The organism is Candidatus Krumholzibacteriota bacterium (genome assembly GCA_034520215.1).
Lineage (GTDB): Bacteria > Krumholzibacteriota > Krumholzibacteriia > Krumholzibacteriales > WJIX01 > JAGHBT01.
Window position 1 is genome coordinate 1,441,788 of the sequence record JAXHNR010000001.1, and the last position, 57,671, is coordinate 1,499,458.

At 43.0% G+C, this 57,671-nt stretch carries 45 protein-coding genes and 1 tRNA gene (1 of these 46 only partly in view); 10 read left to right on the forward strand and 36 right to left on the reverse strand.

Annotated elements, in window-relative coordinates; all coding sequences use genetic code 11:
• The 3 genes from mgtE to U5O15_06125 form a co-directional block, all read right to left on the reverse strand.
• Nucleotides 1–881: the 5' portion of a magnesium transporter gene (gene mgtE / locus U5O15_06115; protein MDZ7860227.1), read on the reverse strand. Its footprint begins 463 nt before the window's first position; only the first 881 of its 1,344 coding nucleotides appear in the window; the start codon lies at nt 879–881; its stop codon lies beyond the left edge, outside the window.
• Nucleotides 882–1,005: 124 nt separating this feature from the next.
• Complete coding sequence (locus U5O15_06120; GenBank protein MDZ7860228.1) at nt 1,006–1,641, reverse strand: DUF502 domain-containing protein; 636 nt, start codon at nt 1,639–1,641, stop codon at nt 1,006–1,008.
• Nucleotides 1,642–1,690: 49 nt separating this feature from the next.
• Nucleotides 1,691–2,629 (reverse strand): hemolysin family protein, encoded by a 939-nt coding sequence (locus tag U5O15_06125; GenBank protein MDZ7860229.1) that lies wholly within the window; start codon nt 2,627–2,629, stop codon nt 1,691–1,693.
• Here U5O15_06125 and U5O15_06130 point away from each other — a divergent pair.
• On the forward strand, nt 2,619–2,870 hold the full coding sequence (locus U5O15_06130; GenBank protein MDZ7860230.1) for a hypothetical protein: 252 nt from the start codon (nt 2,619–2,621) through the stop codon (nt 2,868–2,870). The genes U5O15_06125 and U5O15_06130 overlap by 11 nt on opposite strands.
• 84 nt (nt 2,871–2,954) lie before the next feature.
• Here U5O15_06130 and ybeY read toward each other — a convergent pair whose 3' ends face one another.
• From ybeY to U5O15_06195, 13 genes are all read right to left on the reverse strand, one after another.
• The gene (ybeY, locus tag U5O15_06135; protein ID MDZ7860231.1) at nt 2,955–3,422 is read right to left on the reverse strand and encodes an rRNA maturation RNase YbeY; all 468 of its coding nucleotides are present in this window, start codon (nt 3,420–3,422) and stop codon (nt 2,955–2,957) included.
• Nucleotides 3,379–5,667, reverse strand: coding sequence for an HDIG domain-containing protein (locus U5O15_06140; protein ID MDZ7860232.1), 2,289 nt, complete (start codon nt 5,665–5,667; stop codon nt 3,379–3,381). Before U5O15_06140 ends, ybeY begins: the two co-directional genes overlap by 44 nt.
• A complete protein-coding gene (locus U5O15_06145) occupies nt 5,660–6,718 on the reverse strand; it encodes a PhoH family protein (protein ID MDZ7860233.1) in 1,059 nt (352 codons plus the stop codon). The genes U5O15_06140 and U5O15_06145 overlap by 8 nt, the downstream gene beginning before the upstream one ends.
• A gap of 88 nt (nt 6,719–6,806) precedes the next feature.
• Nucleotides 6,807–7,526: a LysM peptidoglycan-binding domain-containing protein gene (locus tag U5O15_06150; GenBank protein ID MDZ7860234.1), complete on the reverse strand. Its 720-nt coding sequence runs from the start codon at nt 7,524–7,526 to the stop codon at nt 6,807–6,809.
• A 30-nt stretch (nt 7,527–7,556) separates the two neighbouring features.
• Nucleotides 7,557–7,847, reverse strand: coding sequence for a hypothetical protein (locus U5O15_06155; GenBank protein ID MDZ7860235.1), 291 nt, complete (start codon nt 7,845–7,847; stop codon nt 7,557–7,559).
• A 135-nt stretch (nt 7,848–7,982) separates the two neighbouring features.
• A complete protein-coding gene (aspS, locus tag U5O15_06160) occupies nt 7,983–9,788 on the reverse strand; it encodes an aspartate--tRNA ligase (GenBank protein MDZ7860236.1) in 1,806 nt (601 codons plus the stop codon).
• Nucleotides 9,781–11,046, reverse strand: a complete 1,266-nt coding sequence (gene hisS / locus U5O15_06165) for a histidine--tRNA ligase (GenBank protein MDZ7860237.1) — start codon at nt 11,044–11,046, stop codon at nt 9,781–9,783. The genes aspS and hisS overlap by 8 nt, the downstream gene beginning before the upstream one ends.
• On the reverse strand, nt 11,043–11,432 hold the full coding sequence (locus tag U5O15_06170; protein ID MDZ7860238.1) for a VanZ family protein: 390 nt from the start codon (nt 11,430–11,432) through the stop codon (nt 11,043–11,045). Before U5O15_06170 ends, hisS begins: the two co-directional genes overlap by 4 nt.
• Before the next feature lie 173 nt (nt 11,433–11,605).
• Nucleotides 11,606–12,571, reverse strand: a complete 966-nt coding sequence (locus tag U5O15_06175) for a CdaR family protein (GenBank protein ID MDZ7860239.1) — start codon at nt 12,569–12,571, stop codon at nt 11,606–11,608.
• Nucleotides 12,568–13,941 (reverse strand): N-acetylmuramoyl-L-alanine amidase, encoded by a 1,374-nt coding sequence (locus U5O15_06180; GenBank protein MDZ7860240.1) that lies wholly within the window; start codon nt 13,939–13,941, stop codon nt 12,568–12,570. Before U5O15_06180 ends, U5O15_06175 begins: the two co-directional genes overlap by 4 nt.
• Before the next feature lie 83 nt (nt 13,942–14,024).
• On the reverse strand, nt 14,025–14,942 hold the full coding sequence (locus tag U5O15_06185) for a M23 family metallopeptidase (protein ID MDZ7860241.1): 918 nt from the start codon (nt 14,940–14,942) through the stop codon (nt 14,025–14,027).
• 195 nt (nt 14,943–15,137) lie between these two features.
• Nucleotides 15,138–15,995, reverse strand: a complete 858-nt coding sequence (locus U5O15_06190) for an RNA polymerase sigma factor RpoD/SigA (protein ID MDZ7860242.1) — start codon at nt 15,993–15,995, stop codon at nt 15,138–15,140.
• A gap of 421 nt (nt 15,996–16,416) precedes the next feature.
• Nucleotides 16,417–16,755: a hypothetical protein gene (locus U5O15_06195; GenBank protein MDZ7860243.1), complete on the reverse strand. Its 339-nt coding sequence runs from the start codon at nt 16,753–16,755 to the stop codon at nt 16,417–16,419.
• A 128-nt stretch (nt 16,756–16,883) separates the two neighbouring features.
• Between U5O15_06195 and U5O15_06200 the strand changes: the two genes are divergently transcribed.
• Nucleotides 16,884–17,642, forward strand: coding sequence for a UDP-2,3-diacylglucosamine diphosphatase (locus tag U5O15_06200; protein MDZ7860244.1), 759 nt, complete (start codon nt 16,884–16,886; stop codon nt 17,640–17,642).
• Here the strand turns inward: U5O15_06200 and U5O15_06205 are convergent.
• The 7 genes from U5O15_06205 to U5O15_06235 form a co-directional block, all read right to left on the reverse strand.
• A complete protein-coding gene (locus U5O15_06205; protein MDZ7860245.1) occupies nt 17,603–18,526 on the reverse strand; it encodes a PorV/PorQ family protein in 924 nt (307 codons plus the stop codon). The two genes, U5O15_06200 and U5O15_06205, sit on opposite strands and share 40 nt — an antisense overlap.
• 123 nt (nt 18,527–18,649) lie before the next feature.
• Nucleotides 18,650–21,976 (reverse strand): hypothetical protein, encoded by a 3,327-nt coding sequence (locus tag U5O15_06210; GenBank protein ID MDZ7860246.1) that lies wholly within the window; start codon nt 21,974–21,976, stop codon nt 18,650–18,652.
• A 181-nt stretch (nt 21,977–22,157) separates the two neighbouring features.
• Nucleotides 22,158–23,030 carry a hypothetical protein gene (locus U5O15_06215; GenBank protein MDZ7860247.1) on the reverse strand — a complete coding sequence of 291 codons (873 nt, stop codon included), beginning with the start codon at nt 23,028–23,030 and terminating at the stop codon, nt 22,158–22,160.
• 1,065 nt (nt 23,031–24,095) lie between these two features.
• Complete coding sequence (locus U5O15_06220; protein ID MDZ7860248.1) at nt 24,096–27,152, reverse strand: sigma 54-interacting transcriptional regulator; 3,057 nt, start codon at nt 27,150–27,152, stop codon at nt 24,096–24,098.
• Nucleotides 27,153–27,205: 53 nt separating this feature from the next.
• The gene (locus U5O15_06225) at nt 27,206–27,526 is read right to left on the reverse strand and encodes a hypothetical protein (GenBank protein ID MDZ7860249.1); all 321 of its coding nucleotides are present in this window, start codon (nt 27,524–27,526) and stop codon (nt 27,206–27,208) included.
• Between the two features lie 200 nt (nt 27,527–27,726).
• The gene (locus U5O15_06230) at nt 27,727–29,085 is read right to left on the reverse strand and encodes a sigma-54 dependent transcriptional regulator (GenBank protein MDZ7860250.1); all 1,359 of its coding nucleotides are present in this window, start codon (nt 29,083–29,085) and stop codon (nt 27,727–27,729) included.
• Entirely contained in the window at nt 29,078–30,070 is a 993-nt protein-coding gene (locus U5O15_06235; protein ID MDZ7860251.1) for a hypothetical protein, read from the reverse strand. Before U5O15_06235 ends, U5O15_06230 begins: the two co-directional genes overlap by 8 nt.
• A gap of 41 nt (nt 30,071–30,111) precedes the next feature.
• Between U5O15_06235 and rlmN the strand changes: the two genes are divergently transcribed.
• Nucleotides 30,112–31,149 (forward strand): 23S rRNA (adenine(2503)-C(2))-methyltransferase RlmN, encoded by a 1,038-nt coding sequence (gene rlmN / locus U5O15_06240; protein MDZ7860252.1) that lies wholly within the window; start codon nt 30,112–30,114, stop codon nt 31,147–31,149.
• An 11-nt stretch (nt 31,150–31,160) separates the two neighbouring features.
• Here the strand turns inward: rlmN and U5O15_06245 are convergent, their stop codons facing one another.
• From U5O15_06245 to U5O15_06270, 6 genes are all read right to left on the reverse strand, one after another.
• The gene (locus tag U5O15_06245; protein MDZ7860253.1) at nt 31,161–32,240 is read right to left on the reverse strand and encodes a T9SS type A sorting domain-containing protein; all 1,080 of its coding nucleotides are present in this window, start codon (nt 32,238–32,240) and stop codon (nt 31,161–31,163) included.
• Between the two features lie 472 nt (nt 32,241–32,712).
• Nucleotides 32,713–34,071 carry a BamA/TamA family outer membrane protein gene (locus U5O15_06250; protein MDZ7860254.1) on the reverse strand — a complete coding sequence of 453 codons (1,359 nt, stop codon included), beginning with the start codon at nt 34,069–34,071 and terminating at the stop codon, nt 32,713–32,715.
• A gap of 182 nt (nt 34,072–34,253) precedes the next feature.
• Nucleotides 34,254–35,519 (reverse strand): hypothetical protein, encoded by a 1,266-nt coding sequence (locus U5O15_06255; protein MDZ7860255.1) that lies wholly within the window; start codon nt 35,517–35,519, stop codon nt 34,254–34,256.
• Nucleotides 35,503–36,153 (reverse strand): zf-HC2 domain-containing protein, encoded by a 651-nt coding sequence (locus tag U5O15_06260; protein ID MDZ7860256.1) that lies wholly within the window; start codon nt 36,151–36,153, stop codon nt 35,503–35,505. Before U5O15_06260 ends, U5O15_06255 begins: the two co-directional genes overlap by 17 nt.
• A gap of 6 nt (nt 36,154–36,159) precedes the next feature.
• Nucleotides 36,160–37,248, reverse strand: a complete 1,089-nt coding sequence (locus tag U5O15_06265) for a DUF4097 family beta strand repeat-containing protein (GenBank protein MDZ7860257.1) — start codon at nt 37,246–37,248, stop codon at nt 36,160–36,162.
• Between the two features lie 13 nt (nt 37,249–37,261).
• Complete coding sequence (locus U5O15_06270; protein ID MDZ7860258.1) at nt 37,262–37,840, reverse strand: sigma-70 family RNA polymerase sigma factor; 579 nt, start codon at nt 37,838–37,840, stop codon at nt 37,262–37,264.
• 277 nt (nt 37,841–38,117) lie between these two features.
• On the opposite strand from U5O15_06270, the gene eno reads away from it, so the two are divergent.
• The 3 genes from eno (at nt 38,118) to U5O15_06285 (ending at nt 39,930) form a co-directional block, all read left to right on the forward strand.
• The gene (gene eno / locus U5O15_06275) at nt 38,118–39,410 is read left to right on the forward strand and encodes a phosphopyruvate hydratase (GenBank protein MDZ7860259.1); all 1,293 of its coding nucleotides are present in this window, start codon (nt 38,118–38,120) and stop codon (nt 39,408–39,410) included.
• A 20-nt stretch (nt 39,411–39,430) separates the two neighbouring features.
• A complete protein-coding gene (locus tag U5O15_06280; GenBank protein ID MDZ7860260.1) occupies nt 39,431–39,826 on the forward strand; it encodes a septum formation initiator family protein in 396 nt (131 codons plus the stop codon).
• A gap of 27 nt (nt 39,827–39,853) precedes the next feature.
• Nucleotides 39,854–39,930, forward strand: a tRNA-Met gene (locus U5O15_06285).
• 96 nt (nt 39,931–40,026) lie between these two features.
• On the opposite strand, the gene U5O15_06290 is transcribed toward U5O15_06285, so the two are convergent.
• From U5O15_06290 to U5O15_06315, 6 genes are all read right to left on the reverse strand, one after another.
• Nucleotides 40,027–41,349, reverse strand: a complete 1,323-nt coding sequence (locus U5O15_06290) for a C1 family peptidase (GenBank protein MDZ7860261.1) — start codon at nt 41,347–41,349, stop codon at nt 40,027–40,029.
• A gap of 85 nt (nt 41,350–41,434) precedes the next feature.
• Nucleotides 41,435–44,659, reverse strand: coding sequence for a PDZ domain-containing protein (locus tag U5O15_06295; GenBank protein ID MDZ7860262.1), 3,225 nt, complete (start codon nt 44,657–44,659; stop codon nt 41,435–41,437).
• Nucleotides 44,660–44,714: 55 nt separating this feature from the next.
• Nucleotides 44,715–46,526: a sodium:solute symporter family protein gene (locus tag U5O15_06300; protein ID MDZ7860263.1), complete on the reverse strand. Its 1,812-nt coding sequence runs from the start codon at nt 46,524–46,526 to the stop codon at nt 44,715–44,717.
• A 256-nt stretch (nt 46,527–46,782) separates the two neighbouring features.
• On the reverse strand, nt 46,783–47,583 hold the full coding sequence (locus U5O15_06305) for an outer membrane beta-barrel protein (GenBank protein ID MDZ7860264.1): 801 nt from the start codon (nt 47,581–47,583) through the stop codon (nt 46,783–46,785).
• Between the two features lie 47 nt (nt 47,584–47,630).
• On the reverse strand, nt 47,631–48,302 hold the full coding sequence (locus U5O15_06310; protein MDZ7860265.1) for a TrkA family potassium uptake protein: 672 nt from the start codon (nt 48,300–48,302) through the stop codon (nt 47,631–47,633).
• Nucleotides 48,303–48,335: 33 nt separating this feature from the next.
• On the reverse strand, nt 48,336–49,901 hold the full coding sequence (locus tag U5O15_06315) for a TrkH family potassium uptake protein (GenBank protein MDZ7860266.1): 1,566 nt from the start codon (nt 49,899–49,901) through the stop codon (nt 48,336–48,338).
• Nucleotides 49,902–50,025: 124 nt separating this feature from the next.
• On the opposite strand from U5O15_06315, the gene U5O15_06320 reads away from it, so the two are divergent.
• The 4 genes from U5O15_06320 (at nt 50,026) to U5O15_06335 (ending at nt 56,922) form a co-directional block, all read left to right on the forward strand.
• Entirely contained in the window at nt 50,026–50,208 is a 183-nt protein-coding gene (locus U5O15_06320; protein ID MDZ7860267.1) for a hypothetical protein, read from the forward strand.
• On the forward strand, nt 50,198–52,471 hold the full coding sequence (locus U5O15_06325) for an acetate--CoA ligase family protein (protein MDZ7860268.1): 2,274 nt from the start codon (nt 50,198–50,200) through the stop codon (nt 52,469–52,471). Before U5O15_06320 ends, U5O15_06325 begins: the two co-directional genes overlap by 11 nt.
• A gap of 150 nt (nt 52,472–52,621) precedes the next feature.
• A complete protein-coding gene (locus U5O15_06330) occupies nt 52,622–53,518 on the forward strand; it encodes an ABC transporter ATP-binding protein (GenBank protein MDZ7860269.1) in 897 nt (298 codons plus the stop codon).
• A 44-nt stretch (nt 53,519–53,562) separates the two neighbouring features.
• Nucleotides 53,563–56,922, forward strand: a complete 3,360-nt coding sequence (locus tag U5O15_06335; protein MDZ7860270.1) for a hypothetical protein — start codon at nt 53,563–53,565, stop codon at nt 56,920–56,922.
• 64 nt (nt 56,923–56,986) lie between these two features.
• Here the strand turns inward: U5O15_06335 and U5O15_06340 are convergent, their stop codons facing one another.
• Nucleotides 56,987–57,406, reverse strand: a complete 420-nt coding sequence (locus U5O15_06340; GenBank protein ID MDZ7860271.1) for a secondary thiamine-phosphate synthase enzyme YjbQ — start codon at nt 57,404–57,406, stop codon at nt 56,987–56,989.
• Nucleotides 57,407–57,671 lie beyond the last annotated feature (265 nt).

A 57,671-nucleotide genomic window follows, 5' to 3' on the forward strand; every position in this document is an offset into this window, starting at 1 on the left:
CCCCCGAAAAGAGCGGCAACGAGCCATGGTATTCTCGCCTTTGAAAGTCTCAGTGTGGATTTCGCCCAGAACTCTTCATCACCGGTACCCGCGAGACGCGAAATATCCTCGTTAGCTTCCTCCTCGATAACATCTATGATGTCATCAACCGTAATTCGCCCGAGGAGTTTCCCCTTTCCGTCAACCACGGCCACACTGTAGAGATCATATTTGGAGAATATCGCCGCCACTTTCTCCTGATCCATCTCCACATTAACCTTCTCAATATCTGTATCCATCACTTCAGAAACATCCATCCCGGGATTCTCAAGAATAAGCTTAACAACCGGTATTATACCAAGAAATACACCTTCTCTATCGACTACATACAAATTCTGTATGTTTTCAACCGTCCTGGCTTCATCTCTGACAAAATCTACAGCTTCGCCTATCGTAATATCTTCTCTGATCACAAGCAGCTCTTTGGCCATAATACCGCCGGCTGATTCTTCATCGAATTTCAGAAGAGCTACTATATCTCTATAATCTTCCCTGCTTACCCTTTCAAGTACGAGAGGGATCCTCTCGGCGGCCATAAGATTAATCAGGTCAGCGGCGTCATCGCTCGCCATTCTGTTTACGAGACGAGCTGTCGTTTCGGGTTCTAATTCTTCCAGGAATTTCCTTGATATCCCCTCGTCGAGAACAGGAAAGATTTCAGCGGATAAATCTATATCAATGGATTTAAATAAGAAAAGCGCGATTTCACTGTCCAGAGCCATCATTATTTCAGCAATATCAGGGGCTTTTAATCTATCAAAAATATCCGGCGAAAAGGTATAATCACCGGACATGTATTGTTTTGATATATATTCGACTCTTTTCTCTAACTCTTCTCTCATATCACTCCAATAACGAGCGGGTTCGGTTTAAAAACCTAAAGACTATCATAGCCTGGATTTAAGTCAAGCGCTATTTATTCAGGACTTTCCCCAATTTGGACAGCTTCCAGCCTCAGCTCCAAACCTAATCTTCCGTTTTAGGCATCCATCCGTGTGGGACAACCGGTTCACCCCGCGGAAAGTACGGCTTGAAGAACCCTCCTGATATAACCATTTTCAAGGCGCTCTCGACGGAACAACCAAGTTCTATTGTTTCCTCTTCGGGAACCATAAGAAAGTACCCCGAAGTCGGATTGGGGGTGGTTGGAAGGAAAACGCTTACAAAATCCCTGCCCTTACCATCAACTGTATTGAACTTTGAAGTAGCGGTAACAAATCCAATGGCGAAGGTGCCGGCAATAGGATACTGAATCATCACTGCTTTCTCGAAAACAGTTTTCCCGCTCCTTAAAAAAGCTTCACTGAGTTGTTTTACGGCAGTATACATCCGGCTGATAAGAGGAATTCTGTATACAAAGACTTCAAGCCATCCTATCACTCTCCTGCCAATAAAGTTTCCTCCAAAGACACCCGTTAGAAAAATAATCACCAGAACGCCGATAAATCCAAGCCCGGGAAAATAAATAAAGGGGTATTTCTCAACCAGTGGATTCAGAATATTATCAACTGAATTAAAGAATTGATAAAAAACCCACCCCGTAACAAGGATTGGAAGAAGAATTAATAAACCGGTTAAAAACCTCCTTCTCAGCCAACTCATTCGAACTGTCCTTTCTGCAAATAATAAATACTATCCATCTTCATCAATATTATTCAGATTCTTCCGGAAGGGTAATTTGAACATCTATTATACGCTGCCTGTTAAGATAATCAATACTGAAACTAAGCCCTTTATATTCGATTACCTCCCCTTCAATAGGAACTCTTCCTAATAAAGCGTAAAGAAATCCTCCAAGAGTATCGGCCTCTTCAGAAGGAACGGCTATTTTCAGAGCCTCATTTAGATCATTGATATTTATTCTTCCCTTCACAGAATATCGTCCCGGGGCAAGACGGCGTATCAGAGTGCCTTCCCTGTCATCTTCATCCCTTATCTCTCCGACTATTTCTTCCAGAATATCTTCGAGGGTTACAATTCCTGAGGTTCCTCCGTATTCATCAACTACTATCGCCATATGTTTTTTCTGATTCTTGAATTCTCTAAGCAAATTGTCGATTCTCTTTCCTTCCGGCACGTAATAAGCCTCTCTTAAAATTCTTTTTATTTCAAATTTTTCTTCATCATTCGCGACCACAGCCAAGTCTTTTACAAAAAGAATGCCGATAATATTATCCACACTTCCTTCATAAACCGGAACCCTTGAATTGCCGGCCTCGAAGACCATCTTGCGGATCTCATCAAGTTCCGTGTGGCTTTCGAGAGCAAAAATGTCCATTCGCGGAACCATTACCTCCCGGACTCTCTTCTCTCCAAATTCAACTATGCTGTGAACCAGCCTGCTCCCATTTTCTCTGATAAAACCCTCGCCGCCCTGATCACTGTCCGGAAACACAAAGAACGGAGAAGAGAATTCAGCTGAAAGCAGCGGAAACACTCTTTTAATAAAACGAAGCAGATATGTCGTCGCGGGTTTGAATAGAAAATAAACCGGGAATAAGGGACAGGAGATAAATAATGCTGTTTTAGCGGGATTACGGGTTGTGAACCCGGCCGCGGATATTGAAACAGCGAGAATAATGAGAACCATAATAATCAGCAAGAAGCCCGGTGACGCCGGCATTATATTTCCGGCTATCACCGGAAACATATATGAATATATTACTATCATAATAATTTCCGTGGATATTAAAGCTGTGATCAAATGCAGTCTTCCCCTGTGCAATATCCTAAAGCACGCGCTTACGATTCCTTCTCCGGGGAAGAGTTTTTCCCGGCTGATTCTTGACACTATAGCAAAAGAAAGAATACCGCATGATATCATAACCTGAATTAGGAGTAACATAAAAAACTCAAGAGATGATTTTAGAATTATATGCATAACAGCACCTGCTTAATAATTTAATATAAGCCTATTATATGAAAAGTTTATCTACTTCCTCTGAGTCGAAAAGAGAAAGGAGATAATTCTTTTCAGCTTTCTCCATCTTGCCGGCACTTTCATTATCTAAGTGAGTATAACCGAATAAATGGAATATGCCGTGAATAACGAGTCTTATCAAATAAACTTCGGAAGAAACATTACGTGAACGGGCACCCTCGGATAAAGATCGCCAGCATAATACTATTTCTCCCAACAGGTCAGAATCGCCTTCCGAAAAGTTATCATCATCTGAATAAGAGAAAGTAAGTATCTCCGCGGGGCCTTTTCTCTTTTTGTATTTCCGGTTAAGCAGAGCCATTTTCCTCTCGCCTGCAAGAATTAAATTCAAATATTTACCCTCAGGCATAAGATCACTTGAAATTCCTTTAAGAACTGGAGCTGCCCGGTAAAATTCACTACGCCCCGTCACCAGCGGGTGGCTCAGCATTGTTATTCTCATTTTTCTCTTTTTCCTCAGCCTCTTCCTCTTTCTGAGCGGGATAAGCGATCCGTTTATGGAAAATAGCAGTTAGTAATTTTATAAATCTCTCTTTTATCAAAGATATATCATTCATCGTCAATCCGCTGTAATCAAGCTGAGCTTCGCGCATCTTGTCATCAAAAATCTTATCAATAATCGCTGTAATCCTCTGAGCTGTCGGTTCTTCCAGAGATCTTGACGCGGCTTCGGATGAATCGGCGAGCATTATCAGAGCGTTCTCCTTGCTGCCCGGTTTGGGACCTTGATACCTGAAGTCATCTACATTGACACTGTCGTTGGAATCATACTCGAGGGCCTTATTGTAAAAATAGGTCATCACACTTGTTCCATGGTGTTCACGAATGGCATCTATGATAATATTCGGCAACTTCTCACTTTTTGCCAGCTGTACTCCCTCTTTTACATGTGATGCTAACACAAGAGCGCTCATAGAAGGGCTGAGCTTCTCATGTTTACTTATCATCTCACCTTTATTTTCGTAAAAATACTCCGGCTTCGCTAATTTACCGATATCATGGTAATAAGCCGCCACTCTCGCCAAAAGTCCGTTCGCGCCGACATCATCCGCTACACTCTCAACCATATTGGCAACCATCAGCGAATGTTGATAGGTGCCGGGAGCTTCCAGAATCATCCTCTTCATAACGGGACGGTTAAGATCACTCAACTCCATAAGAGTAAAATCGGTTGTGATGTCGAATATGGATTCAAAGAAAGGCATAAGGAACATAACTACCATCGTGCATACAAAACTGCTTATAATACCGAAAAGCATATTATACAGGAATGGCTGAGATTCCAGGTTATTAGTCAAACCGATACTTGTAGCACTGATAACATATGCGAGAGAAACATATATAAATACCTTGTAGAAATTCTTCCTTTGCCTCAGATTAGTCATGCTTATAATCGCGGCAGTTCCGGCGAAAAGAGAAGTAAGCACCGCGTTAACCGGTAAATCGGTATGGGTAGCGAGCATCAGAGACGCGAAGAGAGTAAATAAGAGAGCGGGCATATTTCCAAAGAAAGCGCTTATCATAAGTGACACGAACGCTACCGGTATAGCAAAATAATTAAACTGGGGCAGATTGATGATAATTGAAACTGAAAACATATAAAAAAGTATAATTATAAACCCCAGAGTCAGCCTGCCGGGCTGTTTTAAGACGCCTGGAGCAAAGCGGTAAAGAGCAAATCCAAAGATAACAAGCAGAACAGCTATCCTGAGAAATTTACCAAGAAAAAGAAGTTCTTTATCCATGGTTGAAGTATTCAGCTCAATTCTGGCTCTTTCTTCTTCCAATACTTTCAGAATTTCGATCTGTTTTTTGGTTATTTTATCATGCTTTGAAATAATTCTCTGATTCTTTAAAATCCGGAAGGACTTTGGTATACTTTCGAGCTTCGCGTTGCGGTTTGATCTTGTTTTTTCTCTGTCAAAAATCAAATTGGGTTCCAGAAAAGACCTTGTAATCTCGTAGAATATGGAAACCAGCTCACTATCGGTCCCAAAAATTGATTTTGCTTTATCAAAGATCAGCCCTTCAAGCTGAGCCTGACTTATAAGAGAATCGGCTCTTTTAAGTTTTTCAGTTTTATCTGTAATAACACTGATTTTAAAATAATTCCTTCTCCTGAGCGGAGAAGCATCGTTGATAATACCCTTCTCTAGTAAATCCTTTATCAAACTGATATTCTCGCGTTTCAGCGTGTTTCTCGTGCTCCTGTTCATCAATCGCATAAACAGTTCTTTTTCGATGCCTGGAATTACTCTCTTTACAAAATCCAAACGTTGACGGACGGTGAGACTGTCATTGCTTGCTGTCAAATCTAACTGCTCATAAAAATCATTCAGGTCACCTGTCAATCGAGTCGCCATACCCGGTATTTCGCGGTAAACCGGCGGGCAGCTCATTATCGCCTTTGCCTTGTTGCTTTCAAGCTCCCTTTCCGTGAACGGAACAGAAAAAGAGAAGGGAGCTATTACATCAACATCCGCGATATCTCCAGCCCTATACCTTACCTCTCTCGATTTTTTGGTCGGAGGAAACAGAAAAAGAGAAAGGACGAGAAAAAGAAGGGCAAGTATTACTGAAAGCTTTTTCCAGTCATTGAAAAAGTTTTTGATAGAATCAATTCTCAGATAACTTTTTACGCCGTTATTCCTGCCGGGCGTTGGTACATTAGTTTTCTTTTCAGCCATCCTCTGCTCCTGTCTCAGTACCAGTGCTATTATTTTCAGAGCGTTTTTCCTGTGAACCGGCCGAATTCACCTTTCCGCCGGATCGTTCAGAGCCTTGACCAAAAGTACTGAAAGCCCTGATTATCCTTCTTACCAGACTGTGCCTGACTACATCTTCTTCAGTGAAAAAGATAAATTTTACACCTTCAACTCCCCCGAGTATAGACTTTACCGTGACAAGTCCCGATCTGGAATAATCGCTTAGATCAATCTGAGTTATATCCCCGTTAACTATTGCTTTGGAATTCACCCCGAGTCTTGTAAGAAACATTTTCATCTGCATAACAGTACTGTTTTGTGCTTCGTCAAGTATGACAAAAGCATTATTGAAAGTTCTCCCCCTCATATAGGCCAGCGGAGCAATTTCTATAATATCATTTTCAATCATATGCTGCATCTTCTTTTTCCCGATCATGTAGCTGAAAGAGTCAAATATAGGTCTTAGATACGGATCGATCTTCTCCTGCAGGTCTCCGGGAAGAAACCCCAGACTTTCACCGGTCTCAACAACTGGTCTGGAAACAAATATTTTCCCGATGTCGCCTCTCTTAAGAGCGGCAAGAGCCGAAGCTATAGCTAGAAAAGTCTTTCCAGTTCCCGCGGGACCGATCGCGAATACAACATCAAATTCCTCTATCGCTTCAATATATCGTTTCTGCTTTATACTCCTCGGTACAATACCTTTTCTCTTCCTTGGAGAATAGAAGACAACTGATTTTTCAAGCTGGTTTATTCTGGCTGAAACCTTTTTGCCGCCGTTAATAATATCCTCCACATCCTCTCTGGAGAGCTTCCGTCCATCCCGCGCGAGACTTATAAGAGTTTCAAAGACAGCTGTTAATCTGTCTATCTTTTCATCGTCACCCGTTAAAGTAATATCACCGCCCCGGACGATTATTGTTCCTGGAAAACGCTCTTCCAGAAACCTCAGGTTGACATCTTTCACTCCCAGCAGATTAACCATATCTATACCGTCGGCCGAGAGTATCCGTTTCTTGATTCTTTCTTTCAAACCTTAACCCCTATATTAACACAAAACTCCCGGCTCAATGACAGTGAACCAAGAGTTAAACAATTTTATTTAATAAATATATTCTTTTTCACTCAATTGATGGTTCTTCCCTTGGTATAACAAATTCCTGGTCTGGGAAGATCAAATCAGGGTTTTCTATTTTATCCCTGTTTGCTTCGTATATTACGGGCCATTTACGATAATTATCATAAATTTCCCAGTAACCGGCGATTTTGGCTAACCACTCATCCCTGGCGACTACATGTTTCCGTGGCCATACTCTCGGAATATCAAGTGTCCACCCGGCAAGAACCCAGTTGGGATCTTCAATCAAATCAAAATTCTGTCTCCAGATCCTTGTCCATTTCAAAGGGTCTCCGTAAATTTCTTCATAAGAAGCGAGGGTCCATAAACATTCGCCATATTCAAGTTCCCATTTCTTCGGAAGGGAAGCCAGTTTCTGCAGCTGCTTTGTATATTCCTCAAATTCAACATTTAATCTGGAATATCTGCTCCGTTTTTCTCTTAATTCCTTCTTCATATTCTCTATATTATTCTTGTTCTCGGCAAGTTGATTTTTGTTTTCTTCAAGGTTACCCTGAAGCCGCATCAGTTCATCCGATAACTCCCTGCAATATTCTTCCCTGTCTTCATCTGAAAGTTTCTGATATTCACCCTCTTCTTCATAGTATTCGCCTTTTGTTATATCTATCGGTCTTGGCTTATAACTACTACAGCCTATACTGAAAATAAGAACAAATATTACGGGCAATATTAAAAAAGTGCTGAATACCGATTTATTCAACATATAGTAACTCCCTCGAATTTCATTTCTCCACTACTCCAGACCGCTACCCTTTCGCAGTTCATTAATCCTTCTCTTAAGTTTTTCCGGTTTTCCTTCAAGATTCGATATCTTACTGTCAACTTCCGCGATATCCTCTTCCAGCTTCTTTACTTGTTCACCGGTCTTAGCAACATCTTCCTTACATATTACGAGTTCAAGTCTCGTTTCATCGAGTGTAACCAGATCTGTTTTACAATAGGGGGCGGGTTTACAGGAAACAATAAAAACCAGTGAGGAAGCTAACAATATGAATAATATGAAGGTTTTAATAATCAATTTCATAACTTGTATTCCTTCTTCCGGTTATCCGTACAAGTAAATCAAGGTTACATTAATATCGAAACGAGCTGTTGTCAAGCAAAAACCATCCCCGTAAATATCTAATTTTTGGCAAAAGACGTGCCGGAAATTCCGGAATTACTCACCGGTTCCTCTTTTAAGAAATCTAACGTGAAGCTCCCTTAAAACTTCCTTTTCCACACTTGAAGGAGCTCCGTCCATCAGGGAAACGGCATTCTGTGTTTTAGGAAAAGCGATATAATCCCTTATCGAATTGCCTTCTCCCATAATCATAGCGAGGCGGTCAAGACCCAAAGCAATACCTCCGTGAGGCGGAGCGCCGAATTCGAAAGATTCCAGCAGGAAGCCGAACTTTTCCGCCGCGCTCTTTTTGTCAACGCCTACGATCGAAAGGAGCTTTTCCTGAAGCTTTCTTTTATGAACACGGATACTTCCCGATCCGAGTTCTATTCCATTACATACAAGATCGTAGAGATGCCCTCTAACCTTTAAGGGATTCTTGTCAAGAAACTCCATGTCTTCTTCGCGGGGCATAGAGAAAATATGATGAGCCGGTTCTATATCTCCTTCGGTGGATTCAAAAAAGATAGGGAAATTATTTACCCACGTAAAATTAAATTTATCCTTTTTACCTACGGGATTGCTTTGGCAAATCCTTTTTCTTAGGGCTCCGAGAGCCGCGGAAGATATTTCAGAGCTCCCCGCTACGAGCAGAAGCAGGGATTCGCGACCGCTATTCAAACCAAACTCTTTTTTAAGCTCTGAAATCTCCCCGTCAGACAAGAAATCCTCAACGGGAGATTCTACTCCGCCGTTAATTCTAATCCATACGAGTCCTTTCGCGCCATTTTCTCGAGCGTGTTTTTCAAGTTTCTTGATCTGGCTCTTTGACAAGCCGTATCCCGCTTCATAGGAAATTCCTCTGATCACTCCGGCTTCTTTTATAACAGAAGAAAACACCTTGAATTCTGTCGATTCGAATATTTCCGTACAATCGTGTATTCTGAAACCGGCCCGGGTATCCGGTTTGTCAGTACCGAAATCGGCCATAGCGGTTTTGTAATCGATCTTCGGGAAAGGTGTATCGAGCTTAACCCCGCATACTTCGGAGAAGATTCTCTTCATAAGCCTTTCCGAGAGATCAATAATTTCATCTTCTGAAATAAAACTCATTTCTATATCTATCTGGGTATGCTCAGGCTGACGGTCCGCCCTTAAATCCTCATCCCGCAGGCATCTGGCAAGCTGAAAATATCCATCTACGCCCGAGACCATTAATATCTGTTTATAAAGCTGAGGGCTTTGCGGAAGAGCGTAGAATTTACCTTCGTGCAGTCTGCTTGGAACAAGATAATCACGGGCTCCTTCCGGAGTTCTTTTTACCAGCATCGGAGTTTCAATCTCGAGAAGTCCTTCTTCAGAGAGAAATTGCCTTACGGACATGGCAAGGTCATGGCGTAATCGCAGATTCTTCTGCATTGAATCCCGCCTGAGATCCAGATATCTGTACTTTAAACGTAGTTCAATATTGGCTTTTCCCTTATCGGACACGTTAAACGGGGGGGTTTCGCTCCTGTTGAATATTACAATGTCCGATATGTAAACTTCAACTTCACCAGTTTTCATATCTTCATTGATCATATCAGAGGGTCTATCGCGCACTCTTCCTTTACACCCTATCACATCTTCCGCTCTTAATGATTTTGAGATTCTATTAAGTTCGGGGTCACGCGAGTCAGTGACAAGCTGTATCAAGCCGGTCCTGTCCCACAAATCAACAAATGTGAGATCGCCAAATTCTCTCACCTTTTTTACCCAGCCGGCCAGAGTTACTTCTTTATCAACATCGTCGGACCTTATTTCTCCGCATCTATTCGTACGTCTCCATTCTTTGCTTACATGGTCAATGCTCGGCTCACTCAATTCCCGTCTCTCCCTTCTCGCTGAAATATGAAACAAGCTTTTCAAAAGGAACAGTTACCTGATTCCCCGATTTCATATCTTTCAACGCGGCCTCTTTATCTGAAATTTCCTTTTGCCCGACAAAAACGGCAAAATCATCCCCTCGTCCGGAAGCGCTTTTAAGCTGCTTTTTAACACTGCGCATAGAGAGATCAACATAAGCTGGAAAACCGGCGGATCTCAACCTGTCGGCCAGAATCATAGCCTGAAGACTGCATTCTTCATCAAAGACAATAAAATAGGCGCCGGGCGGTCCGGGTTTTTCGTCGTCCAGTTCATTCGGCAAAATCTGCATCAAACGTTCCATGCCGGCTGAGAATCCAACAGCTGGGATAGAAACTCCGGCCAGCTCATCCGCGAGGCCGTCATATCTGCCTCCGCCGCACAAGGCGCTTTGCGCCCCGAGTTCAGGGTGAATAATTTCATACGCCGTCTTAGTATAATAATCAAGTCCTCTAACGAGTAAAGGGTCAAGAATATAATCAATACCCATCTGATCGAGAATCGCGCAAAGCTTATCAAAATGCTCTCCGCATTCCGCACACAAATGATCAGCTATTACGGGAAGCTTCTTCTTTACACTTTGACATTTCTTGCAGTCAAAAACACGGAATGGATTTTTATCCGCCCGCTTCAGACAATCATCGCACAACTCGCCTTTATACTCTTTAAGTTTCTCCTCGAGAAGATTCATGAACTTCCCCCGGCATTTCATACAGCCGACACTGTTTAATTTTACCTTCAGAGAAGAGAATCCGAACTCTCTGTATATATCCAGACTCAGATTGATAATCTCCGCGTCTAACGCGGGATTGGATGAACCTATAACCTCTGCTCCGATCTGATGAAATTGACGGTACCTCCCCGCCTGGGGTCTGTCATACCTGAACATAGGCCCTATATAATACAACCTGTTTATACCACCCTGCCTCTGCAAACCGTTTTCGAGATAAGCTCTCATGACCGGAGCTGTATTTTCAGGCCTGAGAGTCAAACTCCTCCCCTTTTTATCGTTAAAGATATACATTTCTTTCGTTACGATATCCGATGATTCGCCAACCGTTCTTACAAAGAGATCAGACATTTCAAAGATAGGCGTTCTGATTTCACTGTAACCGTACCTGCGAAGTATCCCCGTGACACGTTCTTCCACACTGCTCCATTTTTCCATATATTTTCCAAGGAGATCCTGCGTACCTCTCGGTTTTTTTAATTTCATAATTCCTTTCTCTTCTTCATTGTATTTCTTCTTACAATATAATAAACAACAGTTCCTGTTATAATACCTGAAATGTCCGCAATCAAATCAAAAAAACTCGCGTCGCGTCCGGGAACAAAACTCTGATAAAATTCATCCATTAGAGCGATACTACCCGACCCAAGTATTACAATAAAGCCATACAACGTATTGTTGATATCCCATCTTTCATAAATCAATCCGCGGTAAAACAGCAAAGCGAGTATTGAATATTCAAAGTAGTGTATTACTTTATCACTTCCGTCAGGTAAATGGATCCCTTCAGTAGATACATCCTGGATTGAGGATAACCCGAATATCAACAGAATCCAGATTAGCAGAGGAAACCAGCATTTAAGCAACTTCACTTAACAATCCTTCCGGAGCAAGATTCAACTCCCGTATCGGCCGGGAACACTAAATAAACTATTTTTAATATCTCCTTTTTCCAGCGAGAACGCAACAAGCGGAAAGTAAAAGAGCCGATTCTGAAGCTGTCGCCCCGGTGTCATTTTTTAGTAATATCATTATTATCAATTCCTTAATCCTCATCTCCGAAGGCGGTTGAGTCGGGTAATACAGTCACACTGAATGTGTCAACATCCAGCCGGTAGCGGAGAATCCGATCGGGAACTATGACTTCGGGTTTAACAGTGTATGTGCCTGTGGTAACGGAATTTATATTAAGAATAATAGAAATGTCAGAAGGAACAATCTCGTCGACAAACTCCTCGCGCCCTTCAACTGTAATAGACGCGGCGGGAGGTGAACATTTTATCTCGAGGTTCCGATTATCCATTAGAATTGTAGGTGGAATATTGGCGATTTTTCTTGATTTAAGCTTACATATTTCAAGTTCGACAAGAACCTTTTCCGGCTCCACCGTAATTTTGTAATCTTGCGCGTGTAAATCCACAAGTTCCTTGACGACGCCGGTTCTGTTCCTTATATCGATCTCATTAGTGGATAAAAAATGAATCTCTTCCACGATCGTCGAAGCACCCCTTATTAATACCTTTTCAGGGATAATAACCGGATCCCCGGCGATAAATCTATCTTCGGTTATTTCACCGTTATACGCTAACCTGACGGGAACATCCTTTGCCAGAACCTTCTGAAGATTTAACTCAACGAATTTGGGATTATCAACCGATAGATTTATGCGGCTTATATCTTCCGAAGTTTCTATTATATTTGAGGAAAGGGGTATATTGATCCATCCTTTCCTCACAGAAGGAAGATCCACAACACCTTTAATATTCCCGAAAAATCTCAATTTTATCAATTTGGCTCTTTTTTCATTTATAGTTATTTCCACAAAATCAGGAATATCGTTTACTACGACAAAACTATCCGGTATACCGGCAAGCTCCAGAGGCACATTGAAAGTCTGTTCCTCAATATTTTGAGCGGTAACGTGAATCCAGATAAAGATCGCTAAAATTACAGATATAATCTTTGCCTGGTAGCTGTATTTAAATAGCCTGATAAGTTTCTTTGTGTTCAATTATGCTCTAACTCCTTCCCGCTAATCCGAAGTTTCTGATCCGGACGAATAATCGAATTCTCATCAAGATTATTAAGAGCGCGGAGCTTTTCTACCGGCAGGCCATATTCGCGGGAGATGCTCCAGAGGGTTTCTCCCCTTTTAACAATATGCTCAATATAACTCTTCTCACGTATAACTATATAGGGTGGAACATTTGATCTGAGGAAGGAGATTACACCTTCTCCGATTGAAAAAGCGATTTCTCTTAGAACACTTCTCTTTCGAAGCAATTTCACATCTCCGTAATTCGATAGAAAAGCTGATTCTACAAGAATTGAAGGCATAGCTATTGATCTTAAAACAACAAAATTCGCCTGTTTAACATTCCTGAATGGTAAAGAGCTTACTCGTTTCATCTTTTCCGCCACACATTCCGCCAGAATAGAACTCTTCTCCAATACATCATTCTTCGTAAGGTCAAGCAGAATTGACTGCACATCATCCTCGAGATAATTATTCCTGTTCCCGAGCTCAAGCAGAAAGTTTTCTCTTTCAGCAACTGCCTGCGCGTTTTTATCCGTAGCTCCGTCGAGTGACAGGAAATAGATTTCGGAACCGCGCGCCCGGCTGTGGTGGTAAGCGTTCAGATGTATACTTACAAAACAATCTCCGCCGTGGCTTCTGGCAATTTCTATTCTCTTGCCCAACGCGACATTATAATCTCCCTCTCTTGTCAATATCGCTTTAAATCCCTTGGTTCTATTGATGAATCCGGCAAGGAATTTAGAGATTTCGAGTACAATATCCTTTTCCTTGTCTCCATACTTTGAACAAGCACCCGGCTGACTGCCTCCGTGTCCGGGATCAATTATAACAATTCTGTCTCCGCTGGCAGCAATCCGGTTTACTTTATCCTTTTTCCTTTTAATCTCCTCGTTTGAAAAGGATTTCTCGAGATCGAAGACTATCCTGTGCGGATGGTTCTTGAACGGTTTTAGCGCGAAATGATTATACCCCGTCTTTCCAGGCAGATCAAAAACAACCTGAGCGCCGGAACGAAGCCGGTTTAGCCTTATCCTGTCTACTGCCCTGTCCTCAACCTCGATATCCTTTAATCCTGAGGAAAATTTGCTGCCCGGAATATCAATCGCTATTCTGTGGGGACCGGTGAGTTCTCTAACTCTGTATGTCGATTCGCCGCTCATATCCAGGACTATTCTTATATGGTCGGGGGCTGTCCAGTAACGAATTTTTCTAACTTCTAGATTGCGGGAAAGGAGAGGGGGAACCGAAGAATCAGCGTGCGGGGGAAAAAAAGCGCACAATATCACAAAGATAAAGAACACCTTATTCAGCTTGAGATCCATGATAATTACATAGTCCTTCAAACAACAATTTACGAAGAGTTTATTTGCTTCCCGTATGGTATACAAGAAAAATCGAAATAATATTTTAATATTTAAAGGGCCAGCTATTCAAAATAGGAATCCTCGGGAATAATATAATTAAGGGGATTTCTATTTGTCCCCCTGAAAACAACCTCGTAATGAAGATGTGAGCTCGTTGATCTGCCCGTATTTCCTACAAGACCAATTACTTCACCTCTTTTTACGAGCTGCCCCCTCTCTACAAGCAGTTTTGATAAATGAGCGTATTTAGTTTCAAATCCAATCCGGTGATTAATCTCCACAACGAGTCCGAACCCACCGTTTTTTTCCGCCATTGTTACAACACCATCACCCGTGGCTTTTACAGGAGTGCCGTTTCTGGCACAGAAATCAACTCCCTCATGCGTACAAAGCCGTCCCGAGAAAGGATCCATCCTTGAACCAAAACCGCTTGAGACAAATCCTCCTTTAAGAGGACGTATACTCGGCGTACAATCTCTTACCTTCTTTTCTTTATTAAGAATAGCCGTTATTTTCTTATAATTTTCCAGCTCCAGTTTGGATTTACGGACCAGCTTGGCCAGTTTTTCCCTGCTTGAATCGGATAAAAACCCGTCACCGTTCCCCCTCCTATTCATACCCCTGTAATTAGGACCTCCTACACCTGCCTCCCAGACATCTTTTGACAACGGATCCATGCCGGCAAGCATCCTTACCCTGTTTTGGACTTCAAAATTCTTATCCATTCTCTTCTCAAGAGCTGTTACCCTTATACTGTATTGATTAAGCTTACCCTTAAGCCTCAAGTTACGGCTCCTCAAATCAGCTATTTCTGAATTCCTTCTGGCGGTGTCGGCATATTTTATACCTGAAGAAACAAATAGAACTGTAAGGGCTAGAAGAAAAACTATAGTAAATACAGCAAATCCCCTATGTATTCTTATCGTTTTTACCCCCGAATTTCCCCTTCGGAGATATAAAAATGTCAAATATTTATCCATAGTTTTAAAAAAGTGCCAAAAAAAAGTCTTTATTCCTTTAAATAAACTTAAGTTTGTTGAAAAACAGTGTCAATCATAAAAGTGCAAACAATATTCCAGTTATACCCACCATAAAGTAAAATACTTTCTTTCATATAAAGGAACGGACAGAGGTGACCTCTGCCCGTTTCTTTACAACATCAGCCAATAATCTTATTAATCTTCCACATACCCTTCAAGGTATTTACTGCGCGTAACGTGGCGTAGCCTGGTAATAGCTTTTTCCTTTATCTGACGGATTCTTTCTCTGGTAAGGTCCATCTTTCTGCCAATTTCCTCAAGGGTCAACGGTTCTTCTCCCGTAAGTCCGAAATACATTACAAGGATCTTTCTTTCTCTTTCCGTAAGTGTATCCAGGGTCTTACACATGTCTTTGCCCAATGAATTATCATAGGTCATTTTATCCGCTGATTCCTGATTATCATCCACGAGGTAATCAACAAGAGAATTCTCGTCAGGATCATTATTGAAAGAAGTATCAAGAGAAAGATGACTGTTCGCTATCTTCATCGTATTTCTGACTTCTTCAACAGGAAGATCAAGTTCCTCGGCTATTTCATCAACTTCCGGAGAACGGCCGAGTTGCTGATCAAGCTGTCTTGATACCTTCCCAATACGGTACAACGTTCCCGCTCTGTTAAGAGGCAATCTCACAATACGTGACTGCTCAGCCAGAGACTGCAGCATAGCCTGTCTTATCCACCACACCGCGTAGGATATAAATTTGAATCCACGGTTCTCATCAAATCTGTGAGCGGCTTTTATCAAACCGAGGTTTCCTTCATTGATAAGGTCGGCAAGGGAAAGACCCTGATTTACATACTGCTTAGCTATTGAAACAACAAAACGCAGATTAGCTTTGACCAGCTGATGAAGTGCTTCCTGATCTCCCTCTCTTATTTTTCTCGCCAGTCTCTTCTCATCTTCTCTCTTCAGCAAAGAAGTATTGTTGATTTCCTTAAGATACAAATCCAGACTTCTTTCCCCGAGATAATCCTTCTTTTTGTAGTACAATTAAATCTCCTTAGGTATAAAATCCTGATCATTTTTTTCTGTCTGATTTACCGGCTACTTACCCCTTCTTATCATCTTATCCCCAGAAATTTGTGTCTTAACTTTCTAACTGGTTCAGATAACTGAATAATTAGTTTATATAAGGTGGGATGTTATTCCGGCTTTACTTTCTCTAACTACCTACTCAAAGTTAAAAACATATTCCTGACACCATCGAAATCACAGTGTACACTAAGCCGCAGATTTTGTCAAGCCCCAATATCCAAAATTAAAGGTATTTAAAAGTGGACTGCAGCTTTTTAAAGTATATTATGTAAATAATCTTCTTTTTTTCTTGATATTACTCGATATTTCTTGTTAATGCTTACATCCCAGAAATAAATTGCCCACCTTCTGAAATAATCCGCCATTTATATTCATTCTATTTATTTTCAGATTCACCGGACTCATTTCCACCTATATCTTTTATATCCTGTATCTCCTTTTCCTTTTGTTTCAATTTATCTTCCAGATCAGAAATTTTTGAGACAAGGGAACGGACTTTCTCGTTGTCGGCGGTTTTATTTCCCCTGTGTCCTTCAACCGAAATGAGATGATATATTTCACCTCCAAGCTGAGACATCACATTCTCAATAGATCTGTTCAAACCGGTTATCTCAATTTTCCTCTTCCCAATCTTTGCCACCTCGTCGGTTTTATCATAAGCGGTCTCATACCATTCTACAAAATTCTTCCTTACTTTGTTCCATAAAGAATCCATTTAAAATCTCCTTTCATAATAAAATTAAAGCACAGCTTGATTCATAATGTTGTTTTTACTTGATGTTTATTCTAAACTCTACCATATATCCAATATTATGTCACGCTCATTTAATGGAGGATATTCTATTGAGTGAACCTGTTTTTTTTATTTCTGACACACACCTCAGGTATCACAATACCGGAGAAAAGGAAAAAATAAAAAAAAGAAAACTCTTCAAATTTTTCAAGGAAATAAGAGGAGCTTCCAGACTCTATCTTGTAGGTGATATCTTTGATTTCTGGTTTGAATATAAAAGCTGCATTCCAAAATTTTACATGGATATTCTATACAATCTCAGAATGCTCCAGGAATCAGGAACTTCAATTTATATAACAGGAGGAAATCATGATTTCTGGCTCGGTTCCTTTATAGAAGAAGAGATGGGACTCAAGATTCTTCCGCAAATATCCACTCACAAGGTTCAGGGACGAATCATTACAATAACTCACGGAGACACACTGATGCCCGGTGATCATAAATACAAATTTTTAAAGAAAATAATCAGAGGACGTCTGGTGATAAAAGTAGCCGGGATAATTCCTCCGGGAATCCTTTATAAATTTGCCGGCTGGTTTTCATCGACAAGCAAGGATTTTACCGAAGGTAAAACAGAATACTGGGCAAACAGACTCGCCGATACTGCCGAAGATTCCTTCTTTAAATGGGGGAATGATTCGTTCATTATGGGTCATATACACAAACCGGTGGTAAAATATTTCGGAAACAGAATATTCGTTATTCTGGGTGACTGGGAAAATCACTTTTCCTATTTACGTCTTGAAAACGGTAAGTTTGCGGCCGGCAATTATAAAGGGGAGGGGAACACGTTAATCGAGAACCGGTGACTATTGCCCAGGTTGAAATCTATGGGCATGAACGCGTAGTCAAATCTCAGGCGGTCATAGACAACGCCAAATCCCATCGTCGCGCCTTGAGAATAATACCCGCTCTTATAACCAAACCTTACCGCCAGAGATTCCTTGTAGAAATATTCCATTCCCAGAAGAAGTTTCTCATCCGTATCGTTGGAGTAGAGAAAATCCCCGGAAAGAGTAACCTTGCCCTTCATCCACCTTTCTTCGGCTTCGTACGCCACTCCCAATCGTGTCTGAAATGGCGGATAAAACTTCTCCTCAACAAATTTCGCCTGCGGGCCCAGATTCAAGAGAGAAGCGGCGAATGTCATCCCTTCTATCCTGCTCCTGTGAATAACCCCTAAATCGACAGCCCATCCCGTCGCGGATTCAAAGTCTATTCTCTGGTAAAGAAGTTTGGCGGACATTCCAGCCGAGAGATCGGGCAGTATATCCCTGCCATAACCAACTGAAGCGCCCAGGTCGTATGGAGAAAAAGTTCCATCAGGGGCTACTGTGGGAAAATTGCCCCGTCTTTCGAGGTCCCCATAATAGAGACCCGTGAAATTGAACCCAACAGCGCCTCCAAACATCTCATTGGCAATACTTACCTGTTCGAAACGAATACCCATAAGCCATTCTGAATGGGTTACATTCAATTCAACTTTCTCTATACCGGCTAAACCCGCCGGGTTATAGTGCATCCCTGTCACGTCATCGGCTACTGCTGTGAAGGCTTCACCCATACCGCTGGCTCGGGCGCCGTTACCAAGTCTTAAGAAAAGAAAACCGCTTGTGCCGGGTTCGCCGGCTCTTAGAGTATGCGCGGAGAACAGCATTAGTATTACAGTTAGAGCAGCTTTTAACCGGATCATTTTCCCTCCCGTGTATATATAATAATCTAATCTATCAATTCAGCCTGTCAACTCATTAAATACGCTTCGCTGAATAAAAAAACACCCTGCTCAGCGCTTAAACAGGCACCGCCGGAGCCGGCACTATCTTACAACGGCAAATTTCTTCGCGTCACTCCAGCTCTCCCCGCCCGCTTTTATTTCCATATAACATATATATATTCCACTCACCAGACCTTCAACAGGAACACTTGCTTCAAATGGAACTCTATTCCCGCTTGAATAGGAGTGCGTCCTGTTTATTCTAAGAATTCTCTCACCTTCGATATTAAGAATATTAATTTCAACTTCAGCATGCGAAGAGATAGAAACGCGTACAGTCAGATTCTGTGATTCTACGGGATTCGGATAGCAGATAAAAGTCTCTTTATCAATTACTTCCTCCACTGTTAGAGAGGCTTCAGAAGCTGACTGCCTGGAGCTTCCTGAAATATCGTGACGGTAAAATGACCATCCTCTGTCATTGAAAAAATGATTGCCGGTATTGTAACAAACAGCGCTTGATTTACCTGAAACCGAATCGACGCTTACGCTATTAACACCTTCCACAAGATCTGTTCTTCCCGTAATAAATATGCTGAGATTATCTTCATCGTCCTTAAAGAAAGCCGGAGTTTCCAAGCCGGAGCCGGCCCCTGTAATCGGCCACCCCGCCAGGCGGTCAGAATCTGACTCATAAGCGTGGAGGTTCCCCGCGATATTGAAGATAACCTCGCATTCTCCGTCTCCATCTACATCTTCGATTAAGGGTTGAGAATATTCATCCTGTAAACAAGCGAATGCCGCCGCCTGGTCACCTATCGAAACAGGCCAGTCCCCTTTCAATACCCCAAACCCCGTAAAAAGAAAAAGATTTTCTCTGTCATGCGCCGCCGTTTCGAGGATGCCGTCTCCGTCAATATCTTCTAAGGAAGGCGTAGACATAACGTTATCGTTCTCATATAACTTTATCTGTCCCTTTACCGGACTGAAATATAATAGACCGGTTCCCGGTATGGAAACAACCAGTTCATCAGAACCGTCACCGTCAATATCCCCCGAGGAAGGGGTCAGCAAAGAACCTTCAGCAACCGGACAATGAAGTTCTCCGTATATATCAGTCGAAAAATCCCCGGCGCCGCCGAATCTTACAATACACACGTTTGCATTTGAACCGCTTCGCGTCAAACATAAAAAGCCCGGAGAACCGTTTACGTAAAAAGCGGTTGGGTTTGATATCAACTCTCCGCCGGCAAAAGCAGCTCTTAAGACTCCGTCGCCTATTTCATCACTGCCTTCAATATCAACTGATGAACCGACTATATTCATAAATACGCTGTCTTGATCTGAGGAGAGCACAAGCAACTCCTTTAATGTGTCGCCGTCAGCTTCCATCATCATAGGAAAAGAAATTATTGTATCTGGGATCTCAAGCGAATGTGATGTGGCATCGACATCAATATTAAAGGGGTTTCCAAGAGCGTCGAGGGCGTATAAATTACCTCCGCGGGAAACGGCGAATATTTCCATTATACCGTCGCCATCTATATCTGAGACGACTGGAGAAGTTTTCCATACCGCTCCGGGAAATTCGTTGAGTCTGGTTATTCTGTCTGTCCATCCAGCCGCTCCGGCATCGGAAATCAGATATACAAGTCCGGTATCGGCAGTAACGATCATATCTATTCCGCCGGACAAATTTACGTCAGCTGGGATCGGAGAATGGCCCCGGACCAAACCTTCAAACTCTACTGATTCTCCATTAAATAAATGCCCGAATGAGAGCAGAAAATTCATTTTGTACCCTGTATCAGAAATATCAGTAATGTTAATTCCTGACTTAACTCCGAAATTTCCGTCTGATGAGGGTGTCGTGTTTTCACCGAAGCTGTCGTTGTTTCCCATTCTGAATGAGTCATAATGACTTCCGAAAGCATTAGTGCCGCCGGGGCGGTCCAAATCCTCTATGCCGTCGGCTTCTTCAAGGTCAACTCCCTTAAGCAATACGTTGTTATTTATATTAACTTCATTTAAAATGGCTTTTTGAATCATTCTTTCATCCACGTGCCATATCATCAGCCCGCTTCCGGTGTCATATTTCCTTACCTCTTGACCATATCTAATAACCTTAGTATAGGGATTAGTCTCGGGAGTCAGATAGAAATCAAACTCAGCATCCGTGAGTGTATCGGCATTCTGAGGAAATCCGTAAAGTGTTTCCCCCATAGCTATGATCCAATCAGTCGTATCGACGTCAGCAAAATCGAGAAATCCGTTAAAGTTCCTGTCATGAACCCTGTTTACGATCAAAAAGTACTCCGACGGGCTCAAATTCACCTTAACCATCTGTGTATCAACAGAGGGAATAGAATTAATGCTCTCGAGTTCCACTCTGCTGTCATCTTCTATTATAACGGGTTCGACCCAACCCATAAGATATCTGTTAAAAGCGGACGGAAACGCGGGCACAAAACCGAGCCCATTATAAAGACCATAGGACATCAGCCCGAAATTTCCTATACCCTGTGAATCAGGATAACCTGAAGGTGTTGAATCATAGAGGGGTACTAATCCAAGTCGTTTGGCAAACTGATAGGCATATATTCCGAGAGATCCGAATGTATAACCATCCTGAGAAGATTCTTCCGGGAGTATAAGTAGATTATCAATGTAAAAACCGCCTCCGACCCCGGGGTCATCCGTAGGGATACCGGGCGCGTCAAGAGTGTCCATGGCAACTTCTTCCATCTCTTCCGGATCTATGAATCCCGACCATAATTGTGACGGAGAATCTCCAAAAATATCTGTCTCCCGGCCGGGCCCCGCGTGGATAAGAGCAAAGGCGTCATAAATCGAAAAATCTATCTCTGAGTCAGTAGAATCAACTGCCTCTATCATCATTTCAACCATCTTTGACGCCCAGGCCTGATCATCTCCGCCGTAGTATTCCTCAGGCCGGCTGAGCTGAATTACTTCGCCTCTCAAATCGCAGTCAAGCTTGAAAAGGCCTCGGGAGGCGCCATGATAATATTCTTTTAAATGCCTGAGTTCGTTCGCGAAATAGAGAGAATCATGCGCGGCAACCGTCTCGGAGCCAGTATCGAAATCGCTGCCCGGGAAAGAAACCATAATTGCAAGCAAGCGCAGTGAATCCGCGGATCCTGTAACGCCTTCTGCCAATTTTCTAATTGACTGCTTCTGAAAATACCCGAGTCCGGCGGAAGAGACCATGCGGCCTTCCGGCAGGGGCGTCTGATCAGCCTTCAAGGTAAAGTCCGGATAAAAGAAACTCAGGCACAGCAAGACAATTACAGATGATAATTTATTCCAAGATTTCATAGTAGACAAATAATAACCAAGAACAGGCAGGATAACAAGAAAAGATAAAGGGAAGAATAGAACTCTGATGCCGCCCCTGTTCGACAATACCATAGTTTATTCTTCCCTTTGGTCGACCTTCAGGATAACAAAACCCTAATTGCGTCAGCTATTAATCAGGTGTTTCGTATTACAGGATTAAATCTCATATCTCTGTTATCCTTGCTTCTCAACACTTGGGGGTTTGTCGACCTCTGCAAACACACCGGTTTTATCCAGTGCCGTAAAAAATTCTTTATCTATCTCCAGAAGAAGGGGTTATAATTAATCTCCCCTCATCAGACCTTCTTTCTATCAAACCGGGAACAGGAGCGGGAGAAAAATCGGTATTTCCTGGATCCGACTGATAAGCCCACCAGAATTCAACCCACTCAAACGCTGTCCTCTCTACATATAATTTTACGTAATGCGCTTCTTCTCCTGTCCTGATAACATAGAGATGGGACTCGATAATTTCAGCTCTACCCGAAGGAGACCACCCTTCTGTCGGAGCATAATTTATGAGGTCAAAATTATCCACGTACCCGTAGTCCTGAATACTATCGTTTACATTATCTACCATAAATTTCTGAATACCTTCTGCATCTTCCGCGACCCAGACATTGGTAGTAACAGAATCATAACGTTGAGCAGAATTACTGTTACTTGAAAAATCAAATCCGCTCGCATCCGGGTTAACTCCAGCTTCATAAAGCCTGATAAACCCCTCGTATCTTGGTGTAGCCGTCACAATATAACTGAATTCACTTTCGTTGTTTCCTTCATCAAAGGCAATTACTCCGTAGTAAAACTGCTCCCCGTTTATGGGTTCTTCATATTCGTAATTGTACTCGTAAGGATCGGGATTTTCGTCATCTATAGAGCCTATTCTTATATATTCCCCGTAGAGGGAATCCCCCCGGTATATATCATAACCCGCTATATCACTCTCCGGGTTTGGAGCCCACCATATTATTACATAACCATCCCTGTTATCGGCGTCTATTCCGCGTGGTGGAGAAGGGGGGCAATCCGTTGGAACTTCTACTATTTTCTCCTCTTCATCACAGGAGAGATTCAAGGCAACTAACAAAAAAATAAATATTGTGATGATATTCCTGATCTTCATAATACTCCTCTCATATCACTTATACTCTTACGCAACACATGTGCCATAAGGATGAAGGAAATAAAAAAAGGGCGAGCCAAAGATTTTATCCGTTCAAATGCCAGTTAAATATGCGGTTAGGGAAGTAAACTAATTGATTGTACTGAAATACGAATTGTGCCGCACCTTATTTCAGATCTTAAAGTGTCACTTCAATTAAACACAATCGTCCATTATAAAGGACATAATCAGTTCGATATTCTTTAAATAACAAATCTGGAAGGTCAGAATGGAATAAATAATGTCCCACAGCCACATGTAAATAACTGCAGGTTATTTCTCAAGAGAAAACATAAAATCTCTTAATAAGAATAGCTCTTTTTTAAGAAAAAATGTCAGAGGCAGGCCAGCAAGCACCGGAGGGGATGTCCATGCTTGCTATTTCAACGAAGGAATCTCGCCATTCCATCAAGTAACCATACCTCTGACTTATAATAATATTAAGCCGGATTTGCTTTGTCAAACTATTATTATTTCCCAAAATAGGATTATTACTGGAATTAGGGGAAAACCCCTACTTTATTAGTTAACAAAAAAATAGCTATGAACAAACCGGCAAGAGAACTGAAATCCATGCGGTGATAAAGAGACCCCACCTTATAAATCTATTATTTCATCCCCGCATACATCAGACCTCTTGCCGGTCCTAATTGGAGAAGCAAACCGAGCCGGAATTTTTCAGTTTACTTATCTATTTATTTATAAAACGCAATATCTGTTCCATGAATTAAAAATGACTGGCTTTTTCTTTGCAATGTAAGGTGTTGCCAAACAATTTGTTAAAGACGCCCCATTACAACGATTAATTAAAGCCCGTATAGCAATACTGAAATGTATAAAAATATTTTATTTCAGAAGTGGAAAACTCAGAACTCCAATTAAGAGTTGAGCTTATAGAATAAAATATTTTAGCATAGCAATAAATAAATTCAATGATCCGGTCCTTATACCATTTAAAGCTGGGGAAAGACTTTAGTTAGAGGGGAAAATATAGATTTTCTTATAAATAAAAGAGGGAAGAGCCCTTTAACCGGTTTTAGTTATCCCGTATTTACTTATTTTATTCAAGAGGGTGGGATAACTGATATCAAGAGCCCTGGAAACAGCTTTCCTGTTCCAGGAATAATTATCCAGAGATTTTGATATTACATCTCTTTCCAGAGCGGATATTTTTTCGGGAAGGGTTAACTCTATATCTTTCTCTTCAGGAACAAAAGATGAATCAAAAAGAAGTAAATCAGGTGTTATCCAGTTCCTTTCGTTAGCCAGTATTACGGAACGTTTTACCACCTTTTCCAGCTCACGGACATTACCGCCCCAATTGTAATTAAACATCTGTTGGTATGCTTCATCACTAAAACCGAAAAGGTCCTTCTTCATCAATTCTGTAAAGTAACTTAAATAATGTTCAGCAAGCAGTTTAATATCCTCAGGCCTTTCCCTCAACGGTGGAATTGTAAGGGGAAAGTCGTTGATCCTGTAATAAAAATCCTCCAGCATCTTCTGCCGCCTGCAGAGATTTAGAAGATCGACCTTCGATGCGAATATTAACCTTATATCAACATCACTCATCTTGTTACTGCCCACAGGTCTGATCTTTCTTGTATCAAGAAACTGCAGCAGTTTCCCCTGCAGAGAAACAGGCATCTTTCCGATTTCATCCAGAAATACAGTCCCGCCGTCAGCTTCTAAAAACAGGCCCTTCTTGTTCAGAACTGCGCCGGTGAACGCTCCCTTAACATGACCGAACAACTCACTTTCGAGGATATTCTCCGGCAGGGCCGCGCAATTGACATGCATATATTTAGAACCGCGCCTGTCACTAAGGTCATGAATAGCTTTAGCAATAAGCCCTTTACCCGTTCCCGTCTCGCCCATAAGTAAAACGGTTGAATCGGTACACGCTACCCGGTGAGCCATACTACAAACATTCAACATTTTTTCATTACGAGTAATAACAGTTTCAAATCTCCGGTTCTGCTTTATTTTATCTGATGATTCCTGAGTTCCTCCTCTGTTAATTACCCCTTTGAGAAGAAAACTGATAAAACCGGCGTATGTTGACACAACATCATATAAAGTCCCGACCCTGGGGATTCCTGAACTATCTTCCCCGGATTGAAAAAACAACAATCCGCCGCATTTTCCCTTCTTGACAATTGGATGGAAATACACGGGAGCAGTGGAATCCGGCAAAAGATCTCTTACCTTCGATATTCTCCTGTCATTCTCAATATCAGTTACCAGAAATTCTTCCACAGGATCATCAGGATCCCGGCTTAGAAACCAATTAGCGATCTTGGTCGTATTATTCTCGGAAATCCCGCGTCTTACAAGAACAAGAGGAGCACTGTTCCCTTCGGGGCTGTCAAAGAGAGTGACAAAACCATGATGCGCGGTCAATTTACTCATCAGATCATTAAGAATATGTTTTAGATATTCACCCAGATTAGAATCACTGGAGACTAGATTAGAAAGGTCCTCTCTACCAGTACTCCGGGAAATTTCAGAATCTGAGCTAACCGCGTTCTTTTCGACTTTCTTCCTGAAACGATTCAGCCGTCTTAGAAGGTTGCGGTCGCTTAATTCATCCGCCAGATGCCTAGTTTCATATATGTGAAGTAGACATTCATCCAAGCTGCCGAGGGAGTATTCTATTTTCGCGAGCAGAAAATGGCATTTGGCAGACTCCTGATATTCTTCAGCCCTGTCAAAATAGGAAAGTGATTCTTTGATAAATTTTCTCCCCATAATCATGGATTTTCTGTCGCCGTGACTAAATAGATATTTTCCAATAGCGTACCCCGATTTATGGGCTTCATAAGGATTGTTAACAGTTAAAAACACACGTATACTGGAATTGATATATTTCTTTGTTCTTTTTCTGTCTTTCAGCATCGCGTAAGCATCACCAATGGTTCTTTCTATAAATCCAAGCTCGTGGACTTCACTGCAATTATCGGCTATTCTCATAGCCTCTTTGCCTATAGATAAGACCTTGGCTGGATCTTTGAGCGCGAGGTGGACTCGCATTTGCCTTCTAAGCACTTCAGCAACAATATCACTTTCAGGAAGGATATCCCGAGCCTTTTCAAGAGCCCTTTCATAGTTCTCGTTTGCACCTTCATAGTCACCTTTGACAAACATATAATCGCCTAAAAATTCATCGGATAAAGCAAGCTCTCTCTTGTAATTCCGTTTTTCTGAAATGACTTGCGCTTCAAGAAGGTGTTTTTCAGCGGATAACAAATTGCCGGTTTTGACCTCTTTAACACCCAGCATGAGTGTGGCACGGACATACTTGAGATTATCACCGATTCTATTTGCCATTTCCCTCACCTTGGAGAAAGCAGTCTCAGCTTCGGCAAAATCCCTTTTTTTCAAATGCACAATACCAAGATTCAATCTTACGCGGATTTCACTACGGGACAACCCGCTTTCTTTACATATCCTGAGAGCCCTTGTTAAAAACTGCGTGGCTCTTCCCCAACGGCACGCGTTCTTATGAAATAATCCAAGATTATTAAGTACGTAAGATTCGCCTACAATGTCATTTATCCTCCTATAGGTGGAAAGAGCATCGAGGAAATACTTTTCAGCTTCAGCGCCCTTTCCTTTCCTGGAGAAACAATTAGCTATCAGCAGTTGTGTATGAGCTACTTCTCTATGCTCATCACTTATTCTCAATATCCTGTAGGCTTTCCACGCGTGTCTTAATGCCTTGTTGATTTCATTCTGTTCGTAATAAATTATGCCGCGGCGGCATAACAGAATACCCATTGAGATAACATCATCTTCTTTACGGTGAAGTTCGGCATCTTCAAGAAAAGCCATTGCTTCACTCAACATCCCTTTTCTTCTGTAACAATCGCTTATCTTGCGGTAAACACGCACATTACTGCTGGAATCGTTTTTAACGTTTTCCTGAAGAACCCTTGTGTAATATTCCAGAGCTACAGAATAATTCTCAGTTGAAAGATGCATATCCCCGAGTTCTTCGGCGGAACTTGTGCGCTGAAAATTCTTCTCGGGATCTTCTTTCCCATATCCATAACTATCATTACCTGAAGTGTCTTCCGACATCAACTTCTCCAATATCTCTCTAGAGTTCTGAGATTTTTTAAATATAAGAACAATTAATTGCTAAAGTTATCGAGACCGGTATCAAAACCATCCTGGCCCGAAGAAATGTCGTTGATATTACCTTTTCCTTTATCCGGCATGCATCCGTTGGCATAATCATCAGCATCTCCGCCAAGAAGGTTTCCCGTCTCTGCCCAACCATCTTTTACAGTCTTCTCTTCAACATAAAACCGCTCGATAATTCTAATCGCATAACGGTTGAGAAATGTCGAGATTGAATTGACTCCGTAGAAACCGGCAGTTGGTGTGGCTGACACTGAAGAGGAAAGGAGAATAACAACAAGAATGGCACCGCATAATATTTTGGCTTTCATAGCTCATCCTCCTTCTTTGAAGCAGCAAACGCTCCAAACTCCCTAACAACCCCTCTCACCTACTATGAAGTTTAACCCTTTACTCTGCAGTGGTCAAACAAATATTCAATGAAAAATAAGAAAACAGCATGATTTAGAGTCTTTATCTGAAAATTTAAGAAATCAGTTAAACCTACCCCCCTTCCGTATAAGATATTACTTCAATCCCTGTAATCAATGCTGTATTTCTCAAGTTTTTTATACAAATTACTCCTCTGCATACCAAGCATACGGGCTGTTTTTGAAATATTGCCCTCATACTTGCGCAATTTTCTCATAAGAAATTCCTTTTCAGTAAATTCCCTGAATTCCTGAAAATCATCAATGGAAAAAGGGTTATTCCGCAAATCACTATTACCGTGACCTGCTAGAAAAGATAAATCGCTCTTATTAATCTCTTTATCTTTTGTTAGTATACACAATCTTTCGATAAGATTCCTGAGTTCTCTAACATTTCCGGGCCAACTGTAACGCTTCATTATTTCAATCGCTGAAGGAGAAATCTTTTTCGCTGTAATTCCGAGCTCTTCACCTATCTGCTTCAGGAAGAAATCAGACAGAAGAGGAATATCGTCTCTTCTTTTCCTTAATGGCGGCACCTCTATAGGAACAACGTTCAGTCTGAAAAACAGATCTTTCCTGAATCTTCCCTTTTCAGCTTCCCCAACAAGGTCCTTGTTGGAAGCAGCTATAACTCTCACATCAACATTTATCTGTTCTGCGCCCCCGACTCTTTCAAATACAGATTCCTGTAGAACACGGAGAACTTTTGCCTGAGCCGAAAGGCTCATATCACCAACTTCATCGAGGAATAATGTTCCTTCATCGGCTAGCTCGAATTTGCCAATCCTTCTCGTTGTAGCCCCGGTAAAAGCCCCCTTTTCATGACCGAAGAGTTCGCTCTCTATAAGATCCTCCGGAATAGCGGCGCAGTTAACCTCTACAAAACTTTCAGAACTTCGGTCACTAAGCTCATGAATCTTTCTGGCAACCAGCTCCTTGCCCGTTCCATTTTCTCCGGTAACCAATACACGGGCGGCAGTCCCGGCAACTCTTTCTATTATACCGAGAACTTCCTTGACACTCTCGTCTTCTCCAACAATTTTTGTTCTTCCTCCCACACGTTTCTTCAGACTTATATTCTGCCTCGTAAGCTTGGCCTGTTTTATCCCATTTCTTACCGTAAGAAGCACTCTTTCCATATCAATGGGCTTCTCGATAAAATCGAAAGCACCGAGTTTTGTGGCTTCCACGGCTGTCTCAACTGTCCCGTGACCTGAAACGATCACAACGGGAAGAGAAGGGTCTATCCTTTTAACTCGTTCAAGAACTTCAATCCCGTCTATCCCGGGCATTTTTATATCCAGCAGAACTATATCAACTACTTCGTTCTTTACAGTCTCGATCGCGCTTTTCCCGTCGGAAGCGGTCAGAGTCGCAAATTTTTCGTACGAAAGAAGTTTTACCAGTACGTCCCTTATGCTCTTCTCATCATCTACTATAAGAACCTTTTTACTCATTGAACAAAAACCTTTCCTCGAATACACCCCCGGAAATTAATACCCCCCAGCGAAGATCACGAGGCGTAACACTAATTTCATTTACTCCCAGGTGACTTATGATCGAGTTCAGCAACACAAGCCCCGGAATTAAAAGCCTGGCTCTCTCTAAAGTTACGGGAAGAAAACGATGCATGTCCCGTAATCTTTTACTCTTGATCCTTCTTGTCATCAGGAACAACTCTTCAGCAATTATACTATCATTTTCAACAACGCAGGGCATTCTCTTTATAAATCTTAGAACAAGAGCGGAACTTACAGCTGTGCCCCCCGTAGCAAGAATTCTAAAATTTTCTAACCCGGCGGGCAAGGAAGAAAGCCTCGAATCCATATAATCACTGCGGAAGGTAAAAGAGCTGATTGACTCAAAAAAGTTTCTTCTGAGAAATCGCGCTTCAAGCTGAACTGAAGCATCTCTCTGAAACGAGGCAACTCTGTGAGTACCAATTGGAATTTCTATATAATCATCGATCAAACCATCCTTACCCCAGGCAATTTCAGTGCTGGTTCCCCCTATATCTATTAGAAGCCCCTTCTCCCCTCCACCCAGAACAGAAGAAGCCCCTCTGAATCCAAGAGCAGCTTCACCTGTTTCTGAAAGTATATAGACAGGAGGTGAGACATTTTCCTGAAGATGGGATAGAACTTCATGGGCATTATCCGCTTTCCTGAAGGCGTTTGTTCCAACTATAACGGGTCTGTCACAACCACTTTCAATAGAAAGATTAACAAATTCTCTTAAATATTCGGCGGCAACGCTCATCTTATCCGTTGAAATCAATCCTCTATTCTCAACTTCATCCCCCCACCCTATGTATCTCGAATCTTGATAAAGAGGTTTAATTTTTCTGCCGCCTGTATCCTCTTCTATATCCGCGAGCAAGAGTCTGAAATAGCTGCTCCCCAGATCTATGCAGGCCGATATACCAATTTTATTTCTGGACAAAAGCTTCCTTTTCTCTTTCATTTCATTAAAAGGAGTAGAGATTGCGGAACAAAAACATAAAGAATCTCTCAATCAAGGAAATCTCTTTAATCATAGATGAACTTGGAGAAAAACGCCACAGAAAAACCCAGCTGCTCAAGTGGTTATACCAGAAAAGGGTAACCAGCTTTTATGATATGGCGAACCTGCCCCTTGAACTGAGGAAAAGGTTCGATGACTTATTTTCAATTACATCACTCCGCTTAACTGAAAAAGTAAGATCTCAAGAAGACGCAAGCATAAAATTCCTCCTTGAATGTGAAGATAAACTTGTAATTGAAACTGTTCTCATGGAGTTCGAAAAGCATCAAACTATCTGCATCTCCAGCCAGATTGGATGTTCCCTGGAATGCGCTTTCTGCAGAACGGGAAAGAACGGCCTTGAAAGAAATCTGCGGAGCGATGAAATCTTAAATCAGATTATATTCATGAAAGACAACTATATACCGCCTCGAAGGAGATATAATATCGTTTTTATGGGAATGGGGGAACCATTTCTTAATTCCGGCAATGTATTCAGGGCGATAGAGATTCTAAACAACCTGGATGCTTTCGCGCTGGGGGAAAAGAGAATTACAGTAAGTACAATTGGTTTACCCGATAAAATAATCAAGGCCGCTGAATCGGACCTAAAATTCGGATTGGCCGTTTCACTGAACGCGACTACCGACAGCGTCAGAAGAAAAATAATGCCTGCTTCGAGTAATATAGATGACACACTTTCCGCGGCCGAGAAATTCGCCGAATTAAAAGGAACACGCACTACTCTGGAATATGTCCTCCTTAGAGACGTAAATGATTCCGACAGTGACGCGAAAAGACTGGCGAAAATAACTTCCGGAAGACCATTTAAAATTAATCTTATCCCTTTTAACAGATGGGACAGCTGCAAATTCAGCAGACCTGATGAAGAAAGAATCAACAGATTTATCGAATTACTACTTCCTAGAGCGCCTGCCGTAACCGTCAGGAGAAGCCGCGGGAAGGATATAGGCGCGGCCTGCGGACAACTCAGCTGGAAAAAGAGGAAGATGACATAAGCAGTTTTAAATTATCTTATAAGAAGCATTTTGCCTGATTTGACATATTCTCCGGCGCGGATCGTACAGAAATAGACACCGCTTGCCGCTTCAGCCCCATTTGATGTTCTGCCGTCCCACTTAATCCTCAGATCAGTGCCGTCTGTTCTTCTTTGACCCAGATTTTTTACAAGAGCTCCATCGACGCTGTAAATTCCTACATCAACTGTCGAGTTATTGGCGGCAACCTCTTCGGCAAAAAGTATGTTTATAGTTGTTGACGGATTAAAAGGATTTGGATAATTCGAAATTGATACCGCGCCGCCAGAGTAAGCGACCCTCGAGTCAAATCCCTCGCCCTCGACAAGTGAAACAAAGAATTCTTTCAATCCGTCAACATCCTCCGGCAACGCGAGATCCGGATTCTCAATCTCTCCGGAATATCTGGAAAGTATCCCTCCAAACATATATCTGAAATCTTCCGCGAATATCTCGGCAGGCCTGTGGTTATGCTCACTCAGGTCATCATAATCCGTGTCGCCGTATATACCGCGGAGCGAAAGATAATCCCGCCATTTTTCCTTATTACTTTTCGGAAGATAAACATTCTGAAAACAATGCCCGAATTCATGAGTTACAAAAAAGGCGCTGACTTGCCGCTGCAACTCATAGACTCCGGGGGTAAGGAAGATCTTATTGCCGCGGGCAGTGCTTCTGAGAATACCCCTCCTGGGAAAAGGAAGCAGATAGACCTCTACTTTTATATCCAACATTGTTCCGTCGAGGTCAACTTCTCTCAGCGCGGCGGCTATATCCTCTTCGCTGTGAGAATAAAATATGCCATCACCTTTACAGGCTATCGAGGGATCCGACATGTCATCTATAAGCTCATAAACCCATCCCTCCTCAACTGTAAGAATCAGGTCCCCATCTTCATCCCTTTCAGTCATTTCATCAATTATTGTCCGGCTGGAATAGATTTCAGCCTCAATGCCGTTATCGAATGAATAAATGCGGGGTTTTCCCCACACGGCGGAAGAGAAAATAGCAGCTATAACTACAGCGTTAAATACAGCAGCTATTGATAACCTCTTGTCAGGTAACCAGTTCATACAGTCATCTTCCCAAGTAGAACCTCATATACTCATCTACAGTTCAAACCGCTTACATAACGGCATATTACTGTTGTGCAACAGATATACCTCCATTCTTCATATATAGAACCCCCGCACCTCCACCAGAAGATCAAAACTTATGCCGTGGGATTTAATTGCTGTATTTATAGTTATAACAATGTGTTATAATAGCATGAGGTAAAATGATCAAGATCCGGATTGCTTCGCGTTATCTTTTTTCTTTATTCCTGATTCGAGCTCAACAAAAAAAGTGGGGAATATCCCCCGATACTGACCGGCGTCACATAGTTAACCAGGATTCGATATTAGCCGCCGTATAAGGGAGAACCCCTCTTTTAAGGTAAGGACTGTTATCAAGGGTAAAATCCCCCAACACCCGCTACATCTTATCTGGACTTCGGGATAATACCTGCCGCGGGGTGGTTAGTAAAAACATACTGTCATGAGATTAGAATTTCGTGCCTGACGTCAGATAAAACGCGCTGTGGCCATGTCTGTCGGAGGCAATTTCAAATCTTACAATATCCTGTATTGGCGAGAGAACTTCTATTCCCCCGCCGAAGGTAGAATGAAAAATAGAAGTGTTGAAATACTCAAATCCACGAGAGAGCGCCCCAGTGTCTATAAACGCTATGGCATTTATACTGAGATCGAACTTTCCAATTCGGGAAATTTCAAATACGTTTGGACCATAAATATTCTTTCGCCACTGCACCGTGCCGAGAATTTTAGCCGTACCCCTCATATCTTCAGAGTACCCCCTGAGGTCTGAATTTCCGCCCAGCTTCATCTCATAAAACCCGGGCAGTGAACCCTCGTAGTTATCAGCTCTTACTGCTAAGATCAATGTTCCCATCTTACCGAATGAAGTGAAATTGCTGGTGGAAAAACTGAAGAATGAATATTCCTGATCCAGACCATTTACCGATAAAACATGCTTCAAGTTAACCCGCGCGTAAACTCCCTCTGTTGGAACTATCCATGTATTTCTGCTGTCGTATGTCAATCGCATACCTAAAGTCAAAATATTCTGTCTGTAATATGTCCCCTCGGGAATTGACAACCTTGAATTTCTAGCCTCCATGGATATTGTAGGTGTCAACCAAATTTGTTCAACAAGATCTTTCGTCAGCGGCAACCCGAGACTGAACCTGACGCCGTTTTTTTCCTTTATAAAATCAGCATACTCGGGCTCGTCAAGCCTTCTGTAATTGAAAAAATCAAAACGCAGCCTCATCCTTTTGCCAAATACCCACGGAATGAACCACGAAGCTGATCCGCCATGCTCTTTATCCCTTCTCTTCTTAAAAGAGGCGGATATTTTTTCGCCAAGTCCGCGGAAATTCTTTATCCTCCATCTGACCCCGTATCTTATCCCCTCTTTGAAATGATAATCTAAGACAGGATAAGGATATTTCATGAATAAATTGGGTCTTTCATCCACCTTTACAATAACACGGCATCTATTTTCTATTATATTTTCGACCGATATATCCACGCTCGAGAAATACCCCATACCCTTGAGGTAGGAGGAATCTCTCTTTATCAAATCAGGGTCAATTCTCTCACCCTTCTTTGAAGCCATTTCCCGGATTACCGCTCTGCGTTTTGTCCTTTCATTCCCATAGACAATTATTGTGTCTATTACCTGTCCGGTAAAACCGTCCAATTCATTAGCTTTATTCTCCAGGCCGTTGGCGCTCAACCCATCCCTGGCGAGTCCGCGCGCGGATACGCTGAGTTTTTTTCCGCTCGAAGAGCAGCTTCCCTCTCCCCCGGACTCTATTGAGACGGAATATTTACACATCGGCGGACGCGATTGACAATAAGATATCGATGGTATAAAGAATTCAAGAAATACCGGAAGAAATAGATATAATCTTATAGCATTGCGCCGAAATTCCATACAGTCCCGCTCTTTAAATTATCCCTCAATCACCAACTCTGAAAAATAGTACGCAAGAGGCGAACTGTAAAGAATTGTCTCTTTTACTCCTCAATCAGATCATCAGATCCGTGAGCCAGAGCTCCGCCTTTTGAAAGTACAAAAGCGCCCACTCCGATAAGAATAGCTAGAAAGACTATAAATTTACCTATTATCCCTATCGGCATTCTCACAAATGTAAATACCGGCACGACACTCATCAGAGAACTTAATAACCCCGGCAGTTCAAGGATAAAGAGCCCTATCAGTCCCTTAAGGTATATCGAATCGCGCGCAACCTGCATCTTGCCGGCAACTATATTTCCAAGGGCAAGGGCGGCCACAAAATAGCAAACAACCAGCAGAGCAAGATAGGATAAAAACAGAAGCAGAGAGAGCGGAATCCCTATGATTGTTATTGCAAGAATAATCGCCGCTATAAGAATCACGATCGAGCCGAAAAAGATTATAAGAACACCCACGCCGAGAGATTTGAGGAAAGAGCCTGACACGTAAGAACTACTCTTCTTCATTCTTTCCGGCATGAAGTAGAAAACTATTAATAAAAGCAGAACTAGAATGGTAAATTTGGCAATCTTCGCGATAACCCTGAAAATACCTCCGCCGAACGGGAAGAAAGCGACTCCGGGGAAAGAAAATCCATCTCCTCCAACACCCGATCCGACCGTGACAGTCTCGCCTCTGACTCTTGCATTTTTGTCTTTCGACAGATTCCCCATAACACAGACAACATCTCCATTAACAACAGCAGAAGGACCAAGGTCAATATTGCCGACAACACAGACCACGTCACCCCTCACCTTGCCGTCGATTGTAACCCCCCCTACTACTGAGACAACATCGCCCTGAACAAGTTGATAGTCCTCTATCTTAATTTTGCCGCCGATCCTGACAAAGTCATCTTTTTTCACATCACTGTATTTATCTTCATCCCTGTATGTGAAATCAATAGAATTGGCGCTTCCATCGTAATTAACATCCAGAGAAATAGAATCAGGAATTGATTCAACTCCGGCCTTGACCATAGCTCTTATCTTATCCTTTGAATCAGAATTCAGGATAAATTTGTCCTTCCCGTCGGAATGTATCTTGATGCCGTCATCAGATATGGATATCTTCACGGATTTCTCCGTTTCTTTCCCTTCTTCATCCGCGTCTGTTGAATCTGAATGCACTTCAACGGTGTTCAAAGTAAAAGCCGGAATAATCCCGGAAATCTGTTTAACCTCGCCGGAATCAAAATTCATAAAGACCATTACCGCGATGGTTAAAATTGCCTTGATAATCGATATGTTAAATAAAGCTGACATGGAACTCCCCTTTCTGCCGCGTTGAACGTAACACTCTTGTAATTGTTAACACAATCAGAGAAACCAACAGAAACACAGTCACTAAATAAACTCCGGAAATTTCTCCGATTATTCCCTTTGATTTTCTTAGCAGTATAGTCGCCGCCAGAAGAAACTCCGGATCAGAATTAAAATAATTAACAAGAATTTCAAAAACAGCGCTCGTTTGCTTGACAAAAACGTAAGCCGATGAAGAAACAAACCCCGCAAAGCCCTCTAAAACAGATATCATATACATAAAGACGGGTCTGAAAATATACATAAATAGAGCGAACGCGGCCGTTACAGCCGAGGCAACTCTTATATATCCGGGCAGGATATCTAATCTGCGGGTAATCTCGCTCAGGAACCCGGAAAAAAGATTCTTCCTGTACTTCCGAATATTGACATTAGCCATCACCTTATCGTTAAAACCCTCCGGCGGTTGATAAATTTCGATATTTTCAAACGCCGAAAAGAGTTCTGAGTAACGAGCGTCAATCGCCCCGCACTTTTCACACTCGGCCAGATGCTTTTCGTACTTAGCTTCCATGGCGCGGTCAAGTTCACCGTCGTGATATTTTTGTATCAACAGACTGAAAAGGCGGCAATCCACTTCCGGTCACTCCTCTATTGAAATATCCCCACTCGATGTTTCAACGATTACTTTCGATTCTCCGTCTCTGACGACACCTGATACATTGTTCCTCGATACATCGCTAACATCTATAGGTAAATTCAGTTTAATATTCCCGCTTGTAGTGCTGGCTCTGAGAATAAATCCCCTTTTAAGGATATCATCAAATTTCAGCGCTACTGAACCGCTCGAAGCTCCCAGTTTATAATCAACCCTCTCGTCCGAGGGGGAAGCTTTGATAAAAATATCCCCACTGGCGCATAGAGCTTCGACCGCTCCGGTAACTCCAAAGATATCAACCGATCCGCTGGTTCCCTTTACTGTCGCGGACCCCCGGGCATTATCAACTCTAATATCACCGGAAACTGTTGTGATAACTATATCTCCTTCAACATCAACCAAATCCAAATCTCCGGAAGTTACCGACACATCCACATCCCCCTTCACTTTTTGGGCCGAAATGTCACCACTGACTGATTTTACGACAATCCTCCCGATATTCTCAGCTGTAATATCAGCGCTGGAAACATCCACTTCAAGTCTTCCATTTAGATTTTCAGCTTTAACATCTCCGCTTGATGTGGATATTCTGGCGTTCAAAAGAATATTCGATAACTCGACATCGCCCGAGGCAGTCATAACCGAAATCTCCATAGATTCCGGCACACGAATTTCAAGATCCATTTCAATTTCCGCCCCAAGACCGAACAAAAGGGAAAAAATATTTTTGTCCTTAACCTCGTCCTCAGGAAATTTTGTCTTAAATTCTATCAAGCCGTCCTCTCTGATGACTTCAACATCGAGTTTTTCCGAAAGTTGGTTTGCTTTCTTTTCATCGGCGGCTTCTACTTTTCTTCTGATATTAAGAACAATCTCCTCTAATTCAGGTTCGGCGGAAATATATATGTCACTCCGGCTCGCCGTAACTTTCAAACTCTTCTCTCCATTAAGAAGAACTACCCTTTTTTCGGTTTTCTCATATTCGAATGAAGAACAGGCGGTATTACTAGAGACTGCCAGGACAACTGAAAGAAGCGTCACTACCTTTAATATTCTTAATTTATCCCTGATCATAATTCTGTTCCTTTCAGCTTATGATTCCGCGGTCGCTTAGAAAATCAACTATCATTTTTCTACCTCTGTGTATTCTCGCTTTAACAGTGCCAAGGGGGACTGCAAGCATATCTGATATTTCCTCGTATGACAGCTGCTGCTGATGTCTTAGAATTATTATAATTCTATAAGGCTCGGGAAGCATTCCTATCGATTCTTCAAGGGCTTTCATCTTTTCGGAAACCTCCGTTTTCCTTTCAGGTCCAATCTCTTTAGAGACTAGCTGACGCTGCATTGTACCATCCTTACCCTTAATGGGCTGATCGGTGGAAAGAAGTCTGTTCCTCTTCTTCTTACGCAAAAAATCGATGCAAAGGTTCGATGTAATCCTGTATATCCAGCTTGAGAAAGGAAACGCGGGATTATATCTGTCGAGCATATTGAAAACCCTGATAAAGAGATCCTGCGAGAGATCTTCCGCGTCATCACGGTTATTGACCATCCGCAGACATATACTGAAAACAGGTCCCTTATACTTGTTAAGGAGTATCTCAAAGCTCTTTTCATCCCCTTCCAGACATCGGTTAATTAATTTTATATCTTCCTTTTTCAACGCTACACCTTACATTACGAAAGAATCACAAATAAAGTTTCTAAAAAAACTGATTGCTCAGATAAAAAGATAGCAGGAAAATTTATAAGTTGGAAGTTGATTTTCCAAATTATTGACATCAAAGTTGTTATACGGATTGCCTGCTGGATACACAAAAATAAAGTAAATTTCGCTGAAAGTAGAAAATTAATTTACTTGACACCGTCAAAGGGCAAAATTAGACTTGACTTACGAGGTTTCACGGATTTACGGAGAAGCTGAATCACTGGGAGAAGAGATGACTGTTATAGAATTCATTTTAGCCAGAGAAGTATTGGATTCAAGAGGCAATCCCACGGTTGAAGTAGAAGTACTTCTAAACGGGGGCGCCTCGGGAAGCGCTATAGTCCCTTCCGGAGCTTCAACCGGTGAACATGAAGCGGTAGAACTAAGAGACGGTGACAAGAAAAGATATAACGGCAAAGGTGTTCTTACAGCGGTAAAAAAAGTAAATGATATTATATTCCCTGAAATTGCCGGTCTTGACGCCCTTGATCAGATATATATCGATGAATTAATGTGTCACCTCGACGGCACTGCGAACAAGGAGAAACTGGGAGCAAACGCCATTCTCGCCGTTTCTCTGGCGGTGGCCAAGGCCGCCTCAAACGCCCTGCAACTACCGCTCTTTCAATATATAGGCGGTATCAATTCCAAGGTTCTTCCCGTTCCCATGATGAACGTTCTAAACGGCGGCAAACACGCGGACAATAATGTCGATATTCAGGAATTTATGATTGTGCCTGTCGGCTCGGATTCTATCGGTGAAGCAATAAGATGGGGAGCGGAAACATTTCATGCACTTAAAAAGATATTATCAGAAAAAGGTTACGCCACATCTGTCGGTGATGAAGGAGGATTCGCTCCCAACCTTAAATCCAACAGGGAGGCTCTGGAGATAATTGTCTCGGCGATTGAAAAAGCGGGTTATAAACCCTACGAAGATATCGCGTTGGCCCTGGATCCAGCCGCCAGTGAATTCCAGCAAGGGGACGGCTACCATCTCGACGCCGAGAATAAGATTTTAACCGCGGGTGAGATGGTGGACTTCTACAAACAACTGGTTGACGAATTCCCCGTTATCTCAATTGAAGACGGACTTGGTGAAGATGACTGGGAAGGGTGGAAAGTGCTCAACCAGAGTCTCGGAAAAAGAATACAGATAATGGGAGATGACATTTTCGTTACGAATACCCAGCGGTTAAAGAGAGGGATCGAGGAAAAAACAGCTAATTCGATTCTGATTAAACTTAACCAGATAGGAACTCTTACTGAAACACTAGACACAATCGAAATGGCGAAAAGAGCGGGATATACAACGGTAGTATCTCACAGATCAGGAGAAAGTGAGGATGTCACAATATCTCACGTCGCGGTTGCCGTAAATTCAGGACAGATAAAAACCGGTTCACTCTCCCGCACTGACAGAATCGCCAAATATAACGAACTCATAAGAATTGAAGAAACGCTGGGTGAAACGGGAATATATCCCGGTCATTCAGCGTTTGCCTCAAACCAAAAACAGGTTTAACTTGCGGGAGTATATAGAGAATGAAGGGTTTCTGGGGAAATGAAAACAAATACTTAAGGATACGCTACAGCCAAATAAATATATCCTTCAAAATGACGATAATCCTCCTTGGCGTAGCGGGAGCTCTCATAATTATGGTCTTCACCGTAAGTGATGTCGGTTTTATCAATCTCTGGAAAGCTCAGAAAAAACTAGACAGAATGAAAAACGAAATAGAGATCCTCGAAAAGGAAACGACACTTCTCGAACAGAAAGTCGGAGACCTCAAAAACGATCCTTTCGCGCTTGAAAAGATCGCCCGCGAAAAATACGGATATATAAAGCCCGGCGACAAAGTGTTTAAGATAAAAATGATACCCGAGAGAAATAATAGTGCTCTTCCGTCGAGTTTTCTTGACATCAGAGGCAAGAAATAATAGTGTATATAGGAGTAAAAGATATAATGCGGGGTGGAGCAGTCTGGTAGCTCGTTGGGCTCATAACCCAAAGGTCACTGGTTCAAATCCAGTCCCCGCTACCAATAGCGATACCTCCCTGCCTGTCCGGGAGGTATCGTCTTATTAAATTTTATAAACTCTCACTTTATCGCATACTATTACAAATCAATCGGCTACTTTCAATCCGCGCTTTGAGCCTTTTCTTCGGCCTCGTCAAACTCATCCTCGAGGTCTTTCATGACATCCTTGTGAACGCTGTAGGTAAGCATCTTCATTTTAATATAATCTCCTCTGAAGAAATAATATCCGTGAAACTCTCCGTGTCTTGAGCTCCTGCCAGAATCCTTTATTAAAAACCAGTCTCTTCCATCCTTTTCCAGATAGCCCAGAAGATGAATGCCGTGGTCATCCGTTGTAGTCCCATTGTAGATCCTGAACTCACGTGAATCCTGGCTTATATATTCCTTCGGTATATCAAAATCCGGTATTATAGCGGAGTCTTCAAATCCGTCATATCCCGGCTCAGAGACATCTCCCCCGATGCAAACTGTATAACCATTCTTGGCGGCTTTCTTTATCCTCTTGTAGAATTCATCGAGCGGGAGGTTGTAATATGTCTTCGTGGGTCTCCAATTATCGGGAACATCAAATTCGCCGGGAAGATAAAAGGGCTCTGACAGAGTTGACATAACTTGGATATAATCGTCAGTTTCAACCTCTAAGACATCGTTTAGAAATTCCAACGGAGTAATCATTTCGCCTTCGAACAAAAACTCCCCGGGGGGTGTTCCCAAGTATTTATCTAGAATCACCCTGATATGAGCAATATTTGTCTCTTCGTCCCACGCTCCGGTTTCCTTTACAAGCTCGAGGTAGTCGATCATCTCCCTTCGTATCATCTTGTGATTATGCTTATCTCTTCCTTCTGTAAGTCCCGGGTATTCATCGAGAGGAACAATTCCGTACTTATCCCAGATAATAAAGAGACCGTCAGACTCGCCGCCCTGAGCGAATGGCTGGTTGCCCCTCTTATTAATATATCCCCTGGCTTTTTCCACGTACTCCCAGTACACAGTATACATCTCGGAAAGCTTTATCTTCCGGCCGGTTAATCTGGCAATCTCGGATTCCATAAAGGATGTTGTGCAGAAACACCAGCAGGTGCCGGTGTAGTACTGAGCAACAGGAGGATAATGAAAAGGCGCTTTGAACGCCTCAGGTGAATCCGGTTTATTTACATCGTCGAAATCAAATCTTATCTCTTTCTCGTTTTCTTCTTTCTTCTTTTTCTTATCCTCGAATTTCTTGTTTATTTCAGCGGTTATGCTGTCTCTGATAGCGGTTAAACTGTCCATTTCCTCTTTCATCTGTTTTATAACCGGATCCTTGTAGTCTTTTTCGTAACGCACATGGTCTTTGTCGTTATCGCCGAAAACAGCGGCGGGAGCGAGAATAGCCAGAACCATGACCGTTATGAGCAAACAAGCTCCATACGTTTTCATTCTATTACCTCCATCTGTCAGAAAAACGCCCCCGGGTTTATGCCCCCTTTCGCGAAGGGGGCATTTATTCCGGAAGCTAAAATTTTCAGCTTCTGTCGGGCCCCTCGGGCTTCTTTATTTCCCCGCGGGGCTTCTCCTCGAGCTTCTTGAGAAGATACTCAACAGCTCTTTCTATCATCGGTTCCCGGCCGGCCTGGATTAGAGCCGGATCATCGAATACCTCAAACCCCTCATCCGGGGACAAACCGACACCTTCAACGTCCCACTGCCCTCTGTTGTTTACAAAGGCGAAGCCCGGCACGGCGAAACTTCCGCCATCGATAAAATGAGGCGAATATCCGTATCCTATAAGCCCTCCCCATGTAGTCTCTCCAATCAGAGGACCAAGTCCGGCCTCTCTGAAATACGCTGGAAACGCGTCCCCTCCGGACGAAGAAAGACCGTTGATAAGCATCGCTTTTGGACCTTCATTAACTGGAAAGGGAAGAGGGGTTAGAGACGTGTTTCTCCTTGCCCAGTAGCTGTAAACCTTCCTCTTCATGATCTCAACCATATTATAGGGTGAATGACCGCCTCCGTTATACCGTTCATCTATAATCAAGGCTTCTTTGTTCATCAGGGGCTGAAAATTCTTGTAAAATGATTTGTATCCATCGTAATGGGTGTTAGGAATGTGCATATAACCTATTCTGCCGTCCGAGAGCTCATCTACCAGCGCGCGGTTTTCAGCAACCCATTTCCTGTATAGAAGTTTCAATTCACTTGCTACAGGCACTACTGTAATCTCGCGGGCACCCTTCGCGGAAGGTCTGTTATTGATCTTAAGCTTTACCTGAACCCCGACCTTGTTCTCCAGATATTTATAGGGGCTCTCCGCCGTGGTAACCTCTCTGCCGTCAATTTCGATAAGATAAGATCCTTCCTTTACGTTAAGTCCCGGTTCTGTAAGGGGCGATCTTTCAGAATCAAGCCAGTTAGCTCCTTTGTATATCTTGTCAATCCTGTAATGATCGCCGTCCGGCTTAAACTCGCAGCCCAGCAGACCAACCGGCACTCGATCAACCACCGGCATATCTCCCGAATAAACGTAGCAGTGACCGGCGTTAAGTTCTCCAATAAGCTCGCCGAGTATATAATCAAGGTCCACTCTCGCGGCAACGTGGGGAAGCAGAACTTCATACTTGTCATGCATCTTCTTCCAGTCAACCTTGTGCATATCGGGATCGTAGAACCAGTCGCGCATTATCCGCCAGGCGTCTGTATATATCTGTTTCCATTCCTCGGCGGGATCTATCCTCATCTCCATACCCTTAAAATCAAGGGCTCCGGCGTTTTTAGACTGGTCGGGAGCAAGTTCTGCTATGCCGAATGTTTTTTCAGCTCTATAGATAAACTTCTCGCCCCCCGCCGCGATCTCGTAAGCTGTCACATCCTCCATTACTGTTTTGGTTTCGCGGGTTTTGAGTTCAAACTTTTTAAGCTCCTTCGCTCCTGTTTCATCTGTGTATATAAAAACAAGCCCGCCTTTTACGGCCGCAAGACTACTATAGTGCTTGTGCTCTAAGGGAAGCGCGACAACACGGCCGGCAAATCCCTCCGCGTCGATAGATTCAATCTTAATTTCCTCTTTTTCCTTTTCCTTATCATCATCATCTTTTTCAACTTTTTCTTCATCGTTCAGGGGAGTAAGAGGCGACGGAGTCTCTTCAGACAACGTGCCGACATAAAGTCTGTCCTCCCACTCCTTGTCGGGATAAATAAAATCCCTCTGTGAAATAAAATATAAATACTTGCCGTCAAGCGAAAAGACCGGCTCTCTGTCGTTCGAGAAATCCCCCGTCAGCTTCATCGCTTTATTTGAAGAAAGTGAATATACCCAGATCGATGACATAAAGGTTTCAGACACCCTTGTATAACACAGCCATCTGCTGTCAGGTGAAAATGAATAATTGCTGATTCCGGCATAACGGCATTTATCGGCCTCTTTTCTTTTTCCACTTTCGACGTCAAGAACCCAGAGTCTGTTCTTCTTGTCCGTGTAGACGATCTTTTTGCTGTCGGGAGACCATTTCGGTCCTATAATCCACGAATCACTCTCCTCTGTTAGCTTCCTGGGGCTTCCGTCAACGTCCTTGGGCCTTATCCAAATCTCATAATCGCCGCTCTCCTCAGAGAGATAGAGAAGATATTTTCCATCGGGAGACCACTCGACATTCCTCTCTCTTATCCCTTCGGTTCGGGTTATGTTTCTGGTTACTCCGTGCTTTTCAGGAAGAGTGAATATTTCCCCCCTGGCGCCGAAAGCAGCTCTCGCTCCGGAAGGTGAAACAGTGAAACTCTCTATGTTCTCTTTCACATTTTTATAAACCGGCCTTACCATCGGTTTGTCACTCCCGAGAGTAATCTCTATCTTTTCCGTTTTATCAAGTTTTGTGTCGTAATAAAAGAGATAGCCGCCCTTTTCGAAGATTATTCTGTCCCTTCCCCTGCTGGGCCACAGGAGATCAAATTTATCATACCTTGTAACCTGCTTTATCTCTTCAGAGGCAATATCATATTTAAACAGATTCAGAGTTCTCTTGCGATCTGATGTAAAGTAGATGCTGTTTCCAATCCACATTGGAAAATTGTCAGTTCCGGTAAACTCAGTTATCTTCTGTGTCTTGTTTTCTTCAAGATCGTATATAAATACATCCTGCGCTCTTCCCGCCGTGTATCTCTTCCATGTACGGAATTCACGCGATTTTATGTCATACGCGATTCTTTTACCGTCGGGAGAAAGTGTCGCGGGACCACCCTCAGGTATCTGGAGAGCCTCCCTAAGACCGGGCTTCTCCGGATCTATAATATAGTACTTACCAACCCTCTTTCCGAACGGGGTACGGTTGCATCTTGCAAGTATCCGTCCATCCTGAGTCCAGTCGAGAATCATATAATCATATCCCCCCCTGGGCGGCATACGGCCGACATCGGGGTAAAATGTAAGTCTCTCCGGCATTCCGCCCTCGTAAGGGATCGTATAAACCTGCCTTGTGCCCGCGTATTCCCCTGAAAAGGCTATCGTGCTTCCATCGGGGGATATTTTCGGGAAAAGCTCAAGCCCTTCGGCAAACGAGGTTACTCTCCTCGCTCTGCCGCCTTCGGCAGACACAGTCCATATATCTCCGGCATAGACGAAAACAACTTTGTCGCCCATTATATGCGGGTAACGAAGCAGCCGCGCCTCTTTGCTCGCCGAATGCTTCGGCCAGAAAGAAGCAATAAGCATAAAAACGGCGGCTGAAACGAAGATTCTCTTAGAAAAACTCATCAGTCCTCCTTTTGTTAAATTCAGCGGGAATACTATCACAACAGATTTAATGAGTCTATAAATTTATAGAAATCAGCGGGGGGCGCTTTATTGTTCGGCGCTTTTTCTTAATTGAGAAGAATAGAAGAACAGATGCCGCAATCGCCGCGGAAATCAGAATAATCCCAAACCTCGTTTCCCCGAGCAGAAGATTGCCTGTCCCCACGAGCGCTGTATTCTGGGCGACTATTCCGAGAACTATTCTTGCGGCGGTGCGTTTAGCGTTCCCCTTACTCCCTGTCTCAGGGAACCGTTCCCGCACTCTCTTCCAGCCCGGACCTCCGGGTCTTACCCTTTTCCAGAACTTTTCAAGGTGTTTCTCACTCACAGGGCGAGTAAATAATGTGACCGCTATCCACACGGGAAGAGAAACAGCCACTGTAAGAGCGGTTGAATAGGGAAATTCCAGAAAGGCCCTTCCCGCCAGCTGCGGCATACCGGACAGCAGCCTGAAGGCCACGGTAGCTGAGAACGCGGTTACCATGGCTGCGATTTCAGACCAGGCATTTACCCTCCACCAGTACCAGCGCGCGATATAAACCGATCCTATACCCGCTGTCACGGATATTATAAACTTCCAGGCAAAAGAAATGTCATCTATCGTGAAAGAGACGAGCGCGCCCAAAACCGCTAAAGCAGCTATTATCAATCTCGCCGCCGCAACATATTGTTTTTCGCTTCTTCCGCGCCAGACAAAACGTTTCAGAAAGTCGTTTACCAGAAGAGAAGATCCCCAGTTCAGCTGAGTGTCAACCGTGGACATAAAAGCGGCGAAAAAGGAAGCGAGCAGAATGCCGAAAACACCCGGGGGAAGCATGGCTTTAATCATCATCGGGTAGTAGGTCTCGGGATCATCAACCGCCCCGAAAAAAGCCATTCCGCAAAGGCCCACAACGATCCACGGCCAGGGCCTCAGGCAAATATGAGCAATACTGAACCAGAGATAACCGAGGGCCGAATGGCGTTCATCCTTAGCGGCGAAGAGTCTCTGAGCCAGATAACCGCCCCCGTCAATAGTGTAGGAAGCCCACCATACTACAAGAATAAGAATCAAAAATTCCGTAAACGGACCGGTCTCTGTCAATCCGGAAACTTCCGGGATAATCTGAAGCACCCTTCCGGGCTCGAAATCCCCCCTTACAAGGCCGTTCTTTATCCCCTCGAGGCCGCCAACCCTTATATATGAAACTGCCGCCAGATACACAGACCCGCCCATGGCAATAACAAACTGCAGGAAATCCGTCATAACGACTCCCCACAACCCCGAAAGCACCGTATAGGAAACGGCTATCAAGAAAAGAATAAGTACAACAACAATTTCCGCATTAACTCCAAACAGCAGAACCCCGTCGTCCCAACCCATCACTGTTACAACTATCTTAGCCATCGCTTTCATTACCCATGCTATAACAAGCACATTCTGAAGCAGGCCGAACCATACAGCTCTGTATCCTCTGAGACCCGCCGCGACTTTTCCGTCGTACCTCAGCTCAATTAACTCCGCGTCTGTAGTTATCCCTGCCCTCTTCCACAACTTCGCGAAGAGAAAAACTGTCACCATTCCGCCTATCCCCCACTGCCACCACAACCAGTTTTCATATATGCCGCCTCTCGCGACAAGACCCGACACAACAAGAGGTGTGTCCGCCGCGAGTGTTGTCGCGACCATAGAAGTGCCGATTATCCACCAGGGAAGAGACCGCCCGGAAACAAAGAATTCTTCAGTGCTTTTAGACGCCCTTCTGGAGAGAAATATGCCGATTCCGAATATAAGCGCCAGATACAAGGCAATAAAAATTAGATCAGCCGCGGAAAGTGCCTCGAACATTTAGATCCCTTTTGAAAACAGACGCAATTTACAAGCATCCCATCATGAGGATAAATATTATTACTAACCAGCTGCTTTTCGTAAAGCTCTCCCTGAAACCGGCCGCGCGCGTTTTCCCTGATTTTCCGGGGAAATCAAAAAGAAAGAGAGCGGCGTTCTATGAACACCAATCACCGGCTACAGGTAAACTCAGTAAAAATATCTTCAAAGACAACTCATTATATACGCTTAATCAAGATTATGCCTGTATCGTCATCTAGAATGAAAGCTTCAATCCTACAATGAATCCGTATCCCGAGAGATCGAGAGAACCCTCATCGTATTCGTCTTTGTCATTTTTACTCCACGGTCCATAAGCAGGACCGGTAACTGTACCGCCGCCGCCAACGGGAATTTCGACTTCATCGTCAGAGATAAGAAAAACATCCGTTTCATTCCCATCCAGATCAGTGCCTGTTCCTTCAAACCCCTTAATATCAGCCCATCTTCCCTGAACTCCTATCTGGAGAGACAACAGAGGCATAATCGAAAATTCAAGCCCCGCGCCTCCATGCAGGCCAAACCCCGTTTTAGTAAGATCCGTGCTCTCCCATCCTGAGCTTACCTGATCTATATTTACAGAAAAGGTGAGCTTTGAGTAATACATCCCCGCTCCCGCGTATATATAGGGTTTTATGGGCATCAATGGAAGGGAGGGCTTGAAATAGGCGGTAACCGTTATCGGGTACACCCTTACATCATGTTTATATTCTCCGAGAATGTCTGTAGACAGGTCGGCACTGCCGTATATAATTCCAGCTCCGAACCCGGCCGTTATCATTGGAAACGGGGAATACATAATCTCTCCCTGAACTTCAGGAACCCAGTTCAGATTTTCCAATTCAACGTTATAGACTGCCAGGTCTTCGTTAGCAATATCTATAAAATCATTATAATCCCCGTAAGAGATATGGCTCAAGCCGACATTCAACCTGACGCCGGTATCTGAAAGTGCCGGAGCGCTCAGCAGCAAACTGATAAAAACTACAATTCCCGCAATCTTGAAATATTCGTTCATGTCTTCTCCTTACGATTCAATTAAAGTTACATTAACATTTATTTATCCTATTCATCTCCTTTATTAACCTCCCTTAATTTTCCGATATCCTCCTCTGATCCCACTACAAGCAGAGTGTCGCTGGATTTAATTATATATTCACTTGAAGGGACAAAAAAACTTTTCCCGGGTAATTCTCTTTTTATACCGATAACATTTATATTAAACTTCGTTCTCAGCTCAAGTGTCGCAAGACTCTTGCCAATGAAGGGCTCATCCGGCACAATTTGCGCCGCCATATAATCATCAGCCATTGGAAAATATTCGAGCATATTCGGATGAGAGAGGTTCCTGGCCACTTTTACCGCGATATCCTGCTCTGGATAAACCACATCACTTGCCCCCAGCCTCTTTAAAATCCTACCGTGATCTTCGTCAGCCGCCTTCACGATTATCCTCTTTACCCCCATCTCATTTAGATAGAGAGTTACGAGGGTGGCGGCGCTGGGATTACCCCCCATACTGACAACCACGGCATCCATTTCTTCAAGACCAAAAGTCTCTATAATATCCTTCTGAGTAGCATCACCCACTATGGCCTGCGAGGAACATCCACGCGCCTTTTGTACCTTCTCTTCATTAACATCTATAGCTATAACGTCATGTCCCTCATCAAAGAGAGCCTTTGTGACACTGTATCCGAATTTCCCGAGACCTATAGTAGCAAACTTCTCCGCCATTGTTAAACCTTCCTCAATTTACGGTCCTCGATTCTATCCAATCATTACCTTTTCTTCCGCGTATTTATAAGCTATTTCTTTCTTCCTTCTTATGACCACATAAGCGATTGTCAAAAGACCCACACGGCCGAGCAGCATTAAAACAATAATAACAAACTTTCCGGATATTGTAAGCGAAGACGTTACTCCCATAGAAAGACCGACGGTAGCAAACGCTGAAACCGCTTCAAACATATAAGTCAGAAAATATTCTTTTATACTCTCATTCGGGCCGCCCTGAGTCACAAGGAGTATCAATAAACCGGCGCCCACGGTAAGAACCGCGAGAATAAATATGGCGAGAACTCTCGAAACAGTTTCATCGGACAGTGTGCGTTTCCAGTAGGAGACAGAATCCATCCCCTTGATCTTACTTTTCATTATAGCAAAGAAAACCGCGAATGATGTCGTCTTGATTCCGCCGCCGCAGGAGCCGGGGCTTGCTCCGATAAACATCATCATAAGTATTATAAAGAGTGTTGCCGCTCCCAGGGAGGGAATATCCAGAGTGTTAAATCCCGCCGTCCTCGCTGTTATTGATTGAAAGAACGACGCGAGTATCTTGCCGCCGGTAGACAGCTCCGCTAATCCCGATCTTCTTTCCAGCAAATAGATAAATAAAGCTCCCGAGATGATCAGGGCAGAGGTCGCCGTCAATACCATTTTTGAATGAAGAGATAATATAAACCTCTCCTTCGATTTTCTTTCTTTGAATCTGTTTATGAATTCATATATAACCGGAAATCCCAAACCCCCTATTACGATCAGCACCATCACAACAATATTCAAAAGGGGGCTGCCGCTATCTTCCATAAAACTGGTTGTAAAGAGTGAAAAACCGGCGTTACAAAACGCGGAAACTGAATGGAATAAACCGGCAAAAACGGCCGAGGACCATCCCATGCTGCCGTTCCAGTGAACAAACAGCAAAAGGGCGCCCGCGGCTTCGGTGATAAAAGTAAAGAGAAAAATAGACTTCAGAAGGTCTCCCACATGACTTATAGGCGCCGCGGAAAAGGTCTCGTTAATAGCCCATCTGCCCCTGATACCCAGACTGCGTCCCAGAAAGATAAACAGAAAAACTGAAAAAGTCATAACGCCGAGTCCGCCGAGCTGAATTAGAATTAGTATGACCGATTTTCCGAAAACAGAAAATCGCGTGCCCGTATCAACGACGATAAGGCCTGTAACACAAATAGCCGATGTAGCCGTAAAGAGAGCGTCAACTAACGGCAGTCTTCCGGAAACAGACGCCTGAGGGAGTGAGAGAAGAACCATTCCTATCAGAGCCGCCGACAGATAGCTGAAAATAACAAGATAAGCAGGGTGCACCCTCTGAAGTGATCTCCTCACTCTTTTCTCTCTTTTCCCACTATGAAGCATCGCTGTCCTTTTCGTATCTTTTATCAGCATTATACTCTTTAAAAGACTATACCCTTTATTTAAAGCAAGTACATCAAAAATAGTCAAGTTGATAGTTAAAGTGGAGTTTCCCCAATTTTTATAACCTATAAGGTAGTCGATGATTTGTAACAGTATGCGGCTGATTGATATTTTCAAAATCGTGGTCTGAATATGCTAAAATCGGCAAATTTCCAATTTAATTAATTATCATTGTTTCTATCTGTTAAAACTGTTAATACTATTTACATCTATTTTTATTGTATGGGCGGTAACCGATACCATGAGTGATAAAAAATCAAAATGGTGCGATCCAAGCTGCGAATACGCCAGGTTCCCCAGGGAAGAGGACCTAAGCGGCGCCTGCCGCACTTTTATCGCTCTTTACTGCGAAAAGTACAAAAGGCTGGTTCATAAAAGCGCCCTCTGTCTTGATTTTACTAAGAACGGTAAAAATGAAAAATAATATAGATGATAAAACAGCCCGGAAAATTGAGAAAATTCTCCTTTCCGCGCTCAAAAACGGCAGACGTCAACTCTTTGAACACGAAGTATACGGAGTCCTCAAGTTAACCGGGATATCCGCTCCTGAGGCCGTATTTATAAAGAATCACAATGAAATAGCCAAAGCCGATCTTTCCGGGTTTTCAGACTGCAAAGTAGTATGCAAGCTCATATCTCCCGATATTCTCCACCGCTCCGAGTACGGCGGCGTACAATTCATTGAACCGGAAATAAAAGCACTTTCCGACACTTTCCTTAAATTCTCGAAAATAGCTCGGGAAGCGGAAGCGGAATTCTCGGGAATGATGATAGCCCGGCAGCTGGATATAAATGATAATGTACCTAATCAGCTTCTCCTATCCCTACGCCAGGAAAAATCCTTCGGACCGGTTGTAACAATGGGCCTCGGCGGACTGGGAACTGAAGTATACAAAGATTCTCTCAAGGACAGAAAGGGTCTGTTTATCTGCTCCCCTTCAATTGTTTCAGAAGGCAATAAAATCGTCCGGGCGCTTGAAGAAACATTTTTTTATCCAGCTATTACGGGGAAAACCAGAATCTCCGCCGATGTTATTATAGAAGAGAAACAAGTTCAGAATATCATAGGCAAATTCATCTCTCTTGCTGAGAAGTTCTCCGTCCTTTCAGAATTTTCTCCCGTAACTATAGAAGAACTGGAGGTTAATCCCCTTCAGATATCCGGGGGAGAGGTAATCGCTCTTGACGCGCTTTTGAAAATATCAACAAACAAAACTTTACCGCGGGAGAGTTCCGCCGATTCGGTTAAAACCCTTCTTAATCCTGAAAATATTCTCCTGATCGGAGCTTCCGCCGGAAGAACCAACATGGGAAGAATAGTTCTGAATAATCTGAGCGAGAGCAAAATTATTCCCAATGAGAAAATATTCCTTCTACATCCCGACCCTCAAGTTAGTGAAATAGAAGGATTCAAAACCTATAATTCCCTTGATGAAATAAGCGGAAAAGTGGACCTCACTGTTTTTACAATTCCGGCAAGCGACAATTCCATAGCACTTATAGAGAAATTAATAGACAGATCAAAGACTGAGTCACTGATAATAATATCGGGGGGATTCGAAGAAACTGAGAAAGGAAAGGGTTATTCGGAGAGAATAAAGTCGTCTCTGGAGAAAAAACGAAAATCCTCTTCCCGCTCTCCCGTAATCAACGGCCCTAACTGTATGGGAATAGCATCCGAGCCCGGCGGCTACAATACTTTCTTCATACCGAAATACAAACTCCCTTTCGATGGGAAATTAGGCGGGGAAAGCGCGTTTATAAGCCAGAGCGGCGCGTTTCTCGTGTCTATGATGAGTGTATTAACCGATGTAAAACCATCGTATATGATAACTGTGGGAAATCAGCTCGACCTTACTATCTCCGACTATCTCATATCCCTCGGGGATAACTCCGCGCTCGATATATTCTTTCTCTACATAGAAGGTTTTAAGCCCTTCGACGGAAAAAGATTCCTTGACGCGGCAGGGAAAATAATTGAATCGGGAAGAAAGATCGTAGTTTACAAATCGGGCAGAACCGCCGAAGGAGCAGCGGCGGTAGCCTCCCATACCGCGGCTATGGCTGGAGATTACTTCATTTTCAGACGTTTAATGAACGATGCCGGCATACTGGTAGCGGATTCGCTTGCTGATTTTGAAGATTACATGAAAATATTTTCATTTCTCTCCGGGAAGAGCCCCGGCGGCCCCAGGGTAGGTATAATAAGTGACGCGGGTTATGAATGTTCCTCCGCTTCCGACAACCTCGGCGGACTGCGGCTCGCGGAATTAAACGGTAAAACCATTTCAAACCTCAAAGGTAATATGCCTTCGGGGATTGTCGATGTAAAAAACCCCGTGGATACAACACCCGCCGTGGATACCGCTAATTACGGTAAATGCGCTAAATATCTGATAGATGATCCAGGCACTGACTGCATTTTAATATCCAACGTGGCCGCGACCTTCACACAGGAAAACCTAGAGAAGGGAGATGGCCACAACGAGGATATTCGAAACAAAAGCTCTCATCCGAATACAATTATAAGCCTGGTGAAGAGTACGGAGAAACCGGTGATAGTTTCCCTTAACGGCGGCAAAATATACGACCCGGCAGCGCGAATGATGGAAAAGGCCGGAGTCTGCGTGTTTAGAAAAATCGACCGCGCAATCAAGGCCCTTGATAAATTTGTCAGCTACAGTTAGATTAACATACCGTGCGGGTTTTATTAATAACGGGGAACTTAAACTCAAGCGGCCCTTATTCGATATACACTTTAATGAATCTGAAAATATTCAATAAACAGTTTGCCGTAACGCGAAAAAAGAGACAATAAAAATAACCTCGGAGGCAGAATGCAAATCACCATCGAAGGACTGAACAAAACTTACAGAGGGGGACACAAAGCCCTGAGCGGGCTGACTCTGGAAATAAACAACGGTATCTTCGGGCTTCTGGGGCCTAACGGAGCGGGCAAGACAACCCTGATGAGAATCCTTGTAACTCTGATAAAGCCCACATCCGGCAATGTCACTATTGACGGTTATGATCTGGCAGAAAACAGAAAAGAGATAAGAAGCATGATAGGGTATCTCCCTCAGGAATTTCAGTCGTTTCCAAAGCTTAAGACATGGGAATTCTTAGACTACGCCGCCGAACTCGGCGGCGCGAGAAGTAAAAAAACAAGAATGAAGATGGTTGACCGGCTCTTAGAACAGGTCGGCCTATATGATTCAAGAGACAAAAGGGCCGCTAAACTCTCCGGAGGGATGAAGCGTAGACTCGGAATAGCACAGGCCCTGGCCGGAAACCCCAGAATATTGATTGTAGATGAACCTACGACAGGACTTGATCCTGAAGAACGGATCCGTTTCAGAAACCTCCTTTCAGAGATGAGCGAAAAGGATATGATCATAATTCTTTCCACTCACATTGTAGGTGATATTTCAAGTACCTGCCTTGATATGGCCCTTCTTAACTCTGGAAAACTCGCGTTTTCCGGCGCTCCGGAAAAACTTATTGAAATGGCAAAGGGACATACATGGAAGATAAGCGCGACCGACAGTGAACTTGAACAAATCAAGGAAAAATATTCCGTTATATCAACTTTCCCTTCAGAAAACGGCTGGGAAGTACATCTTGTAGCTGACGAGCTGGAAAGATTCAATGGAGAAACGCTCGAGCCCGGACTGGAAGAGGCCTATGTATACTTTCTAGAACACTATACAAACCCCGACCATGAAAGACTTTGAATATTCTTTAAGGGTAAGAAGATAATCTCTGAGAGGTAATTTAAATGGATTGGATATACAATATTCATGTAGTCGCTAAATTCGAAATCAAAACGCTCCTCAGGAGCTGGTTTTTCAGAATTTTTGCCGTTCTGTCATTAGTTGCTATAGCCCTCCTTGACCTTGTTTTCTTTACTAACATTGCTCCCCTTCCATGGTCCTTCAGAGCGATTCCATCCTCGATTCCATATACAAACATCCTATTCTTAAACCTCGCTCAGGCAGTTATCGCGGTTTTTCTCTCTTCAGACTTCCTGAAACGCGACAAGAAACTCGACACCACGGAAGTTGTTTACACAAAACCGGTTTCCAATCCGGTTTACATCGCCGGCAAGACGGCTGGGATTCTATTTACATTTCTCGGTCTCAATGTCGCGGCTCTGATTATAGCGGCTGTCTACAATATATTTTTCGCCCATTCCGGATTTATACCCGTATCTTACCTCCTCTACCCCCTTATTATAAGTCTTCCTACTATAGTATTTATCCTGGGGCTTTCCTTCCTTATTATGGTTGTTATTAGAAACCAGGCGGTCACTTTCATACTTCTGCTGGGGTATATCGCGGCAACTCTCTTTTATCTTTCTTCAAAGTTCTACCGCCTCTTTGATTATCTGTCCTTTAACGTTCCGCTTATGTATTCCGGGATAACAGGGTTTGGAAATACAAATCAGCTGCTTATACACAGGGGAATCTATCTCTGCCTCGGCATTTCGTTTATTTTCATCACGGCTGTCCTGCTCAAGAGACTCCCTCAGTCAAAATCATCAACACGCCTCTCGATTATCTCTTCCTGTGTTTTTCTTGTATTAGCCCTTATTCTGTCCTCTGTTCATATAACGGGAATAAAAGAAGGGGAGAAAAGAAGAGAAGAAATAATAAATATCAACAACTCGCTCAATAGGCTGACAAAGGTCGAAATCAATAAATGCGGACTGGAGATAACACATAAAGGGGATAAAATCCACGCGGAGGCATTTCTTGAAATTATAAACAGGTCAAAGTTTCCGGCCCGGAAATATATCTTCAACCTCAATCCGGGACTTAATATAGAAGAGATCAAAAGAAACGGCAGAAAAATCCCTTTTAACAGGAATATTCACCTGATATCCATAACTCCTGAAGTTGAGCTTGGACCTTCAGCCGTAGATTCACTGACTATCAGATACTCTGGAAAAATAGACGAAAACGCCTGCTATCCGGATATCGAACCTGAAACAATAAGAGAGGACTACCGCATAGCATTCATGAATATCAAAAAAAGGTACAGTTTCATCTGTGACGACTACCTTCTTCTGACACCTGAAACTCAATGGTATCCAACTTCAGGACCGGGATTCAGAGAAGATCATCCGGCGTCATTCAACAGAGATTTTGTTTTATTCGATCTTAAGGTTAAAACCCGGTCCGATCTGACAGCTGTATCACAGGGAAAAAGAACAGAAAATAGTGAAGGAGTATTTACCTTTACAACTGACACTCCTCTTCCCGGCCTCTCTCTGGTGATAGGAAACTATGAGAAAAGAAGCACTTTCGCTGATTCTACCCGCTGCAATCTCTACACAATAAAGGGGAATGACTACTTTATCAAATATTTTGATTCAATTGGGGATACTATTCCCCAGCTGATAAAAGATGAAAAGCAGAATTACGAAAACACCCTCGGGCTGTCCTCTGGGTATTCCAGGATATCTCTGGTTGAAGTTCCGGTTCAGTTTTACTGCTACAGCAGATTATGGACACTCGGATACGAAGTTGTGCAGCCCGAAATAGTTCTGGTCCCCGAAAAAGGTGTAAATATAGAAAGTGCCGATTTCAGGAGAATGGCATGGAGGAACAAGAGAAGGAGTGAGAGAACAAACGAAACGACAGCGGCGGCTGAAAAGCAGGCGGATATGTTCAGGAGTTTCGTGTCCCGGACTCTAACCGGAGAGATTAATCCTTCCACTCTCAGAAGGGGACCGGAATCAAGAGAAATAAGCTACAGCATATTCCCCTTCTACTACAGCTTTATCAGTCACATAAAATCGGCGGAATGGCCCGCGCTGAATATAGCCCTTGAATCATATCTTTCCGAACCGCTTGAATCTCCCCCCTCGCAGTTTCTAAGATTCGTAAGGGGAATGACTGATATAGAAAAAGCCAACATCGAACTTTCCAGAAACAGCCTGGAGAAAATACTTAAGAACCCCGAAAAACGCGACATCACTCGTTTTGTTATTAATCTGAAAGGTAAATTCCTTTTTAACCTTCTCGCCGTTAAAATAGGCGGAGAAGATCTGAGAAGTTATATAGCGGATATCACGAAACAAAACAGATTCCGGGATATAAGCGGGAGAGAATTCGCAGCCGGCATCGAGAAAAAATTCGGCATAGACATTAAACCTTATATTGACAACTGGTACACAAGTGAAGATATCGCGGGGATCGTTCTGAGCGATATAACAACATACAAATTTACCAGGAATGAAAGGACCCGTTTCCAGGTTAGATTCAGGATTACAAACAGAAAAAGTGCCGGCGGGATTGTCAAGATAACCCTCAAAAAAAGAGAACAAAGAAGATTCAGAAGGTTTGGCCGCCGGGGGGCGCGCGATACTGAAGAAGACAATTCATCGGTGGAACGCCGGATATTTGTAGGCGAGAAACAAACAAAAGAGATAGGGGTTGTGCTGAATTACGAACCGAGGACAATGACTGTTAATACCATGATTTCCAGCAACCTGCCTTCAACATACAACGAGACATTCAGCGACTTCGAATCCAACAAACACGCGAAACCTTTTGAGGGAGAACGGGTTGTTGAAACCCCCTCTGCTACGGCCCGTCCGGAAATAATAATAGTTGATAATGAAGATCCGGGATTTAAGGCTGAAGGGAAAAAAGAGAGAAGTCTGCTTAAGAAAATACTTCCGCGTTTACTTGAGGAAGAAGATGAGGATAAATACTCCGGTCTTCGCTTCTGGAAATCCACACATAGATGGAAGGCTACGATAAATGCCAATTATTACGGCGACATCATTAGAAGCGCTCATTTTACAAGCTCCGGGGATGGGAACCTTAAAGCCTCCTGGCAGACTGAAATAGCCGAAAAAGGGTACTACGATGTTTATTGCTACATCAGTAAAGTCCATTCCCCGTGGGGTCGAAGACAAAATGAAGAAAAGAGTGAAGGGAGATATCACTATTACATCCATCATGACGACGGCGTTGAAGAAGCAACCGTTGACCTCGGCAGCGCCTCTGAGGGCTGGCATTTCCTGGGATCCTATTATTTTTCAAAGGGTGAAGCCGGGATAGAACTATCCAATGAAACGGAAGAAAGATTCGTAATCGCTGACGCCGTAAAATGGATAAAACAGTAATATCGGCTTAATAATATCCCATCTTATAAAAAACTGGTTTTTTATAAGAATTGCAGCTGATTTTCTACTCTCCGATAATCTTAACCATAACGCGTTTATCTCTTCTGCCGTCGAATTCGCCGTAGAATATCTGCTCCCAGGGACCAAAATCGAGCTCGCCATCAGTAACGGCTACAACAACCTCCCGCCCCATGACCTGGCGTTTCAGGTGAGCGTCTCCATTATCCTCACCGGTCAGATTGTGCCTGTATCTGTCGGTAGGTTCATGAGGAGCCAGATCTTCCAGCCACCTCTCATAATCGGCGTGAAGACCCTTCTCGTCATCATTGATAAAGATGCTGGAAGTGATGTGCATAGAATTTACAAGTACAAGCCCCTCGATGATGCCGCTTTCATTCAAACAGTCACTGACCTCTGAAGTGATGTTTACAAAAGCCCTTCTTGTGGGAATATTAAACCAGAGTTCCTTCTTATAACTTTTCATCTCAACCTCCTTATAGGGCCTCTAGTATCCCAAATTCTATCTCCCGGGTAAATAGTTCTTTCTGTCTTTCCGGAAAATCCGGATTTTTTATTAAAAATTCGCGTAAATATGTGTAAATTTGTACATCTCTTATACACTCTTTTATAATTCCTTAATATAACGTGAATTACAAACATAATGCGCTTAAATAACAAAAATATGCGCTCACAGGTTAACACTTTTTTGATGCTGAAAGATTGGTAATTTGTCTGCCCGGGGTAAAAAT

What these genes read in the sequence shown, in the direction of transcription:
- U5O15_06280 (MDZ7860260.1), top strand. Translation starts at nt 39,431, where the DNA reads ATGAAGGGTTTCTGGGGAAATGAAAACAAATACTTAAGGATACGCTAC.
- U5O15_06300 (MDZ7860263.1), bottom strand. Translation starts at nt 46,526, where the DNA reads ATGTTCGAGGCACTTTCCGCGGCTGATCTAATTTTTATTGCCTTGTAT.
- U5O15_06225 (MDZ7860249.1), bottom strand. Translation starts at nt 27,526, where the DNA reads ATGAAAGCCAAAATATTATGCGGTGCCATTCTTGTTGTTATTCTCCTT.
- U5O15_06305 (MDZ7860264.1), bottom strand. Translation starts at nt 47,583, where the DNA reads ATGAACGAATATTTCAAGATTGCGGGAATTGTAGTTTTTATCAGTTTG.
- U5O15_06140 (MDZ7860232.1), bottom strand. Translation starts at nt 5,667, where the DNA reads ATGGCTGAAAAGAAAACTAATGTACCAACGCCCGGCAGGAATAACGGC.
- U5O15_06250 (MDZ7860254.1), bottom strand. Translation starts at nt 34,071, where the DNA reads ATGTGTAAATATTCCGTCTCAATAGAGTCCGGGGGAGAGGGAAGCTGC.
- U5O15_06150 (MDZ7860234.1), bottom strand. Translation starts at nt 7,526, where the DNA reads ATGTTGAATAAATCGGTATTCAGCACTTTTTTAATATTGCCCGTAATA.
- U5O15_06265 (MDZ7860257.1), bottom strand. Translation starts at nt 37,248, where the DNA reads ATGATCAGGGATAAATTAAGAATATTAAAGGTAGTGACGCTTCTTTCA.
- hisS (MDZ7860237.1), bottom strand. Translation starts at nt 11,046, where the DNA reads ATGAAATTAAAAAAACCGAGAGGTACGCAGGATCTCCTTGGAAAATAT.
- U5O15_06210 (MDZ7860246.1), bottom strand. Translation starts at nt 21,976, where the DNA reads ATGGTATTGTCGAACAGGGGCGGCATCAGAGTTCTATTCTTCCCTTTA.
- U5O15_06245 (MDZ7860253.1), bottom strand. Translation starts at nt 32,240, where the DNA reads ATGAACTGGTTACCTGACAAGAGGTTATCAATAGCTGCTGTATTTAAC.
- U5O15_06230 (MDZ7860250.1), bottom strand. Translation starts at nt 29,085, where the DNA reads ATGAGTAAAAAGGTTCTTATAGTAGATGATGAGAAGAGCATAAGGGAC.
- U5O15_06205 (MDZ7860245.1), bottom strand. Translation starts at nt 18,526, where the DNA reads ATGATCCGGTTAAAAGCTGCTCTAACTGTAATACTAATGCTGTTCTCC.
- U5O15_06320 (MDZ7860267.1), top strand. Translation starts at nt 50,026, where the DNA reads ATGAGTGATAAAAAATCAAAATGGTGCGATCCAAGCTGCGAATACGCC.
- U5O15_06310 (MDZ7860265.1), bottom strand. Translation starts at nt 48,302, where the DNA reads ATGGCGGAGAAGTTTGCTACTATAGGTCTCGGGAAATTCGGATACAGT.
- U5O15_06195 (MDZ7860243.1), bottom strand. Translation starts at nt 16,755, where the DNA reads ATGGATTCTTTATGGAACAAAGTAAGGAAGAATTTTGTAGAATGGTAT.
- U5O15_06330 (MDZ7860269.1), top strand. Translation starts at nt 52,622, where the DNA reads ATGCAAATCACCATCGAAGGACTGAACAAAACTTACAGAGGGGGACAC.
- U5O15_06340 (MDZ7860271.1), bottom strand. Translation starts at nt 57,406, where the DNA reads ATGAAAAGTTATAAGAAGGAACTCTGGTTTAATATTCCCACAAGAAGG.
- U5O15_06155 (MDZ7860235.1), bottom strand. Translation starts at nt 7,847, where the DNA reads ATGAAATTGATTATTAAAACCTTCATATTATTCATATTGTTAGCTTCC.
- U5O15_06255 (MDZ7860255.1), bottom strand. Translation starts at nt 35,519, where the DNA reads ATGTCAGCTTTATTTAACATATCGATTATCAAGGCAATTTTAACCATC.
- U5O15_06130 (MDZ7860230.1), top strand. Translation starts at nt 2,619, where the DNA reads ATGAGAACCATAATAATCAGCAAGAAGCCCGGTGACGCCGGCATTATA.
- ybeY (MDZ7860231.1), bottom strand. Translation starts at nt 3,422, where the DNA reads ATGAGAATAACAATGCTGAGCCACCCGCTGGTGACGGGGCGTAGTGAA.
- U5O15_06125 (MDZ7860229.1), bottom strand. Translation starts at nt 2,629, where the DNA reads ATGGTTCTCATTATTCTCGCTGTTTCAATATCCGCGGCCGGGTTCACA.
- U5O15_06215 (MDZ7860247.1), bottom strand. Translation starts at nt 23,030, where the DNA reads ATGAAGATCAGGAATATCATCACAATATTTATTTTTTTGTTAGTTGCC.
- eno (MDZ7860259.1), top strand. Translation starts at nt 38,118, where the DNA reads ATGACTGTTATAGAATTCATTTTAGCCAGAGAAGTATTGGATTCAAGA.
- U5O15_06220 (MDZ7860248.1), bottom strand. Translation starts at nt 27,152, where the DNA reads ATGTCGGAAGACACTTCAGGTAATGATAGTTATGGATATGGGAAAGAA.
- U5O15_06335 (MDZ7860270.1), top strand. Translation starts at nt 53,563, where the DNA reads ATGGATTGGATATACAATATTCATGTAGTCGCTAAATTCGAAATCAAA.
- U5O15_06120 (MDZ7860228.1), bottom strand. Translation starts at nt 1,641, where the DNA reads ATGAGTTGGCTGAGAAGGAGGTTTTTAACCGGTTTATTAATTCTTCTT.
- U5O15_06290 (MDZ7860261.1), bottom strand. Translation starts at nt 41,349, where the DNA reads ATGAAAACGTATGGAGCTTGTTTGCTCATAACGGTCATGGTTCTGGCT.
- U5O15_06295 (MDZ7860262.1), bottom strand. Translation starts at nt 44,659, where the DNA reads ATGAGTTTTTCTAAGAGAATCTTCGTTTCAGCCGCCGTTTTTATGCTT.
- U5O15_06185 (MDZ7860241.1), bottom strand. Translation starts at nt 14,942, where the DNA reads ATGGATAAATATTTGACATTTTTATATCTCCGAAGGGGAAATTCGGGG.
- U5O15_06325 (MDZ7860268.1), top strand. Translation starts at nt 50,198, where the DNA reads ATGAAAAATAATATAGATGATAAAACAGCCCGGAAAATTGAGAAAATT.